Below are 56,808 nucleotides of genomic sequence, written 5' to 3'. Positions count from 1 at the left end.
GCCCGCCAGAAGCCGGGCCCTGACGCCGAAGCGTGTGCCGACCATTCCCCCGACCCCCGACAGCCGCGCCCGCCGCGCAGTTTATCAACCGGCGCACGAACGCGCGACCCCTGCCGGTCGCGGCGCGCGACGGGGTGGCTCCGGCGCGGCGCCCGGCGTGCCGGTCGGGTCAGCGGGTCAGCGGGTCAGCGGGGCCGCCGGTGCCGTGCCGCGAGCGCCCGGCGCACGGGCCCGGCCACGCGCACGCGCAGGGCGGTGACCAGCGGGGTGACCAGGGGGCTGACCAGGGCGGCGAGCAGGGCGCGCTCGGGATGGGCCTCGCGGGCGCAGACGACGCGACCGGCGTGGGCCAGCGCGGTGCGGGCGAGGGCGGACGGGTCGGGGCAGGGCTCGCGGTCGATGGCGAAGCCGGCCAGGGTGTCGGCAAGCACCTCCACCGCCTGCAGGGGGGGCAGGTGCATCAGCAGCCGCGCCGCCGGTTCCGGCACCCGGCCGGCGTGGGCGAAGGCGGCGGCGACGGTCACCGCCGCGCCGTCGGCGGCGGTGCCGATCGGGTAGGCGAGCAGGCGGCGGGCCCGGTCCTCGACCACCGGCGACCAGCCGGCGGTTGCGGTGATGACGGGATTGAACATCGTGCCTCCCCGGCCCCGGGCGCGGGGCGCCCCCTCACCGGGGCGTCCCATGGCCGGCACCGTCAGGGAGACGTTGTTCGCCCGCCGAACCCTGTCAAGGCCGGCGGTCGGGGCGCGCCACCGGCGCGACGGCGCGGCACACCCACGTCGCGGTGGGCGGGGCGGGGCGGCGGCGCCGGTTGAGGGCGTCGGCGACGGGCGCGAGGTGGCGCAGCACGTCGTCGCGCGACAGGCCGTCGCGGCGCAGCAGCGCCTGGGCGACGGGATCGTCGAGAAGTTCGGCAACGCGGCTGCGCCACGTCTGCCGGTGCGGCAGTCCGTCCATGGCTGGTCTCGTCGAGGGTTGCGGGCCTCGGACACGGGCTCGTGCCGGTGGCGTCAACCTAGGCGCGGTCTGTGACGGTTTCAATCCCGCCGGCCGGGGATGACCGCAGGGTCACTGTCCGAGCGGGCGCTTGACCGGTGCACGCCCGCCCGCCGGGGATGACCGCAGGGTCACTGTCCGAGCGGGCGCTTGACCGGTGCACGATTGCACCGCGGGCCGGGCGGTGCCCGTGCTAGGATCGCCGCGCGTTCAGCGGACCACATGGAAAGACGTGCCGATGCCCGATGCCCTGACCCGCCCCGAGTTCGAGACGCTGTGGAAGGCGTTCCTGAAGCAGGCCGTGACCGAATTCGCGACGCGCCGGGAATCCGAGGTGCTGCGCGACGTGGTCGGCAGCCAGACCGACGCGCTGCAGTCGATGGTCGCGGCGGTCGGGCACATGCGCGAGGAGATCGAAGCGCTGCACGCCGAGCAGGCCGCCCTGCACGCCCGGGTGGCGGCGCTGAGCATGGTCGGCGGCACGCTGGCGCAGGGGCTGGTGAGCGCGGGGGTGCCGCGGGACGAGGTGCGCCGCGCCGTCGAGGGCGCGCGCGCGGCGCTGCCCGACGACCTGCGCCGGGACGGCGGCGTGGCGGTCGACGCCGTCCTGGCGGTGGTGCCCGCGGGCTGATCCGGCCGGTCCGCCCGGGCCCCCGTCTCAAGCGCCCGGTCTCACGGGCCCGGTGTCAGTGGATGGTCGGCGAGACCTCGTCGTCGTCCGCGTCGTCCGCGTCGGGGACGAGGCGGGCGCGCACGGCCGACAGGCAGAAGGCGTGCCAGCACAGGTCGACGATCACCGGCGGCACGTCGCTGGCGTCCTGCCCCGGCAGCACGTGGGTTTGCGAGGCGTGGGCCATGGCGGCCCCGATGGCGTTGACGCTGCTCCGCCCGGTCGGGCCGATGAGGTCGAGGGTCTGGGCCAGCGCGCGGGCGTCGAGCCGCACGACGATCGGGGCGACGGTGATCTCCGCGGCGTTGGCGCGCATCCGGCCGACCGCGACGTACGCCTCCAGCAGATCGTCGCGGTCCTCCGGCCGCAGCACCGCGACGATGGCCCGGCTGCCGGCGAGCTGGCCGACGGGGTCGAACTCGAACACCACGGCGCGCTCGGGCTGGCGTGCCCCGGCCAGGGTCGCCACCTTGTCGCCCGGCCGGCCGTTGGTGATCCCGGCCGCCTCCTCGAAGATGTCGGAATGGCCGCCGCCTTCCATGTGGATCACCAGCGGGCCGTCGGTGATGGCGACGGTGGCCAGCAGGCGGGCCATGAAGTCGACCGGCGTCTGCGCCGCACCGTCCCAGTCGCCGTCCCAGTCGCCATCCTCGGCCCCGTCCTCGGCGCCATCCTCGGCCCCGCCGCCGCTTCCGCCGGCGCTCCCGTCGTCGTCGTCCTCCAGTCCGATGCCGGGGGGGACGTCGCTCTCGTCGTCCAGCTCGACCTCCGCTTCCAGGAGCTCCGCGCCGCGGCGGACGATGAGTTCGGCGAAGCTGATCTCGTGATCCAGGTCCAAGGCGCCCTCCCCGGGGGCTGGCGCCCCCTTCAACGCGACGGATCGCACGGGCCGCGGCTGCGGCCCCATCGTGGGGGCGCGGTCGCGTCCCCATCATGGACTATGGTGAGCGCGGCGCCGTTGGGCGAGCCCCTTCGGCGGCGCCGCGGTCACAAGGCGCGGGTCGCCCCCATCTCCCAGAACGCCGTCTCCAGGCGGCAGGCCTGGGCGAACACCCGGACGAGCTGGGGGAACCGGGCCTCGGGCATGCTGCGCAGGGCCAGCCGGTCCAGCGTCGCGCGGGCCGCCGCGGCCACCCCCTGGTAGGCGTCGCCGGCGTACTCGGCGATCCAGCCGCGGTAGGGGTTGGTGGCGTCCAGCGCGCCGGGGACGGCGGCGAGCGTGCGGGCGATCTCGGCGTAGCCGACGACGCAGGGGGCCAGCGCCACGTGCAGGTCGAGCAGGTCGCCGCGCATGCCGGTTTCCAGCACGTACCGGGTGTAGGCCATGGTGGCCGCGGCCTCCGGCGCGGCCTCCAGCTCGGCCGCCGACAGGCCCCAGCCGCCGCACAGCCGGACGTGCAGGTCCATCTCCACGTCGAGGATGGCCTTCAGGCCCTCGTGGGCGGCGCGCATGTCCTCCAGGGACTGGCCCTTGTAGACGGCCAGCGCGTACGCCCGCGCGAAGTGGATGAGGAACAGGTAGTCCTGCACCAGGTAATGGCGGAACGCGGCCGGCGCCAGCGTGCCGTCGCCCATGCCCCGGACGAAGGGATGGCCGACATAGGCCGACCACGCGTCCCCGGCGGTGGCGGCCAGCCGGTCGAACAGGGGGGGCGGCGGCTCGGTTGCAGGACGTCCGCTCATGGCGGGCATTCTCCCTCGGCTGATGCGTGGCACGGCGGCTGCCGCGGCGGCTGCGGCGGCGGCGGCGGCGGCGGCGGCGGCGGATGGTGCCGGACCGGGCGCCGCGGCGCAAGGCGGGGGCGTCCCGTCCGGCGCACGGCGCCCCGGCCACCGGCCGCGGCGGGGCAGGGTCACGACGTCGCCATGCGCATCTGCCAGTGGCAGAAGGCGAGCGCCCCCCCGGTCCGGTCCTCGTCCGCGATGACGGCCGGGGGGGCGTAGGGCTTCGGCAGGACCGCCTCGGGGACGGGCTGCCCGGCCAGCACGTCCAGCACGGTGTTGCCGATCACGTCCTGCTCCCACGCCAGGGTGCGCGACCGCATGCCCGTCACCGCGGCGCTGGAGCGCTCCTGCCACCTCGGCCCGTCCTCCAGGAGATCGATCATCGCCTGGGCCAGGGAGGCCTCGCCCTGGTAGGCCAGGACCGCCGAGTCGCCGTCGTGGTCGAGCAGATTGCCGTCGCGGTAGACGTCGACCGGCACGGTGCCCGCCGCCATCATCTCGAAGGGCATCCGCGACGGGTTGGACAGGCTGATGCACAGACCGACCTTGCAGCGGTTGTACAGCGCGTTGATCTCGCCGAGGTCCCGGATCAGCCCCAGGGGCTCGACCTCGAAGCCGAGGTGGTCGGGCGGCAGGTCGGACCCGTAGAGGTAGATCGTCACATCGGGCCGGGCCCGCTTCAGCCGCCGCAGGGCGCCGATGCCGAGACCGGCCGACCGCCGCGGCTTGTCGGGTTGGTAGACGAAGCAGACGGCGTCCTCCCGCTCCACCCCGCCGAGCGGGCGGTAGATCCCGGTGTCCACGCCCAGCCCGGCCGGCGTCGCGCGCGCGCCGTAGCGGGTGCGCAGCACGTGGGTCAGCCAGTTGCCGATGGTGAGGTGCTGGAGGCCGTGGCAATAGCTGTTCTCGGCGATCACATAGCCGTCGCCCAGCGGGTTGAAGCCGGCCTCGAAGTCCTGCACCAGATAGGCCTTGAACGGGCACGGGAGGTCCGCCACGAGCGCGGCGGAATGGGCGACGGTGGCCAGCGCGAGGTCGACCGGCGGCGCGGTGTCCCATCCGACGGCGATATGGGCCGGGATGCCCCGCAGATGCTCCTCCACGCAGGCGATCCCGGCGCCTTCGGCGTCCAGGTGGATGAACAGCTCCATGCCGAGCGTCTGCAGCCGCCGCGCGATGGCGAAGATGGTGCGGTGCCCGCCGGAGCCGACGATCGGCGCCGGGGCATAGACCGCCACCCGGGGCGAGGACCCGTGGCGGCCGATGCGGCGGCCCTCGGCGGGCTTGTGGTACAGCCCGAATTCGATGGGCAGGGCGTTCCGCTCGAAGCCCGACAGCGAGTCGTAGAAGCCGTCCGACGTCAGGGCCAGAAGGCCGGCCTTCCACACCGTGGCCGCCAGCACCTCCGACGCCGCCGCGTGCAGCCGGTGCCCGGTGGCACCGGCGCAGGCCCGGGCCAGGTCGGCGACGGCGCGCATGTCGGTGGCGCGGCCGGTGCCGAACGTCTCGTTGTGCTCCAGGTCGAAGAAGGCCCGGGCGATCGCCCGGGCCGGCCGCGTCAGCAGCGCGTGCGAGCGGGCCCGCGCCAGGCCGCGCAGATCGTCGGCGACGAGGCCGTGGTTGCGGACGTAGGCGCACACCGTTGCCGCGCCGTCCAGCATGCCCGCCTGGATGCGGCGGATGTGCCTCTCCACCACGGCCTCCTCGCCGGCCAGGACGAACCGCGTCGCCCGCACCCCTCCCTCTCCCCGCTCGTAGCCGACGACGGTGCCGCCGAGGCCGTTGAACAGCATCTCCAGGGGGGCGACGATCTCGTCCTCCCAGAAATACTCATGCCTGTTGTGATCGACGAGCCAGCCGTCCTTGCTGCTTTTTGCCGGCTGCTGGTTCAGAAAGCGGAACAGGCCGAGGTAGCAGCCATGGATCGGCGTCCCGGTGAGATGGGACAGGTTGTCCTGGATGGTGCCGCGCCAGCCGATGTCGACGACGAGGGGCGGCTGGCCGCCGCCGGGGAACCCCGCCTGGTCGAGATAGGCGCTCAGCGATCGGCGCTGCTCCGCGATATGGTCGGTCAGCGCCCGCTGGAACGCGCCGTCGCGCAGCACGGCGATGACGCGGGGGTCGTCCCACGGCATGTCGACGGCCTCGTCGAGGTCCAGCCCCTGCCGTCGGGCGCACCCCGCCGCGACCTCGGGGTCGATGTTGAGCGACCGGCAGAACGCGCGCACCGATTGCCGGGAATACTGGCTCCACAGCCGCATCAACTCCCGTGGCTCGGTCGAGCGCAGCGAGGCCGCAAAGGTCGAGACCCGGCTGACCTCCAGCAACTGCGCCTGCGGATACGTCTCCAGGTCGTAGGGGTCCAGGGCAACGACGTGCTCGAACAGCTCCTTGAAGAACTGGCCCTCCCGCGCGAAGAAAAAGATCCGGTCGACGTTCCGGTGAAGCGCGGTTTCCAGGACGTGCAGCACGAAGCTGACGGCGATCGGCGCGAGAAGGACCCCGTGTTCCTCCAGGTCGCCGCCACCGTCGGCACGCAGGGCGTGCGCCCGCTGGTGGAGCGCGGCCTCGAGGGCGGCCTCGATGGCGGCGTGGTGCCGCTCGGGGCGCCCCGTCAGGAGATCGTCGAGGGCGCGGCGCTGGACCTCCCGCCGCTCCTCCTCGGCGGGCTGCGTGTAGTGCGCACACCGCAGGCCGAGCGAGCGCGGCACGCCGACGTCGGCCGCGGGATCGTCGCCGACATGAAGGATCGCGTCGGGGCCGAGGGAGAAATCCGCCATGATCCGGCGGAACAGCGCGCCGGACCGCTTGCTCCTGAACTCGTCGCAGGAGCTGTACCCCCGAACGAACCGCCCGCCGAGGCCGTGCCGGTCCAGGAGGCGCATCACCACCGGGCTCTCGACATGGCCATCCGTGGCGAACACGGTCGGCGGCAGGGCGGGATCCATCAGGAACGCCCGGCACGGCTGATCCAGCCGTGTGCTGCGGCACTCCGCGCGGAACTCGTGGGCGAGGACCTCGTCCCTCAACCGGTCGACGGCGTCGGGCGGGACGCCGGGTTCAAGGATGTCCTCCAGCCAGCGGGATGCCGCGGCCGAGAGGCGGTACTCGGAATCGCGCAGGGGGGCCGCGCTCGCCTCGATCTGCTGCCGCCGGCGCAGGAGAACCGGGATGGACCGGTAGGCCGGGCGAATGCTCCGGAGGTGTCTGAGGTAGAGGTAGCGTGCCGAGCGCAGCTTGATTTCTTCCGGATCGCAGTCGCGCCGCAGCAGCGTGTCCCAGATGTCCAGCGACAGAAGGTGAACGCCCGCCACCATGTCCGGCGTGACCGGAAAGGGTGCGGGCGGCTGTTCGGTGGCCGGGGCCTCGGCGCGCCCCGGCGGCCGGGCCTCGCGCTGCGCCTTGGCGAGGCGGAGCCTGCCCGCGACGCGTTTCCAGTCCTCGTCCTGGTTTCGCGCCAGCCCGTCCGCCGCCCCGCGGGTGACGAAGTGCACCAGGGGATCCTCGCCGTCGGCGATCTCCGCGCCGTAGGTGCGGGCGTACCAGGTGGGATCGAAGTCCGGGTTGGGCCGGATGCCGGCCTTGCCGCCGTGTGCGAGGTAGTGGAGGAGCGGGTTGACCGGGCCGCGCGCCTCCGGGCATTGCTCGCGGTACCAGGTGACCGAGAACATGGGGTGGGGGTCGCGGCCCTCGGCATGCCCGTGGATGACGAAGTGCAGCAGCGGAGGGATGCCGGCGCTTTCGACGTCGGGGTTGCGCTCCAGATAGAAGGTTGTCGAGAACAGGGGGTGCGGGTCGGCGCCCTTGCGCCAGCCGGCGGTCAGGTAATCGGCCAACGCGGCGCCGTCGTCGGGGAACGAGCCCCCGGTGTTGCGCGTGTACCAGTCCACGCTGAACAGCGCCAGGAGGTCGGCGGTCGCGGTGTCCAATGGCTGATCCGACGGCGCGTCAAGCATGCAGGCCTTCCCCATGTCGATGGACAGTCCCGGCGGGCGACCGCCGGTACGGCAGCGGCATGGTAGCGGGTTGACCCGATCGTGTCCCGAGGCGTGGTTTCAGTGCCGTGGCGGGGCGGCGATGCGAGCCTGCAACCCGTGTCCTGGCTTTTCCGGTTCCGCGCCCAATCTGATGGTTCAGAACGCGCCGGCCCGGGCCGGAGAATCGAGGCGGGCGAGAACGTGCGGCAGGCCCAATTCAATTTGTTGGTCGGCGATGTTCCGCTTCGACCGGCCCGGTCCGGGCGGATCATGATCTAGTATCGCAATAGCACATGTGCCATACTCGTGAGCCGAATACAGGAGGATGACTATGGAGCCGGGGCCGCAGATCGACTACAGCTATTTTGACGAAGATTACTATCAAAATGGTCGTGAAAGTGGCAAGACCGCCTACAGCAAGTACCTCCAGAACGCCGGCCAGACCCCCTTCTTTCGGGAGGTCGCGGAGGTCGTGCAATCCGTGTTCCGGCCGAAACGAACCTTGGAACTCGGTTGCGCGACCGGAGCGGTGGTCAAGCATCTCAACGACATGGGTGTCGAGGCGTACGGCATCGATGTCTCTGAATTTGCCGTGGCCAACAAAGCGCATCCGAATGTCATCCTTTCCGGCGCCGAGAATATTCCGTTTCCAGACAACCACTTTGACGTCGTCCATTCCTGCGGTGCGATGGAGCACATCCCCCTGGCCTTGCGTGACAAGGCGATGCGAGAGATTGATCGCGTCTGCGGCGGCTATCAGTTCCACATGATCCCCATCGTCGGCGAGGGGCCCTACCGCGGCGACCGGGAACAGGTCTTGGAGGGGCTGCGAACCGACAAGACCCATTTCAGCCTGCTCGACCGGGGCGAATGGCTGACCCTCTTTTCGGACACCGGCTGGCAAGACACCCGGCTGCGCGTGACCTTCGCTCACGACAGTTGGAGTTTCGAGAACTCCTGGTGCAACTTGTTGCTTTCGCGCGGTGCTGTTGAACCGGATGTGGCAATCCGCGTTGCCGATCACAATTCTACAGCCGCCGAGACACTGTTTTGGCGTGGAACTGAACTCACCCGGCACGTTCATCGCTTTACCGAAGATGAGCGTGCTGTGTTGAACGGCTTCGGGCGGCCTGTCGTATTTGACAACGCGTGGAACGACGCCATTGTGGACTTTTTGCCGCCTATCGATCTCGATGGTTGTGCGTTCCGGGCGATGGTTCATGTCGAGTCCACCGAGAAGATCCTGCTGCGATGGGCATTCCTGACCGGCGGCCATGAGCATATTATGGAACGATATCAAGAATTCGATCCTGGATTTACAATGGCTCTCTTCCGGCGTTCGGATTGTGGAGTGCAGGCGGGAACGCCGGATCTGAAGCACACGACCAGGGTCGTTTTCGGAGGCAATGTTCGAAGTGCTCGGGTGCGGTCAACGTTGGTGGCGATTCGTGGTGACACCGAGTTCCAGGTGATGCCTTCGCCGTAGATCTCCCGGGTCAGGGTTCCATTCGACGCTGAACGTGGACGCAACGCATTCGGAACGCGTTTGGTCTTCTCCCAGGAGTCGGTGCCGCCCACAGCAATGCCGGGTCTGACCTGCCGGCCACGGGGCGGCAAACGCCGCGGAGCCCGACAGTCGCCGTGGAACAGGAAGACTGCATCCGCCCGCCGACCGGCCCTTGCGGCCGGGGGCGGCGTGACCGTGCCCCTCGACGTGCGCGGCGATGGGTGGACGCGCGCCGCAGCGCACACATCGTTCCGACCGCGGCACCAACGCTGACTTCCCTCCGCGCGTGCAAGGGTCCTGACGTTGGCCACGCTGTGGACGAAAGATGGCCTCCGGGACAGCGGCCGCCAAGGAATCGGTCATCGTCATCAGGGAAGAACGTGGGCATTCCTGTGCTGACGCCGGCATTCGTCGCCCGTCGGGGGAGGTGCTCGAGGTCCGATGGTGTCATTGATGAGGCAGGAAAAAGGATGTTGTCCGCTGTCTGCGTTGCGATATATGTTCTTCTGCAAAAGAAAACTGCCTGCACGGCTATTCTATATCGAGAGATTTTTGTTTAATTTTACATATTGAGGGATGAACCATCGTGGATGATCGTCTGGCCGCGTTAGAGCGTATTACTCCATCTCGTGCGATTTGGCATAAGCTGAACGGGTTTTTGCCGCCAATACTGGCGATGCTTGACGATTCTGAATTCGCTGTGTTGATGGATTGGTACGCCGCATCCGACAAGGCGAATCTGGTTGGCGAGTGCGGCATTCCGGTGATGTCGATGCTTCAAGGCCTCGTCATGGGAAATGGCATCACCCGTGTTGTGCAGGCGGGGACGTACAGCGGGTACTCGTCCCTGCTTCTCGGCATGATGCTTCGCAAGATGAAAGGGAAGTGCGGCCTCATATCGTTCGATATCGACCAGCAATCGACGGCCTTCGCTCGCGAGTGGATTGAGCGCGCGGGTCTTACGGATTACGTGAAATTGGTGATCATGGATAGCGCCGACCCGGTCGCCGCGGACCTTGCGTTCTCTTATCATCAGGACGACCCCCAACTCGTCTTCATCGACAGCTCGCATCAGTATCGGCACACGCTGGAGGAATTGGATCTTTGGAGTTCACGCGTTGAACCGAAAGGATTCGTGTGCCTTCATGATGTATCGCATGCGGCCATGCTCTTCGATGCCACGGGGAAAGGCGGAACCCGTCGTGCGATCCTGGAATGGCGAGGTCGACGCGAGGCGGAGGTTGCGTTGATCTCAGGTCCAGAGGCCGATTCGCCCGCCGCATTCCTGGACCCATACGGATTCGGGATGGTGCAGATCTCCGCCAGACCGGCATCGCCCGAACGGCGTCCGGTCGAGGTGTCTGAACGTGACCGGCGTGTCGTGCGTGATCCGGGCTTCGCGCTGGCCGATGCGTGGATGACGCCATCGGACGAGTGGCAGGTCGAGGGTTTCGCCACCAAATCCAAGCCAGGCGTTGATGCGCTTTACACGTATTCGCCCCTCGTCGGGGGCGAGGAACATGAGGTCACCGTCGTCGTCGACGAACTGGAAAGTGGGTCTTTTCATATCGATCTCGGTGGCGGCGGCAAGAGCATCGAAATCCGGGAGCGGGGTACGCACACTGTCTCCGTCGCATGCCAGCACCACAACGCTCTGTTCGCGATCGTGCCGACGCCGGACTATCGGGGGCGCATTGCCCGCGTCGATGCCCGGATACTCCCGGCGTAGCGCGGAGATCAGGAGCCGTCGCCACCGGCTGGCGGGACGTTGCGGGGCTCTCCGGGCGATTGTGAATCGCTGGCGGCGCCCGGCGAGACGGTCGGCGTCCGCAATCCGCGGGCGAGTGGGGAAGGTGAAGGTTAAATTTCCTATTCAATGGGCCGCGCCGCCGGATCCGAAGCCCATAATAGGAAAAAATACTTGATTTCGAGCGGCAATGTGCGCATCCTGCACGAGCGCTTCGGCCATCGGTCGACGCGCTCGCATCGAAGGAGGCGTGTGGGACAGCCATGAAGACCATGATTCTGACGACGGACGCGATGGGGCGGCCGCTTGCGGCGCCGCCGGTTTCGGAGCACCGAATGGCGGTGGTGTTGGCGGCGGGCGACTCCCGCATGGTCGCGGTGCCGCCCGGGGCGCGCGTGGCCCTGGTGAACGCCACCGGCCCCGTCTGGGTTCAGTATGGCGGGGAAGCCGTGCCGCCCGCGGCGGACATCGTCGATGGAACCGCCGCCGAACTCAACCCCGCGGCGCGGGACGTCACCGGCGTGGCGGTGCTCGGTGTGGCGGCGACGGACGCCTGCGCCGTCTCCCTGGCGTTCTACGGGTGAACCCGATGGATGGCCCCTTCCACTTCCGGCCCGCGGGTCCGCGCCCGGCGGCGGCCGACCGCCCGGTCCTGACCGGCACCGTCGACGTCGTCGACGGCCCCGTGCGCATCGGCGGCGTCCCGGTCATCGGGCCGGACCGCAGCGCGTCCTTCACCGGCCTCGCGCTGGACGACCGTCCCGTCGCCCCGGGCCCCCTGGTTCCCGGCCCCTTCGCCGACGACGAGGCCGCCGCCGCCGCCGGCGTCGTGGTGGGCCAGTGCTACGCGCAGTCGGTGACGGGAGTCCTGCGGACACGGTTGGTGTGAAGGGAGGCGCGCGATCATGGGACATCAACTCCAGGTGGGTCCGACACCCATCGGCCTGTGGGACTTCCGCCTCGCCATGCCGGGTGGCGTGGCCTTCTCCCGCCCCGGCCTAGGCGCGCCCGCGACGTGGTTCGACCGCACCGGGGTGATGCGCACGGCCGGGGCCGACGAGCCACGCCTCGATCACGACCCGGCGAGCCGGGCTCCGCTGGGCCTGCTGATCGAACCCGCGCGGACCAACCTGCTGGCGCACGCGCAGGATTTCACCCACCCCGCCTGGGCCGTGGTCGGCGCCGCCGGCGTGGCCGCGGACCAGGCGCCCGGCCCGGACGGAACCGTGACGGCCGAGCGCCTGACCGGCGTGGCCGGCTACGAGAACCGCGTCGGTAGCGCGGGAACCGTCTCCCTGGTCAGCGGCCAGACCTACGTGTTCTCGCTGTTCGCACGGGCCGAGTCCGGGGGCGAGATCGTGATGCTGATCAACACGGCGTCGGGACCGACGCAGATCCCCTCCGCCACGCACGCCCTCGGGACGGACTGGCGGCGGTTCGCCGTCTCGCTGACCGCCCACGTCGGCAACGCCGACGCCTACCTGATCTTCCATGGCGGCGGCGGCACCGCGGCCTTCGACGTCTGGGGGCTGATGCTGGAGTCGGGCGAGGGCGCGACCTCCTACGTTCCCACCGCCGCCACCGCGGCCACCCGCGGTGCCGACAGCGCCACGGTCACGCTCGCCCAGGCGTCGGACCTGCTGGTGCAGGACGCCGCCGGGGCCGAATGGCGCAACGGCGTGGCCGCGGGGCCGGTCGCGGTCGTGCCGCGGGCCGGCCAGCGGCACGTCGGCCGGGTCATGGCGTTCCCCGCCGGAACGCTGGCGCCGGTCCGGAAGGACGCCCTGCGGGTTCCCCTCGGCTGATCCTCGCGGCGCGGCGCCGGCCGGAGCGGGGGGCAACGCCCCCCGGCGGCGGGGCCCCTCGCCCTCTCCCCGGTCCGTCCCTCCCCAGTCCGTCCCTCCCCAGTCCGACTCTGCCCGGCCGCCGCGGCCGGGGAGGGGCGGCGCCCGTGATCACCTTGCGCGACAAGGGGATTGGCCTTGACAGCCGTCTGATTACCATGCCATCCAAGATGATATATTCCACATTTTATGATACATTGTGTCCGAGGATTGGCGGAAGCTCCCAGTCGCGCGGCATGCTGGAATTCGGTGATTTCTGAAAGTCGATCTCGCCAACGATCAAAGACTGGTCACACTGAAGCGCTCTGCTGGTTCAGATAAGGCCCATCTCGACTTTGTCCGGAAGAGGAAGCACTGGTGAACGCAGCGCACCATAATGACCGCTCCCTTCGCCGAACGGCCGGTGGACCGCGCTTTCGGGGCGGACGGTGTTCCATCATCCGCGGCAGCGCCGGCCCCAGGGGGCGTTGGCGCGTGCGGGCCTGGGTGTCCACCATCCTGGCGTGTCGTCATGCCGGCTGACGGCGCGTTCGGGCAGAGCCCCGTCTTCGGCTACGCGCGCAGCCAGGTCGACGGCATCGTCGGCTGGGTGTTCGACGGCCGCCGCCCTGGGGCGCCGGTTCCGCTCGAGGTCTGGGACGGTGCCCAGGTGGTTGCGACCTTCGCCGCGGACAGGGACTGCCTGCAGCGCACGCCCGGCACCAAGCGGTTTGCGCTGCCCTGGCGCGACCTTCCCCCCGGTCTGGAGGGCGCGCCGCTGTCCATCCGCGTCCAAGGCGCCGGCGTGGTTCTGGGTGGCGCGGTCGAGGGCGCCTTCGTCATGCGGGCGCCGGCCGCCGTCATCGGCTGCTGGGCCCAGGCGGTCAACGGCTACGCGTGGGACCCCGGCCGTCCGGAGCGCGTGCTTACGGTGGAGCTGCGTTGCGGGGACCGGGTGATCGCCGAAGCCCGCGCCGACCGCTTTCTCGACCCCCTGCGGCAGATCGGCATCGGCGATGGCCGCCATGCCTTCGTCCTCAAACCACCCCAGTGGCTGCGGGTCGCCGCCAACCTTCCCGTGCGCATCACGGTGGCCGATGGACCGGACGTCGCCGGCGGCCCGAGGTCGGTGGCCGATCTCCTCGCCGCCGTCGGCGAAAAGCCCATGGGCGACATCAATCTGAGGCAGAGTCTCACCGTGTATCATGGCGGGATCGTTCTGATTTGAGGGTATCATGCTCGCTTGCCGGCGCCCGCTGACGTCGACGTCCGCCTGCGCGGACACCCTGTCCGCCGTGATCTCCTCGCTCGACATCGCGGTGGTGTCCGTTGACGTGTTCGACACCCTGGTCTGGCGGCCGTTCTACGCTCCCACCGACGTCTTTCGCGTGCTGCAGGGCCGGCTCGCCGAGGCCGGGCTGGTCACCGCACGCCAGGCCGCCGATTTCCCGGCGGTGCGGGTCGAAGCCGAGGCCGTGGCGCGCCGCCGCAAGGCCCGGGATGGCTTCTTCCCCGAGGTGACGATCGACGAGATCTACGCCGAGATCCCGCCCACGCTCATCGTCCCCGACCACCGCGACCGTGCCATCGGGCTGGAGGTCGAGGTCGAAGGGGAGCATCTGATCGCCGACGTCACCCTGTGCACCGCCCTGGCCACCGCCAGGGCCGCGGGATGCACCATCGTCCTGACGTCGGACTTCTACATGCCGGCGGCACGGCTCGCGGCGATGCTGCACGCCGCCGGCGTTCCCGATGGCCTGGTCGACCGCATCTACGTGTCCGGCGAGCGCGGGTGCGACAAGCCGAACGGCCTGTTCGCGGTGATGCTCGACGACCTGGGCGCCGAGCCGCACCGGGTGCTGCATCTCGGCGACACCTCCCACACCGACATCGAGCCGGCGAAGGACGTCGGCATCCACACCCTGCACCTGCTGCGGCTGTCGGAGTCGCACAGGGCGGTGTTCGCCACCGAGACGCGGCTGCGCGGGCTGGCCGAACAACGGCGCTTCCTCGACGACGACGGCGGCCTTCACGGCCTGCGGCAGAGGATCCTGTGGGCGGCGCGGACCACCAGCGGCGTCGCCGGCTCCCATCCCTTCTTCGACCTGGGGATCCTGGTGTACGGCCCCGTTCTGGCGGGATTCGCCGAGTGGGTGCCGGCGGCGATGGCCGAGCGCGGCATCGGCGTCGCCCTGTGCGTCACCCGCGAAGGCCTCTACCTCTCGGGGCTGCTGGGCCGCGCCGCGGCGAGCCGCGGCCAGGACGGCGTCTTCGTTCCGCTGCTGACCTCCCGCAAGACGCTGTACGCGGCGTCCTTCCGCGACGGTTCGCTGGAGGAGCTCGAGAGGTTCGTGTTCTCGTCCCGCACCCCGATGACGCTTCGCCAGGTGGTGCAGATCCTGGAGATCCCGCGCACCCATCTGGACATCGCCCACCCCGGCCTGATGAACCTTCCCCTGCGCAAGGACAGCGACGACGCGCGCGCCGTGGTCGGCCTCCTGGCCGCCGACCCGCGCATCGCCGAACACCTTCGCACCGTCAGCCGCGGCTGGCGGGAGCGCCTCATCGCCCATTTCCGCCGCCAGATGGCGGCCGCCGGCGTCGCGACGCTGCCGAGCCTGGACGCGCCCCCCCTGCGGGTCGCCTTCGTGGACGTCGGGTGGAGCGGCACGTCGCAGCACCAGTTCCAGACGCTGTTGACGTCGGCCGGGATCAACGTCCGGCTCGAGGGCCTCTACTGCGCCACCGACGCCGCCGCCACCGGCGCCATCCAGCGCGGCGCGGTGATGACGGGTTGGCTTGTGTCGAGCGGCCGGGAGGGCCTGCTGGGACACCTCATCGTCAACTGCAAGGAGATCGTCGAGGAGCCGTGCACCCTAGAGGTCGGCGCCATCATCGACTACGACGAGAGCGGCGCGCCCCGCCATGAGCCCACCAAGCCGATGGCCATCGTTCAGCGCGTCCAGCTCGCGGCCTTGCAGAGCGCCGTGGACGTCTTCTTTGACGAGTATTTCGGGCGCTGGCGCCACACCCCCTACTTCCGGCGCCATCCCCTGTCGCAGGCGACCCACGCGATCCGCACGGTGTTGGCGCGCCTGGTCGCCTATCCCACCGCCGCGGAGTCCCACGGTCTGGCCCACTGGCTGCACGAGGAGGGCGGGCATTTCAGCAGGACCGACGAACTCGTCAACCGCCGGTGGGACAGCGTCCTGCGCTACTGCACCTTGCGCCAGGCAACCGAGAACATGCCGTACTACTGGCTGTTCTCCGCCCTGCGCGACGTCCGTCCCGCCCTGCTCGACAAGCTGATCCACCGGCAGACCGGCTACCTGGAGGAGGAGGACGGGCACGTCGGCGCCATCGACGGCGCGATGACGATCGTCGACAAGAGCGTCATGTACCATGACCGCAGCCAGACGGTCGGCGTGAAGGCGTTCATCGAATGCGACGGCCGGGGGCTGTTCTACCGCACGCTGTTCGCCACCGGACCGATCGAATGGCGCTGCGAGGCGGCCCCCTCCGCTCCCCTCTTCATCGATCATGTGGAGCTGCATTGCCGCTTTGTCGACCAGGCCGACTGCGAGGTCGTCGTCGCGCGCATGGACCCGGCCACCGCCTTCGGCTCCGCCATCGCCATGACGCCGGCCGGGGCCCTCTATGGCGGCGGCCCTCTGACGCTGGCCGCACCGTTCCTCCACGACAGCCGACCGCGGGAGATCGCCGCCTATGTCTGCATCCGGACCTGACGCGGGCGCCGGGGCGCCGCCCGCGGACCCGAACGCCCCGCCGCGCGTGGCGGCACCCGGGGGGGCGGCTGCGCCGGGGGGGCAGGCATCGCCACCGCCATCTGCAGGAGGACGGGACAGTGACAGGGACGGGGGTTGGGAGATGACGGCGAACGTCGCCTTCTATGTCGCGGCGGCACCGGATTCCCGGCGCATCGCCGTCGAGGGGGTGCGCAAGGCGGCGCATCTCGCCCGGCAGGGTGCCCGTGTGGTCGTTCACATCGTGGACAGGGACACGGCGACACCCGAGCACCTGGCGGCGATCATCGGCCCGAACGCCACCGGAGACGTCCGCGTCGTCGGCGGATGCGTGCCGCGGCAGGCGTACGACATCGGGCTGTTCTTCGGCGCCCGTGCGGCGGCGTTCGCCGACGCGGTTTCCCTTCCGCGCAAGGCGCTCGTCGTCGACGACATCGAGGCGTGGACCCATCCCATGGGCGACGCCTACATCGCCGGCGAGAACGCGCTGTTGAGCGGCCTGGACGCCATCGCGCTCGGGCGCTGGGTCGGGCGCACCCTGCGCAGCGAATTCGGCGTCCGCGCGTTCATCTGCGACGTCGGTGTCGACCCTCCGCCCGCCGGCGCGGCCCCGCAGCGCCGGGCCGCGGTGTGCGCCGCGTGGGACAAGACCGATTCCACCATGTGCCGGCGGTATGTGGTCGAGGTGCTCGGGATGCTCAACGCGGCGCGTCCCGACGTCGAACTCTTCCTCGTCGGAACCGGGCCGGCGCCGGATCCGCTCTGGTTTCCGGTCCAGGTGCTGCTCGACCTGCCGGCCGCGGCGCAGGCCCAGCTCTACCGGTCGTGCTCGGCCGGGCTCTGCCTGACCGCCAGCCCGCGGGTCCGCGAGGTGCTGGCCATGACCGCCTGCGGCCTCCCGGTGGTGAACGTCTACCGCCAGGTCAATCTCTACGACTTTCCCGCCGGCGCCTGCGTTCTCGCCCAGCAGACACCGGAATCGGCGGTCCGCGCCGTGCAGACCGTGCTCGACACCGCCTCCTGGTTCGATCACGAGCACCTCGCCGCGGCGGTGGCCGACCGGACCCATGACGCCGAGAACGCCGCCTTCGCCGGCTGCGTGCAGCGCCTGCTCCGCGGCGCGGTCCCTCCGGACGAGAGCGCCGAGCCGACACTCCCCACCTACCAGGCCGATCCGGTGGTGTCGCCGTTCCACCTTCATCCGAACGTCGCCTACCAGCTCTGGCGCATCGGCGGTGCTCCGCCGCGCCTGTCGGTGAACGAGACCATCACGACGCTGTAACGGCCGCGCACGGTCGTCACACGACGCGCCGGTCGCTTCGACACGCAAGACAAGGGGAGCGATCCATGGACTCAGCAATTCGCCCTAAGGTCGCTTGGTACATTCCTCCGCTGCTCCATGGATCGGGCGGCATCTCGAACATGTTCCAGAAGGCGGATGCTCTGGCGCGCGCGGGATTCGAATGCCACATGTACATCGAGCCGTTCGACGGCGCCGACCAGACAAACATCGCGCAGTGGGTCGAACGATATTACGGCACGTTCAATCTCACGTACTTTTACGGATTTACGTTCACCGAAAAGTACGACATGATCATCGGCACGATGTTTTATTCCACATATATTGCTAGAGATAGTGGGCAGTCTTGTAGGAAGTTGCTGTTCAACCAGGATTACGAGGCGTTCTTCAACCCGATGGGTGATCCCTTTTTCGACGGTGAGAACGCTTACCTGCAAGGGCATATTCCCATCACGGTCGGCCGCTGGCTCTCCCACGTCCTCGGCGCCGATTTCGGCATTCCCGCCTACCACGTGGATTTCCAGGCCGACACGGCCACCTACCGGCTGCTGCCGGATGTCGCGCGGGAGAAGGCGATCTGCTTCATCTACCAGCCGAAGAAGCATCGGCGCTGCCCGGCCCTGGGAATCGGCGCCCTGGAGATCGTGAAGCGGGCACGCCCCGACACGACGATTTATTTCTTCGGGTCGGCCGAGGATCTCCGCGTCGACTTCGAGCACGTCAACCTCGGCATGCTGCCGGGACCCAAGGACATCAACGAGGTCTACAACCGCTGCCGCGTCGGGCTGTGCATCAGCTCGACGAACCCGTCGCGCGTCCCCTTCGAGATGATGGCGGCCGGGCTGCCGCTGGTCGACGTGTACCGCTACAACAACCTGATGGACATACCGGACGGGCCGATCACGCTCGCCCATCAGACCAGCGAGAGCATCGCCCAGGCGATCATCGACCTGCTCGACGACGACGGGCTGTGGCGCCACCGGTCCGAGGCCAGCGTCCGCTTCATGCGGCAGCGCAGCCTGGAAAAGGAGCACGCCTGCTTCGCCAGCCTGGTGTCGCGGGCCTATCTCGGCAAGCCGCCGCCCTTCTCGGCGGTGACGATGACCTACCGCAGCGATCCGGTGATGGCGTCGCAGGACGCCGCCCGCCCGTCGGTCCGCCACTTCTGCCAGCGCCAGAAGGACCTCGCGCTGCGCGGCATGCCCGAATCCCCCGCGGCCGCGGCGGGCCGTGCGCCGCAGTCCAGCGAGGAGCGACTGCTCGATGCCCTGGCGCGGAGCGCCGGGGTGCGCGCCGATTCTCCGACGGCCGCCCTGGGTCCGGGGATCACGGGGTGGGACGACGTGATCGCCCTGGGATACCACCGGCTCGCCGAGCTCGACCTCGGCGGCTACGTCGAGGCGCCCTACCGCAGGCGGTTCACCGTGCGCAGCGGCGCCGTCGAGGAGGTCGCGCACGGCGCGGTGGTCCCCGCCGACAGTCTGGACGACCCCGACGCGACGGACCTGCCGTTCGCCCTGATGGCGGGCGCCCGGCTGCACGCCATTCCCACCAAGTGGTCGGGGGTCGACGCCGAGCACCGGCGGCTCGTGCTCCACCCCAACGGCACCGCGCCGTCGGTGGCCCTGCTGGAGCTGGCCGTTCCGGCGCAGACGACGGCGGTGCTGGCCACCATCCGCCTGGCCCATCCCGATTCGCCGCCCGTGGAGTTCGCCATGGGCGTGGTCGCCTCCGCGCCGGGCGAGGCCGTACGCGACCTGGCCGATCGCACGCCCCAGCCCCCCTTCGTCCTTCTGTCCGGCCAAGACGTGGCGGAGCTGCGGGTGCACCTGCCCGAGCCGACGGATGGGCCGCGGTCCCTGCTTCTGATGACGCGCCATCCCATCGCCGGCACCCGGGTCGAACACAGTTGGGCCCAGTGGTCCGACATCCGGTTCGTCGGCGGCGGTGGCGGCGAGGGCGGCGGACGGCCGAGCCGGGCGGCGGCGCTCGGCCGCCGCGAACCGGCCGCGGCCGCGTGATGCGAGGCCACGGGGCGCCCGCCGCGGTGGCGGTCGCGAGCATTCGCACGCCCGCGCCGCCGGTCTTCGTCGGCCGCAGAAATGCATTTACAAAGAATTGCTGCTTCCGGCATCATGCCGCCAATCCTAAGGGGTATTCATAATGGGCTAGATGAATATGGCTTCTGCATGAGCGCAAGAAGCACGGAATCCCCTGATTTAGCACTCGCGCAGGAGTAGGCCCGGATGGACTGTTTCGATCCCACCGCGATGACCATCAAGTTGTTTGCCGATGGCGCCGACCTTGCCGGGGTGAGGGCGCTGGCGGCCAATCCCCTGATCAAGGGATTCACGACCAACCCGACGTTGATGCGGCAGGCGGGGATCGATGACTATGTCACCTTCGCCAGGGCGATGATGACCGAGGTGGGCGACCGCCCCGTCTCCTTCGAGGTCTTCGCCGACGATCTGCCGACCATGGCGCGTCAGGCGGAGGTCATCGCGTCGTGGGGACCCAACGTCTACGTCAAGATCCCGGTGACCAACACCGCGGGCGAATTCTGCGGCCCGATCATTTCGGCGCTGTCCGCCAAGGGCGTGCAGCTCAACGTCACCGCCGTGATGACGCTGGGCCAGACGGAGCGCATCGCGTCCGCCCTCGACCCGGCGACCCCGGCGGTGATCTCCATCTTCGCCGGCCGGATCGCCGACACCGGCCGCGACCCGGTGACCGTCATGTCGGCCGCGGCCGACACGCTGCGCGACCGCTTGCCGAAGGTCGAGCTGCTGTGGGCCAGCCCGCGCGAACTGCTCAACATCCTCCATGCCGAGCAGTCGGGCTGCCACATCATCACCGTGTCCCACGACCTCCTCCGGAAGCTGTCGCTGGTTGGAAAGGACCTGGATGCCTACTCCCTGGAAACCGTCGCCATGTTCCGCCGCGACGCCGTCGCCGCGGGCTACGACATTCCCGTCGGCCTCCCCGCCGCCGTGGGCTGAGGGGATCGGGGGGTGACGATGCGCTACTTCGTGACCGGCGGCGCCGGCTTCCTGGGCTCCAACCTGGTCGCGGCCATACTGGATCGCGGTCTCGGCTCGGTGACCGTGTACGACAACTTCTCCACCGGCCGGCGCGAGCACTTCGCCGGCCGGATGGAGGATGCGCGGCTCGCCATCGTCGAAGGCGACGCCGCGGACCCGGACGCCACGGCGGCCGCCATCGCGGGCCATGACGTGGTGTTCCACCTGGCCTCCAACTCCGACATCGCCCGCGCCGCCGTCGACCCCGCGGTCGACTTCGACAACGGCACCCGGCTGACCCATGTGGTGCTCGAGGCGATGCGCGCCACGGGTGTCCGGCGCATCCTGTTCACCTCCGGCAGCGGCGTCTACGGCGAGGTTCCCCCCGAACCGATCCCGGAAGCCTACCCGCACATGGTGCCGATCTCGACCTACGGCGCGCAGAAGCTGGCGTCGGAGGCGTTGATCAGCGCGTACAGCCACATGTTCGACATGGTCGGCACGGTGTTCCGGTTCGCCAACGTCGTGGGGCCGAACATGACGCACGGCGTCAGCCACGACTTCGTCCGCCGCCTGACCGACGACCCCACGCGGCTGCGCATCCTGGGCGACGGCAATCAGAGCAAGCCGTACATCCACGCCGACGACGTGGCGGCGGCGATGCTGCTGATCCAGGCCCGCCAGACGTCCTGGTTCGACTGCTTCAATGTCGGCTCCGAGGACCATCTGCTGGTGCGCGAGATCGCCGAGATCGTCGCCGCCGAGATGAACCTGCCGTCGGTCGCCTTCGAGTACACCGGCGGGGCCCGCGGCTGGCGTGCCGACGTTCCGGTGTACCGCCTGGACACCGCGAAGATCCGGGGCACCGGCTGGGCCAACCGCCGCAACTCCCGCGAAGCGGTGACCGCCGCCGTCCGCTCGCTCCTCTCTGAAATCGCCACCGGCCGCTGACAACAGGAGTGCCGCAGCGTGGACCTTCCTCCCCATCTCAAGCGCATCCTCCTGACCGGCGGAGCGGGGTTCATCGGCAGCCATGTCGTCGACCTCTTCGCCGGGTCGGGGGTCGAGATCGTCGTCTTCGACAACCTGTCGAACGGGCGGATGGAGTACCTCGCCGATCATCTGGACCGGCCGAACGTCACCTTCGTCAAGGCCGACACCCGCGATCTGGAGCGGCTGGTGGAGGCCGCCGCCGGCTGCGACCTCGTCTGGCATCTGGCGGCCAACACCGACATCATCGGCAGCCACGCCGATCCGGCCCGCGACCTCAACGACGGCACGGTCGGCACCTTCAACGTCCTCGAGGCGATGCGGCGGACCGGGGTGCGCGACATCCTGTTCGCCTCCAGCGGGGCGGTCTACGGGAACGTCTGCTCGGAGCGGTCGGTGTCGGAGGACGTCGGGCCGCTGATGCCGGTGTCGACCTACGGCGCCGCCAAGCTCGCCGCCGAGGCGTTCATCTCCTCGTTCTGCAGCGTCTACGGGCTGCGGGGATGGATGTACCGCTTCGGCAACGTGCTCGGCGCACGCATGACCCACGGCGTCATCTTCGACTTCATCAACCGGCTGCGGGACGACCCCTCCCACCTCCTCGTGCGCGGCGACGGCCGGCAGGAGAAGAACTACTTCCTGGTCGAGGAGTGCATCCACGGGATGCTCCATGGCTACGCCAACGTCGCGCTCGACGACGACACGCCCTGCGCGATTCTCAACCTGGGGACCCCGACGGTCACCCGGGTGACGGACATCGCGTCCATCGTGGTGGCCGAGATGGGGCTGGAGCATGCGCGGATCGACATCGAGGGGACCCGCAAGGCGTGGCCCGGCGACCAGCCGCGCGTCCACTTCGAGGTGGACGTGATGGCGGGCCATGGCTGGACCTCCACGCTGAACTCCGACCAGTCCGTGGCGATCGCGGTGCGGCGGATGCTCGGCAAACCGGGAAGCATGGAGTTCGTGCGGTGAGGATTGCGGTCTGCGGCCTGTGGCACCAAGGCGTCGTCGGCGCGGCCTGCCTCGCCGGGATGGGGCATGACGTCGTCGCTGCGGACGTCGATCCGGCGGTCACGGCCGCTCTCTCCGGCGGCCGGGCCCCGCTGTTCGAGCCGGGACTGGACGACCTTCTCGCCCAGGGCCTGGAGGCCGGCCACCTGCGCGTCACGACGTCCTACGCCGACGCGGTGCGCGACGCCGAGGTCGTGCTGATCATGTTCGACACCCCCGTCAACGAGCGGGACGAGAGCGACCTGAGCGGGGTGTTCGCGTGCGTCGACGCGATCGGCCCGGGCCTGGCGGCCGGCGCGGTGGTGCTGGTCACGGCCCAGGTGCCGGTCGGAACCTGCGACGCCATCATCGCCGCCTTGACGGCGGCGGCGCCGGATTGGGGTGGGGCGCTCGCCTACATGCCGGAGAATCTCCGCCTCGGCCAGGCGATCGAGCGCTTCATGCGACCGCCGCTTCCGGTGCTGGGAACCGACCACCCGACCGCCCACCAGCGCCTGATGGCCCTCCTGGGACCATTGGCGGACGACTGGAAGTCGGTCACCCTCCGCACCGGCGAGATGGTCAAGCACGCCCTGAACGGCTTTCTGGGGATCAGCGTCTGCTTCGCCAACGAACTCGGCAACCTCTGCGACGAGGTCGGGGCCGACGGCAAGCGCGTCGCCGAGGTCCTCCGCCTGGACCCGCGGGTCGGGGCCAAGGCGATGTTGCTGCCCGGCCTCGGCTTCGCCGGCGGGACGCTGGCGCGCGACATGCAGACCCTGCGCCGCCTCGGCCGCGAGCACGGGATCCCCACCCTGCTGCTCGACGGGGCGTGGGACTCCAACACCCAGCAGAACCGGCTGGTGCTCCGCAAGCTGCAGCGGCTGTTCGGCTCCCTCGCGGGCCGCCGGATCGCCATCCTCGGCCTGACCTACAAGCCCGACACCAGCACCTTGCGCCGCTCGGCGGCGATCGAGGTCATCGGCGATCTGGTGGCCGCCGGTGCGGCGGTCGCCGCGCACGACCCGCGCGCCGACCGGAACGACGTGACGGCGGCGACCGGCTTCACCTTCCATGACGCCGCGCTCGACGCGGTGGACGGGGCGGAGGCGCTCGTGCTGATGACCCCATGGTCGGACTACCGGGCCCTCGACTTCGCCGAGGTGCGCCGCCGCATGGCCGGGACCTACGTGCTCGACACCGCCGGTCTGTGGGACGCCGCCGCCCTGACCATGGCGGGGCTGCGGTACGACGACATCGGGCGTGGTCGCCGCGCCGGGGGCTGATCGCCGGCGTGCTTGGACTGTCCAGTCAGGAGAAACCAGGGTCATGAGAGTGGCATTCGTCGGCGCCGGGCTGCAGACCCGTCGGAGAGCCCCGGTGGTGGCCCGGTCCCGAACCGACGTCCTGGTCGAGATCGTCGGCACGGAGCCGACGCCCGCGCCACTGTGCGCCGACCTGGGATGCGCGTGGGGAACCGATTGGCGGCGGACGGTCGAGCGCGACGACGTCGACATCGTCGTGATCACCACGCCGCCGCACCTGCATGCGGACATCGCCCTCGCCGCGTTCGCCGCGGGCAAGCACGTGCTGTGCGAAAAGCCGCTGTCGCGCACCCTCGAGGAGGCCGAGGCGATGGTGCGCGCCGCGGCTGAGGCGCGCCGCGTCCTCAAATGCGGGTTCAACCACCGTCATCACCCCGCCATCCTGGAGGCGCGCCGCCGTTTCGACGCCGGGGCGTTCGGGCGGCCCATCGCCGCGCGGTGCCGCTACGGCATCTGCGGCCGGCCCGGCTACGAGAACGAATGGCGGGCGGATCCGGAGAAGGCGGCGGGCGGGCAATACGCCGAGCAGGGCGTCCACGCCATCGACCTGTTCCGCTGGTTCCTGGGGGACCTGGCCGAGGTGTCCTGCATGACCACGATCGGCTATTTCCATCAGCAGACCATGGACGACAACGGCATGGCGCTGTTCCGCGCGGCCAGCGGCGCGACGGCGATGCTTCACTCCAGCCTGACCCATTGGAAGAACCTGTTCTCGTTCGAGGTGATCGGCGAGGACGGCTACTTCGTGGTGGACGGGCTGGGGGCGAGCTACGGCACGGAGAAGCTGTTCGTCGGGCGGCGCGATTTCTCCGCACCGTTCCAGGATCTGGTGATCGAGTACCGGGGAGGGGACAGCTCGTGGGAGGCGGAGTGGGCCGAGTTCAAGGCCGCCATCGCCGAGGAGCGGGAGCCGCTGGGAAGCGGGCGTGACGGGCTCGAGGCGGTCCGCGCGACCCTCGCCTCCTACGCGGCGGAGGCGAGCCGCTCCGTCATCGACCTCCGGGGCTTTGGCGGCAAGGACCGCCGCTGACCATGCGCATCGTCGTCACCGGTGCCGGGGGGTTCATCGGCCGCCACCTGACCGGCGTCCTCGCCGGCCAGGGGCACGTCGTGCACGCCTGGACCCGTGGCCCCGGCTGCGCCCCGGCGGAGCGGGTGACGGTCGCCCCGGTCGATGTGGTCGACCGCCCGGCGGTCGAGGCCGCCATCGCCGGGTTCCGTCCCGACGCGATCGTCCACCTGGCGGCGCAGAGCCTGCCGAACCGGTCCTGGGAGCAGCCCGCGGAAACCTACGCGGTCAACGTGGTCGGCACCGTCCACCTGCTCGACGCGGCGTGCCGCCAGCCGCGCCCTCCCCGTGTTCTCCTGGCCGGCTCCAGCGCCGAGTACGCCGAGCCGGAGGACGGACGGCTCATCGACGAGGATGCGCCGCGCCGGCCCAACAGTCCGTACGCCGGCACCAAGGCCGCCGTCAGCGACCTCGGCCGGATGTACGCCGACCGGCACGGGCTGGCGGTCGTCGGGTTCCGCCCCTTCGCCGTCTACGGCCCCGGCAAGGTGGGCGACGTTTGCGCGGATTTCGCCCGACGGATCGTTGCCATCGAGCGCGGCGCGGCGCGGCCGTTGCGGGTGGGCGACCTCTCGATCGTGCGCGACATGATGGACATCCGCGACGGCGTGGCCGGGATCGCCTGCCTGCTGGCGCACGGGCGCCCCGGCGAGATCTACAATCTTTGCAGCGGGCGCGGGACGACGATCGGCGAGATCCTCGACATCTACCGGCAGCTGGGCACCGTTCCCATCGCCGTCGAGCGGGATCCCGCGCTGATCCGCCCGCTGGAGCATCGGGTCAAGATCGGCAACCCGGCCAAGCTCCAGGCGCTCGGCTGGGGCGTCACCCACGATCTCCGGTCCACCTTGGCGTCCATTCTCGACCATTGGCGCCGTCAACCCGCAGCCGAGGGGGATGAACCATGCTGATCACCCGAACGCCCTTCCGCGTCTCCATCGGCGGCGGCGGGACGGACCTGCCGTCGTATTATCAGCGCTTCGGCGGCTTTCTGATCACCGCGGCCATCGACCGCCACGTCTACATCAGCATCAACCGCACCTTCCACAAACACTATTTTCTGAAGTACTCGCAGCTGGAGGTGCGGCAGCGGATCGAGGACATTGCCCATCCGATCATCCGCGAAGTGCTGCGGGCGCACCCCATTCCCCCGGGGATCGAGATCACCAGCACCGCCGACGTTCCGGCCGGCACCGGGCTCGGCTCGTCCGGCAGCTTCACCGTCGGCCTGATCAACGCGGTGTTCAACCACCTGCGGGAGCACCAATCCGGCAAGGACCTCGCCGAAGAGGCCTGCCGGATCGAGATCGACGTCCTGAAGCAACCCGTCGGCAAGCAGGACCAATACGCCGCCACCTTTGGCGGCGTCATCTGCTGCGACATCGACACCTCCGGCCAGGTCGCCGTCTCCAGACTGCAATTGGCCGACGACGTGCTGTTCGACCTTCAGGACAACACGCTGCTGTTCTTCACCGGATTCTCCCGCAGCGCGTCGGAGGAGCTGAAGAAGCAGGAGGAGGGGACGAAGAAGGAGGATCCGGCGATGGTCGAGAATCTCCACTTCGTCAAGGAGCTGGGCTATCGCATCCGGACCGCGCTGCTCGACGGCAACTGCAACGCGTTCGGCCACCTGATGCACGAGCACTGGCTGCACAAGCAGCGCCGGACCAGCACCATCTCCAACCCGCAGATCAATCGGTGGTACGACATCGGCCGGGACAACGGCGCCGTCGGCGGCAAGCTGGTGGGGGCCGGCGGCGGCGGCTATCTGATGTTCTACACCGAGGACAAGGCCCGGCTCCGCCGCGCGATGCGGGAGGAGGGCCTGGTGGAAGAACGTTTTGCCTTCGACATGGCCGGAAGCACGACCATCGTCCGGGAGTGACCCGACATGCAGTGCCTCATTCTCGCCGGCGGGCTCGGGACACGGCTGCGGCCCATCACCGACACCCTGCCCAAGCATCTGGCCCCGGTCGCCGGGCGGCCGTTCGCGGACCACCTGCTGGCCCTGCTCGCCGCCAGGGGGGTGCGCCGCGTCGTCTACTCCATCGGCCATCGGGGGGCGCAGATCGCCGAGCATGTCGGCGACGGCAGCCGCTGGGGCCTAGCGGTGTCCTACGCCGACGAGGGAACCCGCCCGCTCGGCACCGGCGGGGGGGTCGCCGCCGCGGTCCGTGCGGGGCTGATGGACGAGCGGTTCCTGGTCACCTACGGCGACAGCTATCTGCCGATAGACTACGCGGCGGTGTGGCGCGCGTTCGAGAGCTGCGGGTGCGACGCGCTGATGACTGTCCTGCGCAACGAAGGCCGGTGGGATGGCAGCAACGCCGCGTTCGCCGACGGCCGGGTGACGGTGTACGCGAAGAAGGGCCAACCCGGCCACGGCGCGGCGCTGCGCTACATCGATTTCGGTCTGTTGGCGCTGCGCCGGTCGTTCGTCGAGCGGGAGTTTCCCCCGGACGGGGTCTGCGACCTCGCCGATCCCTTGAACCGGCTCAGCCGGGCGAACGGGCTGGCGGGCTACGAGGTTCAGCAGAGGTTCTACGAGATCGGCTCGTTCGACGGCATCGCGGCGCTGGAAGCCCACCTGGCGGAGGGCGCCGCGGCGGAGGGATGAACGGTGCGCCCCGGCGGGACCGGGGCGGTGGTTCTTGAAGGGGGGCAGCATGACGCACAGCGCGGATTTTCTTCAGAAGGTGGTGGCGATCGCGCAGACCATCGATACCGGAATCCTGGAGCGGATGGTCGGCGAGCTCGCCGCCCTGCGCGCGAGGAACGGCCGGTTGTTCATCCTCGGTGTCGGCGGCAGCGCCGGCAACGCCAGCCACGCCGTCAACGATTTCCGCAAGCTGTGCGGGATCGAGACCTACGCGCCGACCGACAACGTGTCGGAGCTCACGGCCCGCACCAACGACGAGGGCTGGGACACCGTGTTCGCGGAATGGCTGGTGGTCAGCCGGCTGTGTGACAAGGACGCCATCCTGGTGTTCTCGGTCGGCGGCGGCAACGCCGAACGGAACGTCAGCCCCAACCTCGTCAAAGCGCTGGATCTTGCGACGTCCCGCAAGGCCCGCGTCCTCGGGATCGTCGGCCGGGACGGCGGGCACACGGCGAAGGTCGGCGACGTCGTCCTGATCGTGCCGACGGTCGATGCGGCCCTCATCACGCCCTTGTCCGAAGGCTTCCAGGGCGTGCTGTGGCATGCGCTCGTCAGCCATCCCGATCTGGTGGCCCGCGCCACCAAGTGGGAAAGCCTGACGCCCGTCCCCTGACCGGAGCGCGACCACGATGAGCCGCGCGGCGATCTTCCTTGACCGGGACGGTGTCCTCAACCGCGCCGTCGTGGTCGACGGCCGGCCCCATCCGCCGCAGACCGTCGCGGCGTTCGAGCTGATCGACGGCGTGCGCGAGGGGCTGGAGCGCCTGCGCGCCGCCGGCTACCTGCTGATCGTCGTCACCAACCAGCCGGACATCGCGCGCGGCACCCAGGGCGCCGACGTCGTCGCGGCGATGCATGACAAGCTCAGGTCGCTGGTCGATCTCGACGACATCCGCGTCTGCCCGCACGACAGCGGGGACGGCTGCCATTGCCGCAAGCCGAAGCCCGGGATGATCCTGAGCGCGGCGTCGGAGCACGGCGTGGACCTCGGCGCGAGCGTGCTGATCGGCGACCGGTGGCGGGATGTGGATTGCGCCGCCGCGGCCGGCATTCCCGCCGTCTTCATCGATTACGGGTATGACGAGCGCCTGAGGGCCGCGCCCTGGCGGAGCGTCGCGACCTTCACGCAAGCCGTCGCCGCCATCCTGGCACGGTGAGCGCCGGGCACCCGCGGGCTCATTCCGGCGCGAAGGCCGCGAAACCCGATCGGACCAGCGCGACGACGTCCGGGGGGGCGGCCACCGGCCCCTCCCCCACGGACCGCCGCAGCGCCTCGGCCAGCCGCTGGAAGGTGGCGACCTTGGGCCATGGTGCGTTCTCGTGGCGCCCGTGCCGCTCGTAGTGGACCAGCCCCATGGTGAAGTCGCCCCGCCCGACGGCGGCGTCGATGTCCGGCCGCGCGGCGCGGTACCCGAGATCGGCACGCTTCAGGGCGTCGGCGAAGCTGGCAAGGGCGTCGTCGACCCGGCCGCTCGACACGAGCGCCTCGGTCAGCAGCAGGCGCGGCTCCAGGGCCTCCGGGTCGAGGCGCACCCACTGCTGCAGGGCGTCGACCGCCAACGGCTGCCGGCGCGTCCAGGAGAAGCGCGCGGCGAAGGACACGAGGTCGCGATGGGGCCCCTCGCCGAACGAACGCGCCCGGTCGAGGATGTCGTCCAGCAGCATCATGTCGCCGGCCGTGGCGGCATCGATGACGGCGATGCGCAGACGCCGGAGGTCCGCGCCCGGCGCGTCCTCGGGCAGTTGGCTCAGGAGTTGCCGCGCCAGATCGACCGCGCCGCCGACCGCGATGAGGGCGGCGGCGGCATCGACCGATTGCCAGGAATCGGGGTCGCGCCGGGCAAGCTCCGGAGCGTCGCCGGTCTGTCCGGTCTCGTCCTGAAGCTCCGTCGGTCCGGGAGCATCGACCAGCCCGTGCGCCACCGTGAGCAGTTCCGCCATGTCGGGCCCGGCGTGGTTCAGGAACGGCCGCAGCGAGCGCGCCCGGTTGGCGGAATGGAGGGTGGCCGAGCCGACGGAGACGCTCTGCCGCCGGTACCAGTAGAGCACCTCCGGGACGACCAGGATCTCCTTGCCGCGGAGCACCGCGGTCAGGAAGAATTCGAAGTCCTCGTGGCCCACGCCATAATCCTCGGTGAAGCCGCCGAGTTCGACGAACAGGGCGCGTTTCAGCAGGGCGCTGGTGTCGCTGATGGCGTTGCCGGCCAGGGCATAGCCGATGGCGCCGCCGACCGGCATGTAGGTGTCGACGACCGGGGTGTCGGGGCCTGGTTCATCCGTGCCCTCGAAGGTCGCCGCCAGCCCGGTGACGGCGTCGGCTCCGGAGCGCTCGGCCGCCGACACCAGGGTCTCGACCATCGCCGGTCGGGCGACATTGTCGTCGTCGAGGAACAGAAGATACTCGCCCCTGGCCTCGGCCGCGGCAATGTTGCGGGCACGCCCGGGGAACCCGTTGGTCACGCGCATGATGCGCCAGTCCCGGGTCGCGGGATGGCGTTCCAGCTCCGCCAGAACCGCGTCCGTGGCCGCGTCGTCGGAGCCGTCGTCGACGAGGATCACCTCGATGTTGCGGTAGGTCTGGGCGAGAACGCCCCGCACCGCCTGCTTCAGGAGCTGCGGCCGACGGTAATGGGTCAGGCAGACGCTGACCAGCGGCTGTGTCTGCGGCGCCCCGTCGGCGCGGGCGGGTGCCGCCCCGTCGACCGGAGCGGACACGCCGTCCACCCACGATTGGCACACCGCGTCGGGGTCGAAGGACAGCCGTGCCTTCGGCAGACGCCCGCCCAGGGCGGCCGAAATGCGATCGGCGAGGTCGTCGGGATTGTCGCCGAACAGGTGCGTCCCGCGGTGCTCGGGCGCGTAGAGTTCGGCGATGCCCCCGACGTCGCGCGCGATCACCGGGATGCCGGCCATCAGGCACTCGTACACGGTGTAGGGGGCGTTCTCGACCGTCGAGGGCACGACCGCCAGGCAGCGGCGTGCGGCAAGGGCCTGCAGCGCCTCCGGCTGGCTCAGCCGGCAGAGGACCTCGACCGGCATCGGCCAGTCCCGCGTCCGCCGCGCCAGGTAGACCGCCGCATGCTCGGTCCCGACGAATCCGAGCTTGCCCAGGAAGACGATGCGGCGCGGCGGCTGGCCCCGGCGGATCAGGCGGTCGATCGCCGCGCAGAACTGGGCAATGCCCTTGCGATACTCCAGCCGGCCGAAGAAGACGACTTCTTCGGGCGTCGCTTCCGGACGCGGAAAAACCGGCGCCTCCAGCAGGTTCGGCCGGACCAGCGTGACCCGTGGCAGGCGGAAGCCCCGGTCACGCATCCAGTCCAGCAGATAGCGGCTCGGGCTGACGACCACATCGGCCAGTTCGATGCTGCGCCGCTCGATGAAGTAGGTGATGGCGTCGAGCGTGTCGCGCCGGCGTGCGCCACTGGCGATGTCGCTCCACAGGGTGGGGCCGTGGCAGACGACGCCGAAGGCGCCGTGCTGCCCGTGCGCCACTCCGCCGCGGCGCGCCATCAGGGGATAGAATGCCGTCCCCTGCCAATCCATGAACAGGACCATGTCGAAGCGCTGGCCCTTGAGCCATTCGTGGGCGATCCGGCTGGTGCGCAGCAGCGGGTGCGGGGGGAAGATGGCGGCGTGGGCCGCGTCCTCCGCCCAGACGTCCGCGACGACCAGCCGGATGCCGAGGCGCCGATAATCCGCTTCGGCGCGCGGATCCGCCGCGGCACCGGCCTGGGTGAACAGGATCGTCACGGCGTGGCCGCCGGCGGCCAGCGCCTTGGCCAGCTCGGCGCAGGCGGTGCCGACACCGCCGTTGCGCACCATGCCGACCAGATCGGGCGTAACGATGCAGATGGCGCTCATCGGATCAGCAGACCTTCACGGTGCACCGGCCACCCCGCGGCGCTGCGGTCCGATGCATCCCCGGGATGCGGCAAGACGGGATTCTGCCAAGGCGTTTCACCATGTCTGATGATCGGGACGCGCAGAATCCCGTCATAGTCGCAGCGCGCGGTGAGAGCAAGGAGCTCGGCCCGGTCCGACCCCGTCCGGCTGACCGCCGGTCGCGGGGTCACCTGGACCAGGCGAAACGGCAGTGGCTGTCGCCGTCGAGGGCGAGATTGGGGCTGTAGAAGGGGTCGGGTGTCCGGTCCGTCCGCCATTTGCGGGTGAGATGGCGCGCCTCCCGCTCCTCCCGCTCGCGCGCCTCGCGGGAGTGGTCGCTGCCCCGCGTCGCGGATTCGTGGTGGCGGAGCAGGGCGTGCGGGGTCCACAGCACCCGCAGGCCGCGGTCGCGGACGGTCAGGCAGAAGTCGACGTCGTTGAACGCCACGGCCAGATTCACGGCGTCGAGCCCGCCCGCGGCGCGGTAGACCGCGGTTCGGCACACCAGACAGGCGGCGGTCACCGCGGACGCGTTCTGCACGACCGTCGCCGACTGGAAATAGCCGGGGTCGCCCTGGACGAACGCCCGCTGGGCGTTGTCGGCGACGCCGAAGAAGCCGACCACCACGCCGCCGTGCTGAACGCGCCCGTCGGCATGGAGCAGTTTCGCGCCCACCGCCCCGACCTCCGGCCGCACCGCCAGGGACACCATCTCCTCCAGCCAGCCCGGCGTGACCACCTCGATGTCGTTGTTGACCAGCGCCACCAGTGGCGTCTCGACCAGGTCGACAGCCTCGTTGTTGATGGCGGAGAAGTTGAAGGGGCCGGGGCGGCGGTGGACGCGGATGCGGGGGTCGCCGGCCAGCCCGGCGAGCCAGGCCAGCGTCTCCGGCTCGCGGCTGTCGTTGTCGACGATCAGGATCGACCACGCGGGGTAGGTGGTCCGGTTGCGAACGCTGTCGACGCAGGCGCGCAGCAACGGCAGCCGGTCGCGGGTCGGGATGATCAGGGTCACCGGTGGCGCCGGCGTGGGGACCGGCCAGCGGACGCGCACGGTGCCGTCGTCCTCGGCGGCGGCCACCGCCGGCGCCCCGGCGGCGCGCAGATGCGCGGCCACCAGGCGGGCCCGCCCCGCGGCCGCGGGAACGGGGGCGGCGGTGTGATGGAACAGCACCCGCGGCACGTGGCCGACGCGGTCCGCCGGCAGGTCCAGGAGTGCGCGTTCGGTGAGGGCGCCCGCGCCGACCGGCAGGCCGTCGGCCTCCAGCCGCTCCAGCGCGGCCAGCGCGGCGTCCCGGCGGAGCAGCGCGACGCCGGCGTAGCCGGTCGCCATCGCCCGCTCCGGGTCCCAGTCGGGCTTGAACCGGGGGGTGTGGCGGGTGCCGTCCGCCGCCAGCCGGTCGGCGTCGGCATAGGCCGCGTCCACCCCACCGCCGGCCAGGGCCGCCGACAGCCACGCCAGGGCGGAGGGGTGGGGCAGCACGTCGTCCGGCAGCAGGATGGCCAGCGCGCCGCGGGCGGCCCGCAGGGCGGTGGCCTCATGGCTGCCAGGGCCCTCCGGCAGCGTCCGCACCGCCGGGGCGCCGGCCATGGCGCCGGCATCGGCGCCAGCGGGCAGCAGCAGTTCCCACACCCCGACGCCGCCGCCGAGCCGGCCGACCAGCGCGGCCAGGTCGGCGCGGGCGCCGGCGATCACCGACACCTGCGGCCGGCCGGCGCCGGCCGGGGGGGGCGGCGACGGCGGAGGAGGGGGAGGGGTGTCCTCGTGGTGCGCCAACCAGCGCTGGTAGGCCGCGACGTCGTCGATCTCGCGGATGGCGTGGCGCATGCGCTCCCATGCCACGCGGCGCCGTTCGCTCGCCAGGTGGCGGTCCTGCCGCTCCAACGCGGTCAGCCGCGGCGTCACCGCGCCGGGCGCGACGGTGACCGTGACCGGGCACTCCTTCAAGACCTGATCGCTGTTGCTGACCCGGAGGACGACGGCGTGGTCACGGCCGTCGCACAACGCGCCGGGCAGCAGAAAGCGGAACCGGTGTCGCCGGCCGGCGGCCGGCCGGCCGCCGGCGGGGGAGTCGCACTCGATCCGTTCGCAGAGCGTGCCGTCGACGAGAACGTCGAGCACCGGGGGAACGTCGTCGTCGTGGTCCGCGACCCAGCCTTCGATGACCTGTCCGTCGGCGAGGTCGACGGCGCCGTGGAAGCGCGGACGGGTGAACATGCGGGGGCTGGACACAAGCGGCAGGCGCGCGTCGGCGATCAGCATGTGCAGCAGGTGGGGGCGTCCGTCCAGGACCTCCTCGGGCAGCGCCACCTCGAAGGCGTGGCGGCCGTCGCCCAGGCCGGCCGCCTGCAGGTCGGGGCGCATGCGGTCGGCGTCGACGCAGGCCAGCCGGCCGTGTTCCCACCACAGTTCCAGGGCCACGGCCTCGGTGGGACGGTCGGGGCGGAACGCCCAGCCCTTGGCGAACCAGCCGACGCCTTCGTAGTGATCGATCGCTTCGAAGACGCCCTGGATCACCATTGGCCACACACCCCGCGCTTGCTCCAGCGCTCTCTTTGCCATGCCCGGCCGGTGCAGGGAAGGCGTGTGTGTGGCGCCGTCCCGCGCCGCGGCGACAGACCGGCGGAGGGACCAGCTCAGAGCACGAAGCCGGCATGGGCGCTGCGCGACACCCGCCAACCCACGATCCGGCGGGCGAAGGTGTCGATGACGAAGGCCACGTAGACGAAGCCCTGCCACGTGGCCACGCACGTGAAATCCGCCACCCATAAGGCATTCGGGCGCGACGCCCGGAACTGGCGGTTCACCCGATCGGCTGGGCACGGCGCCGCCCGATCGCTGATCGTCGTGCGCACCGCCCTGCCGCGCGTCGCCCCCCTCAGGCCCATTTGCCGCATCAGCCGGGCCACCGTGCCGCGTGCCACGTCGAGGCCCTCGCGCCGCAACGGCGCCGGCCTGCCCCTGGCCGTGCTCAATGCGCGTCAGATCCGCGATTTCGCCCGCGCCGCCGGACGGCTTGCCAGAACCGACGCGCTCAGAAAATGGGGCCTCGGGGAAAGCCGGCGCGGTTCACTTTCACACCAAGCCTCCATTGGCGGAGTGCTACGGATGGCCTAGGTCATCGTTGGCGCGCGCCCCCAAGTTGGTTATCCACACCAAAATCAAGGTGCCGCCTTACGGCAGGATACAACGTGGCAAGAAGCCGTTAGAATTGGCGCGCGCTCAGCGCGTCCTCCAATCCTTGGGATTGGCTCCTTCGTTCCTATATCGTTCTTACCATGACCGCCGCACGCCACATCATTGCCCTGCTCAAGAGCCACATCTCCGGGGATGAACAGCAGTTCCTCTCGGTGGCGATGCAGGTTGCCGCGCTTGAAGCGCGCCAGGGACACGGCAAGCTGGCCCAGGAACTGCGTGACCTGATCGACGCAGCCAAGGTCCGGCCGAGCGCGGTCGAGCGGCGGCCCGGCGGCCCCGTACCGCTGGTTCAGCCGAAGGGCGAGCTGGCGAACCTGTTGTCTGTCCGATACTCGGACGTGCGGCTCAACAGCATGGTTCTGACTGACGGCGTCGAGCGGCGCCTGCGGCGTACGCTTCTGGAACAGACGCAGCAGGAACGGCTTCGCGCACATGGCCTCGTGCCGCGCCGCAAGCTCCTGCTCGTCGGACCGCCCGGGGCGGGCAAGACGATGACGGCGGCGGCGCTGGCCGGTGAACTGCGGCTGCCACTGTTCACCGTCGTGCTCGACGGTCTCATCTCCAAGTTCATGGGTGACACGGCGGGCAAGCTGCGGCTCGTGTTCGAGGCGATGGCAACGACACGGGGCGTGTACTTCTTCGACGAGTTCGACGCGCTTGGCGCCCGCCGCACGGCCGAGAACGATGTCGGTGAAATCCGGCGCGTTCTCAACTCCTTCCTGCAATTCCTGGAGCAGGACGACAGTCAGAGCCTGATCGTCGCGGCGACGAATCATGCGGATTTGCTTGATCGGGCCTTGTTCCGCCGGTTCGACGACGTCCTGGAGTACACGCTGCCCGACGCCACCTTGATCGGGCGGTTGCTCAAGGCGCGTCTCGCAGCATTCACAGTGGACCGGATCAACTGGAAAGCCATCGCGGGGGCTGCTGTCGGCCTGAGCCATGCCGAATCGACCCGCGCCGCAGATGAAGCCGCCAAAGCCGCCGTGCTCGACGGCGGCATCACGATCACCACCGAGGCGTTGCTCGCGGCCATCGCGGAGCGGCGCGCCACCACGGACTAGCCGCAGACCGTGCCGATGCCCGGCACTCCGCGCGACCGACCGCACCTCCACGTCGAAGGCGGCGGCACCTCCGAGCCCTACAGCCGCCCACCGCAGAAGATCACGCCCCGTCCACTGCCGTTGCGCGACCGTGAGGGCCACGCACAGGCACTCGAACGGGCCATCGGCGAAGCGCTCGCGGGCGGACGCCGCGAGATGGCGGCGCGGGTGCCTGGCATCGCCGAAGGCAGGCCGGGCTTCTATCTGGAGGTCGAGATCGCCGCTGCCGAACGGGCCGCCATCGACCCGCTCGGCGACCGCCGCAAGGCGGTGGAGGTCGTCGCCGTCCGCGATCCCGGCGATCCGGCCGGGCCGGTTGCCGCCACGGTGTTCATCCCGGCCGGCGCCGAGTCGTTCTACCTGGACAAGGTGGAAGCCTACCGGACCGAACAGACGGCCAAGGGCCACCCGAAGAACCAAGCCCTGGTCACCCGCCTGGAAACGGTGCGCGTGGCCACCGTGCGCTCACTGTTCACTGATGCGGACGCGCTGTATCCGCCCCCCGGTCAGACAATCTGGTGGGAGGTGTGGCTGCGTCGCGACACACGCCCCCTGTTCGAGCGAGTCGCCGGGCGGTTGAACGTGCCTGTGAAACCGCACGCCGTCCGCTTTCCCGAACGGGACGTGGTGCTCGCCCTGGCCGATGAGGCCACGATGACCCGGCTGCTGCGCAACAGCGACGCGGTGGCTGAATTGCGGGCGGCCAAGGACACGCCGGCCATGTTCCTCGCCATGGATGGGGCCGCTCAGCGGGAGTGGACGGATGAGCTTCTCGGTCGCCTGACCCCGCCGGATGGCGCTGCCAGCGCTGTTTGCCTGCTCGACAGCGGCGCTACGGCGGGACACCCGCTGTTGCGTCTGGCTCTCGCCGATGCGGACCTGCACACGGTCAATCCGGATTGGGGCGTGGCCGACACCGCTGGCCGATGGTTGGGACACGGCACGGCCATGGCGGGGGCCGCGCTCTATGGCGACCTGCACGCGATCCTGGAGACGGCCGATCCGGTCACTCTGTCCCATCGGCTGGAAAGCGTGAAGATCCTGCCGCCCGACGGCGTCCCGGACAACGAACCGGAGCTGTACGGCGCACTCACCGGTGAAGCCATCGCCCGCGCCGAGGTGCAGGCGCCGTTCCGCAGCCGCGTCGTCTGTATGGCGGTGACCAGCCCGAGCCCGTCACGCGGGAGGCCGTCGTCGTGGTCGTCCGCCATCGATCAGCTTTGCTTCGATGAGACCGGGCGCCGCCTCGTGGTCGTTTCGGCCGGCAACATCCGGGATGACCTCGATCCGGCCGCCTACCTCGACCGGAACGATCTGGAGCTGGTCGAAGACCCCGCCCAGGCGTGGAACGCACTGACGGTCGGCGCCTGCACGGACAAGATCACCATCACCGATCCGACCTACGACGGCTGGGTGCCTGTGGCTCCCGCGGGAGACCTTTCACCGCGCAGCCGGACGTCGGTGTTGTGGGACCTCCAGTGGCCGATCAAGCCCGAGGTGACGTTCGAAGGCGGCAATCTCGCTGGGGGTGGCCGCTTTCCGCCGGAAGCCATCGACGACCTGCAACTGCTGACGACCCATTACCGGCCCGCGCGACGCCTGTTCGACACGCTGGGCGACACCAGCGGCGCCACGGCCCTGGCGGCCAACATGGCCACCCGGATCATGGCGGCCCGGCCCCGGCTGTGGCCGGAGACGGTGCGCGGGCTGATCGTCCACGCCGCGGAATGGACGCCGGCGATGCGGGCGCGGTTCGACGCGTGCGGCGGCAAGCGGGAGATGCAGGCGCTGCTGCGCCGCTACGGCTACGGCGTGCCGGATCTCGGGCGGGCTCTGCTGAGCGCCAGCAACGACCTCACCCTCATGGTCGAGGACGAGGTGCAGCCGTTTCAGCGCGACGGCAGCACGGCGACGATGAAGAACATGAACCTGCACCGGCTGCCGTGGCCGCGCGACGAGCTGGAGGCGCTTGGCGAACTGCCCGTGGAACTGCGCCTTACGCTGTCGTACTTCGTTGAGCCCAATCCCGGTGAGCGCGGCTGGACGCGGCGGCACCGCTACGCGTCGCACGCCCTGCGCTTCGCCGTCAAACGCGCGACCGAGCCGCTGGACGACTTCCGACGCCGTATCAACAAGGCGGCCCGCGAGGAGGAAGAAGGGGGCGCGCCCACGGCGGCTGGTGGCGACGACTGGCTGCTCGGCACCCTGCGCGACCGCGGCTCGATCCATTCGGACTGGTGGCGGGGAACCGCGGCCGAGTTGGCGTCGCGCGACGCCATCGGTGTCTTTCCGGTCGGCGGGTGGTGGAAGGAGAAGCCCTTCCTGGACCGCTGGAACACACCGGCCCGCTACGCCCTGGTTGTGTCGATTCGCGCGCCCGGCGCACCGGTGGACATCTACACGCCGGTCGCCACGCGCTTGGCGATCCCGACCGTGATCGGACTCCGCCGTTAGTTCGCCGGCCGCGTGCTTACTGGGTGCTTACTGGCACCCCCGAAGACCGCGTCGGCCAGAAAGCAAAAAGCCAGTCAACCCGTTGGATTGACTGGCTTTTTGATTTGGTAGCAGCGGAGGGATTTGAACCCCCGACCAAGGGATTATGATTCCCCTGCTCTACCACTGAGCTACGCTGCCATAGGGTCCGGCCGCTGCCGGCCGGGAGCGGTTTGATAAGCGAAGCGGGAGGGCCGTGTCAAGCGCTTGTGTGCCCGCCCGCACCGGCGCTGGCGCCGGTCGTCCGGGGCTACCCGGCGGCCGCGATCCAGCCCCCGCCGAGCACCCGGTCGCCGTCGTACATGACGCAGGCCTGGCCCGGCGCGATGCCGAACTGCGGCTCGGCCAGCTCCACCTCGGCCGTGCCATCCCCGCCCAGGCGCAGCGTCGCGGCGGCGGCGGGCTGGGCCGAGCGCAGCTTGACCATGGCGGGGAGCGGGACGCCGGGGGCCGCGGCGGGGCCGAGCCAGTTGAGCTCGCGCACCCGCACCCGCTCCCGCGCCAGGGTGCGCCTGGGCCCCACCACGACGCGCCGGGTCGGCGCCTCGACGCGGATCACGTAGAGCGGCTCCTCCGCGCCCTTCAGGCCGCCGATGCCCAGCCCTTTGCGCTGGCCGACGGTGTAGTGGACGATGCCGCGGTGGCGGCCCAGCACGCGGCCGTCGACGTGGACGATGTCGCCGGGCTCCACCGCGCCCGGCCGGCGCGCCGCCACAACGTCGGCGTAGGAGCCGTCGGGGACGAAGCAGATGTCCTGGCTGTCGGGCTTGCCCGCCACCGCCAGCCCGTGGCGGTCGGCCAGCGCCCGGGTCTCCGGCTTGGTGAGGCCGCCCAGCGGGAAGCGCAGGAAGTCGAGCTGCTCGCGGGTGGTGGCGAACAGGAAGTAGCTCTGGTCGCGGCCGGGGTCGACGGCGCGGTGCAGCTCGGCCCCCGACGGCCCGGCCATCCGGCGCACGTAGTGCCCGGTCGCCAGCGCCTCGGCGCCGAGGTCGCGGGCGGTGTTCAGAAGATCGCGGAACTTGACCCGCTGGTTGCAGCGCACGCAGGGGATCGGCGTCTCGCCGCGCAGGTAGCTGTCGGCGAAGTCGTCGATGACGTCCTCGCCGAAACGGCTCTCGTAGTCCAGCACGTAGTGCGGGATGCCGATGCGGTCGGCGACCTGGCGGGCGTCGTAGATGTCCTGGCCGGCGCAGCACGCCCCCGCCTTCTTCAGGGCCAGGCCGTGGTCGTAGAGCTGCAGCGTGATGCCGACGACGTCGTAGCCCTCCTCGCGCAGCAGCGCCGCGGTCACGGAGGAATCGACGCCGCCCGACATGGCCACCACCACGCGGGTGTCCTGCGGTCGCTTGGCAAGGCCGAGAGTGTTCATGGTGCCCCATATGGCCCGGCCGCCCGGCGGCGCAAGCGCGGCCGGGCGCCGGTCGTGCGCCGGACGTGCGCGCTGGCTCAGCCCATGGCGTTGCGCGAGCCCGTGGGCAGGCGCACGGTGAGGCCGTCCAGTTCCTCGGTCATGATGATCTGGCAGCCCAGCCGCGAGGTCTTGGTCAGGCCGAAGGCGAGGTCGAGCATGTCCTCCTCCTCCTCCGTCGCCTCGGACAGCACGTCGTACCACTGCGGCTCGACGATGATGTGGCAGGTCGAGCAGGCGAGGGACCCCTCGCAGGCCCCTTCGAGGTCGAGCCCGTGCTTGTGGGCAATCTCCAGCACGGACAGGCCCAACGGGGCGTCGACGTCGCGGTGGGTGCCGTCGGGCTCGATGAAGGTCATCTTCGGCATGGGTCTTCGGAACTCCCTGGTGAGCGGATGCGCGGTGCGCGGATGGATGGGGCGGGGCGGCGTTACGAGTGCGGCGTCACGAGTGCGGCGTCACGAGGGTGGGGCGCGCCGGGGGCGCCGGGCGCGGGCCTCGGCGGCAATCGCCTCCAGCGTCTCGAGCCGGGCCAGCACCCGGGCCGCCGTCCCGGTGAGGCCGGCGCGGAAGGCCTGCGACAGCTCGCGGATGCAGGCGGCGCTGCGCTCGCCGACCTCGTGCGCCACCCGGTCGATGGCGGCGGCCCTGGCGTCCGCGTCCGCCTCCGCGCCGGGGCCCGGGCCGGTCGCGGCCTCCAGCCGGGCCCGCCACGCGGCCTCGTCGGGCGCGATGCCGGGGTCGTTCTCGACGCGGTCGCCACCCAGCAGGGCCAGCAGGCAGCGGGCGCGGCGCACCGGATCGCGCACGGTGGCGTAGGCCTCGGCCAGGGCGTCGGCCTGGCCGGCGGCGTTGGACTGCTGGCGGACGCCGCGGGCGACGAAGCGCTCCGGCGTCAGGGCGCGGGACAGCCCGGCGTGCTGCCGGGCGAGATGCTCGGGGTCGAGGTCGAAGCGGCGCTCCACCCCGAGGCGGGCGAAGGGGTCGAGGGCACGGGGCGGCTGCACCGCACCGCAGCCATGGCAGAACAGGGCGCGGACGGCAACCGCCCGGCCGCACAGCCAGCAACTGTGCAGGTCGCCGTCGATGGATCCCGCGATGCGCGGGCCGCCCGGGCCCTTCCCCGATTCGCTCATGGTTCGATTCACCTGGACGCGTTCATGCCCGTTCGGCTGCGTCGCCCGCCCGGCGGCGCCACCCGGCGCCCGTTCCGGCGGGTCATACCGGCATCGGGCGCGCGACGCAACGACAACGATCCGGCCTGCGCCCTCACGCCGCCCCCGGCGGGCCGAGGCGGCGCGCCATGGCGACCCAGGCGTCGAGAAACCGTTCGACGTCGTCCGCCGTCGTGGTCCAGCCCAGGCTGACGCGCACCGCCGCCGCCGCCGCGTCGGCCCCGGCCCCCATGGCCGTCAACACGTGGGACGGCCTGACCGTGCCGCTGGAACAGGCCGAGCCGGAGCCCACGGAGACGCCCGCCAGGTCGAGCGCCATGAGCTGGGTCTGGGCCGGGACGCCGGGCAGGGCCAGGCAGCAGGTGGTGGCCACCCGCCGCGCCGCCGCGCCGAACACCCGGGCCCGCGGCACCGCCGCCAGGGCGCGGACCTCCAGCGCGTCGCGCAGCGCGCCGAGCAGGCTGGTGCGGGCGTGGTCGCCGGCGGCGTCGCGCGCGTCCGCCGCCGCCGCGCCGAAGCCGGCCAGGCCGACCAGGTTCTCGGTGCCGGCGCGCCGCCGCCGTTCCTGGCCGCCGCCGTGCACCAGCGGCCGCGGCTCCACCCCCGCGGCCAGCACCAGGGCGCCGGCCCCGGCGGGGCCGCCGATCTTGTGCGCCGACAGGGTCATGAGGTCGGCGCCGAGATCCGCCATCGACAGGGGGAGGCGCCCCGCCGCCTGCACCGCGTCGGTGTGCAGGAGTCCGCCACGGGCGTGGACCGCCGCGGCGACCTCCGCCACCGGCTGCACCACCCCCGTCTCGTTGTTCACCAGCATCAGCGAAACCAGGGCCGGCGCCGCCTCGGCGTCGAGGCGCCGGATCAGCGCCTCCAGGTCCACCACCCCGTTGCGGTCGACCGGCAGCGCCGCCCCGGCGGGGGCGGCCGCCAGGACGGACTCGTGCTCCACCGCCGACACCAGCAGGCGGTGCCCGGGGAAACCGCGCAGGGCCAGGTTGTTGGCCTCGCTGCCGCTGCCGGTGAACACCACCCGGTCCGGCGCGGCGCCGGCGAGGGCGGCCACCGCGGCGCGGGCGTCCTCGACGGCGCGCCGCGCCGCCCGGCCATGGGCGTGCACCGAGGACGGGTTGCCGACCAGATCCATGGCCGCGGCCATCGCCCGCCGGGCGGCGGGCCGCAGGGGCGCCGTGGCGTTGTGGTCGAGATAGACGGGGGGCGGCATCGCGCGCGGGCCGCCGTCCCTCACTCGGCCGCGACGGCGGCGCTGTCGCTGTCGGCCGGGTCCGACGCCTTGGCGGTGAAGGCGCTGGTGCCGATCACCCGGCGCGCCACCACGTCGGCCACGGTGACCGAGCTGAGATACATGTGGATCTGGTTGCCCAGCTCCTCCCACAGGTCGTGGGTCAGGCAGCGCGAGCGGTTGGTGCGGCAGCCCTGGGGGGTGATGTTGGCGCAGCGCGTGGTGCGGATCGGCTCGTCGACCGCCAGGATGATGTCCGACACCCGGGTGGTGTCGGCGGTGTGGGCCAGCAGATAGCCGCCGCCCGGACCGCGCACGCTCTTCACCAGACCGCCTTTGCGCAGCTTCGCGAACAGCTGCTCCAGATACGAGAGAGAGATCTCCTGGCGCTCGGCGATGTCGGCCAGGGCGACCGGGTGGCCGTTGCTGTTGGCCGCCAGATCCACCATCGCCATGACCGCGTAGCGTCCCTTGGTGCTCAGTCTCATGTCTGTCTCTCCCTCTTTGGGGCCGGCACCCGGAACCCTACGGTCCCGGATTGGGCGAGCCCGGGCCGCTTCGTGTCAACAGGGGCCCGCCGGGGCCGGCCGCCGCTCGCGCGCCGCGCCGTCCCCGTCGACCGCCTCGCCGTCGTGCGCGCCGCCGTCCGGCGCACGCTCCTGCTCCAGTTCCTCGACCCGCTGGCGCAGGCTCTGCACCTGGTCCAGCAGGCCGGACAGGGCGCGCGCCACCGGGTCGGGGATGTCGCCGCAGGGGGTGCCGTAGGGCAGGAACTTCGCCGCGTCGGACTTGTCGCGGGGGACGACGACACGGCCGGGGATGCCGACCACGGTGACGCCTGCGGGCACCGCGGCGACCACCACCGCGTTGGCGCCGACCCGGGCGCCGGCCCCCACCGTGATGCCGCCCAGGATCTTGGCCCCGGCGCCGACGATGACGCCGTCCTCCAGCGTCGGGTGGCGCTTGCCCTGGTGCAGCGACGTGCCGCCCAGGGTCACCCCGTGGTAGAGCATGACGTCGTCGCCGATCTCCGCCGTCTCGCCGATCACGACGCCCATGCCGTGGTCGATGAAGAAACGCCGGCCGATGGTCGCCCCGGGATGGATCTCGATCCCGGTCAGCGCCCGCGCCGTCTGCGAAACGACGCGCGCGGCCAGACTCCAGCCGCGCTGCCAGAAATAATGGGCGATGCGATGGGCCAGCAGCGCGTGCAGCCCGGGGTAGCAAAGCGCCACCTCCAGCCGCGATGTCGCGGCCGGGTCCCGGGCCATGATTCCGTCGATTTCTTCGCGAAGATGCTTGAACACCGACTCACTCGCCGTGGTATAGTCCGCGCTCTCTCTCAGGAACGGTTCGAACCCCAGCCCTTCCGGTTGCGCGGGTTGCCCCGGACGACATACCGACGCATATATGATGACCAACCAAAACGGTCAAGAATTGGATTCACAAAAAACGTGGCCCGAACCGCGCAACCACATTAGCGTGTCGCACCGTCCGGGTGCCTCGCGCCCGGTGGTTCGTGTTCGTTCCGGTTCGCGTCAGGATCGTCGCCCCCATGCCTGAAGTGATGATTAACGGCCCTGCCGGTCGCCTCGAGGGACGGTATGTCCACGGCAAGGCGCCCAACGCACCGGTCGCCCTGATGCTGCACCCCCATCCGCAGCACGGTGGGACGATGAGCAACAAGGTGGTCTACACCCTGTTCCAGTCGTTCCTGAAGCGCGGCCATTCGGTGCTGCGCTTCAATTTCCGCGGTGTCGGGCGCAGCCAGGGCACCTTCGACAAGGGCGAGGGGGAACTGGCCGACGCCGCCGCGGCGCTCGACTGGCTGCAGACCTACAACCCGAACGCGGCGCTGTGCTGGATCGCCGGGGTGTCCTTCGGGTCATGGGTCGGCATGCAGCTGCTGATGCGGCGGCCGGAGATCGACGGCTTCGTCTCCATCTCGCCGCCGGTCAACCGGTTCGATTTCTCGTTCCTCGCGCCGTGCCCGTCGTCGGGCCTGATCGTCAACGGTGACCGCGACGAGGTGGTGCCCCAGCCGGCGGTGCAGAAGCTGGTGACCAAACTGTCGGCGCAGAGGGACATCCGGATCGACCACCGAACGGTGGTCGGCGCCAACCATTACTTCGTCAACCGGACCGACGACTTGTCCCGCGAGGTCGACGACTACCTCGACCGGGCGCTCGGCAACCCCCTGGCCGCTGTCGCGGAATAGCGGCGGAAGCCGGGGCTCAGTCCGTCGTGAAGCACGCGGCGCGGTCCTCGCAGTGGTCGCAGTTGGGGGACTTGCACAGCAAGAACCCCTCCCGCGAGCAGAGCTGGCGGTAGAAGAACTTCTTCCACCTCATGTCGCCGGCGTTGAGCGCCGCCAGCGCCGGGAAGTGCCGGCGGAACATCGTGCTCAGCTCGCCGCGGCTGGCGAACCCCATGTCCTGCCACAGGTGTCGCGCCGCCAGCGTGCGACGGGCGACGATGGCGGCCAGCCACTCCTCCTCCTCCGCCGCCCCGGCGCGATGCTCCAGGATGAAGGCGCGCAGGTCGGCCTCCTCCAGCTCGTCGTCGCCGGGACCGGCGCCGTCCGGCAGGGCGGCGACATGGGGCGTCGCCGCCGGCGCGTGGCGCGCCGCCAGCGCGGCCAGGGCGTCGCGGGCGAGGCCAAGCGCCTCGGTGAGCGGCCGGTCGGACTCGGCGAGGGCGTGCGACAGGATGCGGCTGAACAGCACGGCGTCGGGCGGCCCGTCGGGGGCGCCGGCATCGGCGGGTGGGGGCATGGCGGCGTCCCTTCGCGGTGCAGCATGAGCCCTATTTCGCCCAGGTCCGGCGCCACTTTTCAAGCCTGGCGTGGCGCCGCGCGCCCAGTCCGACGCCGCCCCGTCAGCCGTCCCCGGCGGGGTCCTCGCCGGTGTCCGTGCCGGTGTCCGTGCCGGTGTCCGTGCCGGCCTCCGGGCCGGCCGCGGGCGGTGGGCGGGTGAGGGAATCGAGGCGGTCCATGTGCGGCTGCGCCGCATCCAGGGCGGCGCGCTCCATCGCGCGGTAGCGTGCGATCAACTCCTCTCCCAGGGGAGTCAGTTCGGCACCGCCGCCGCTGCGGCCGCCGGCGGTGGCCTTCACCACCGGCTCGCGGAAAAGGCGGTGCATGGTGTCGATGAGCTGCCAGGCCCGGCGGAACGGCATGTTCACGTCGCGCGCCGCGGCGGAGATCGACCCGTGGCGGCGCACCCCTTCGAGCAGGCGGACCTTGCCCGGCCCGACCGAGCCGCCCGCGTAGAGGATGCGCAGGCGCAACCGGCCGCGGCTGTGTTCGTCGTCGTCCGGTCCGCCCATGCGTCTGTGCCCATGCCTCCCCGCCGCCCTGGTCGCGGGCCGCCGTCAGGGGTCCATGGTTGGCCGAGACGGTGCCGCAGCACAAGCCCCGCCTGGGCCGCCGCCGCCCGGTTCGCCGATGCCGGCGGCCCGGCTGCCCGCCGACCCGCTGGGCGGTGACGGCGCGGCCGCCGGGCTGGCGCGTTCTCCCGCCCGCGGCGCGGCCTGTGGCGTGGCTGAGCGTGCCCGCGGCCGTGCCGTCAGCGCGGCGGTGGCGCGGCGGGCGGGGGGCCGTGCTCCATCGTCCATTCCCGTGCCGCCACGGCCTCGCTGAAGCGGGCGAAGAAGCGGTCGGCGTGGCCGGTGGCGCTGGAGCGCACCAGACGGCCGGCCAGGGCGGCGAGCCGGCCACCGACGTCGGCACGCGCCGTGAAGGTGAGGATCGTGTGCCCGCCGGCGGCCTCCTCCAGGGTGACGGTGGCGGTCGCCGCGATGATCCCGGCGAGGCCGCCGCGCCCTTCCCCGGCCAGCCTGTAGAACCGTGGCGGGTCGACGGGATCGACGGTGAGGCGGCTGTCGAAGCCGACCGTCAGCGGACCAACCCGGGCGCTCAGCCGGGCCGCGTACTCGGTCGTGGACAGGCGCGTCACGTGTTCGCAGGCGGGCACGCAGAAGGCCAGCACGTCGGGGTCGCACAGGGCGGCGAAGACCCGCGCGCGGGCGGCCGGAATGCGGTAGCGGCCGGTCAGCTCCATGCCGTCGTCCCCCTGGGAATCCGGCAATTCGACGCAAAATGATGCTTGAGCTCGCGTGCCTCTCGCGATAGGCCCCAAGGGGCGGATGGGATGGGTCCGGACAAGAGGTGGCGACCCCCATGGCGATGATCGTGATCGAGAATCTGGTGAAGCGCTTCGGCCGCGTCACCGCGGTCGACGGCATCAGCGTCGCGGTCGAGCGCGGCACGGTGCTGGGCGTGCTCGGACCGAACGGCGCGGGCAAGTCGACGACCATGAAGATGGTGACGGGATTCCTGGCGCCCAGTGCCGGACGGGTGCGGGTCTGCGGCTTCGACGTGGCGGAGCGGCCCCTGGAGGCGCGCCGGCGCATCGGCTACCTGCCGGAAGGGGCGCCGACCTATCCCGACATGACGCCCCACGGGTTCCTCGGCTTCGTCGCCGCCGCCCGCGGCCTGGCCGGTGCGGCGGCCCGGGCGCGGGTCGACTGGACGGTCGAGCTGCTCGACCTGGGCGCCGTCCTCCACCGGCCCATCGAGACGCTGTCCAAGGGGTTCCGCCGCCGGGTGGCGCTCGCCCAGGCCATCCTTCACGACCCCGACGTGCTGATCCTGGACGAGCCCACCGATGGCCTGGACCCCAACCAGAAGCACCAGGTGCGCGGCCTGATCCGCGCCATGGCCGCGGAAAAGGCGATCGTGGTGTCGACCCACATCCTGGAGGAGGTGGAGGCGGTGTGCAGCCGGGCCATTGTCATCGGCGGCGGCCGCGTGCTGGCCGAGGGCGAACCCACCGACCAGGGGTGGCGGATCGGCCCCTACGTGGCGGCGCCGGGCGGCCTCGACGCGGTGTTCCGCCGCATCACCCTGGGCACCGGCGCCGCGGGCGCCGCGGGCGTCCTGGGCACCGGAGCGGCGGTGGCACGATGCTGACCGGCGCCGGCGCGGTGTTCCGCCGCGAGTTCGCCGGCTATTTCGCAACGCCGGTGGCGAGCGTGGTCATCGTCGGCTTTCTGCTGCTGGCCGGCATCCTCACCTTCCAGGTGGGCGCGCTGTTCGAACGCGGACAGGCCGATCTGAAGCCGTTCTTCGCCTTCCATCCCTGGCTGTACGTGGTGCTGATGCCGGCCGTGACGATGCGGCTGTGGGCCGAGGAGCGGCGGTCGGGCACCATGGAGCTGCTGCTGACCCTGCCGGTCGAGGTGGCCGGCGTGGTGGTCGGCAAGTTCTTCGCCGCCTGGGCCTTCGCCGCCCTGGTCCTGGCCCTGACGGCGCCGCTGTGGATCACAGTGAACGTGCTGGGCGACCCCGACAACGGGGTCGTGCTGGCGGGCTATCTCGGCAGCCTGCTGATGGCCGGCGGCTACCTGGCGATCGGCGCCTGCCTGTCGGCGCTGACCCGCAGCCAGGTCGTCGCCTTCGTGGTCGGCGTCGTGGTCTGCCTGCTGTTCACGGTGGCGGGAAGCCCGATCGTGCTCGACGCGGTGGTCGGCTGGGCGCCGCCGCTGCTGGTCGACACGGTCGCCTCGTTCAGCCTGCTCACCCGCTTCGCCGCGATCGTCGACGGCGTGCTCGACCTGCGCGACCTGGTGTTCTTCGCGTCGCTGATCGCGGTCTGGCTGTTCGCCAACGCGGTCGCCGTCGATCTGCGCAAGGGCGGCTGAGGAGGGAGCGATGAGCCGCACGACCGCCTCCCTGCTGGCCCTGGCCCTGGCCGCCGTGCTGTTCGTGGCGGTGAACGTGCTGGCCGGCGCCACCCTGCGCCACGCCCGCCTCGACCTCACCGCGCAAGGGCTCTACACCCTGTCGCCGGCCACCGTGCGGGTGCTCGCGGCGGTGGAGGAGCCGGTGACGCTGCGCCTGTACTTCTCCGAGCGCCTGGCCGGCGAGGTGCCGGCGTTGCGAACGTACGGCCAGCGCGTGCGCGAGTTGCTGGAGGAGTACGCCGCACGCTCCGGCGGGCGGGTGCGCCTCGACGTGATCGACCCCGAGCCATGGTCGCAGGAGGAGGAGCGGGCGGTGCAGGCGGGCATCGCCGGGGTGCCGCTCGACCGCGACACCGGCCGCCAGCTGTACTTCGGCCTGGAGGGCACCAACGCCGTCGACGGTCACGAGGTCATCCCGTTCTTCCAGCGGGAGCGGGAGGCGTTCCTCGAGCACGACCTGACCCGCATGGTCCACACTCTCGCGGCGGCCCGGCGCCCCGTCGTCGCCATCCTCACGGCGATGCCGCTGGAGCTCGGCCCCGGCGGGATGGCGGCGGCGCTGCGCGACGGCGCCCGTCCGTACGGAGTCCTGACGGCGTTGCGCGCCCTGTTCGACGTGCGCCTGCTGCCGCCCGACGCGGTCGCCGCCAAGGCCGCCATCGACGCCGGCATCGACGCCGACGTGGACGTGCTGGTGGTGGCGCGGCCGCGCGGCCTGGCGCCGCGCGCCCTCTACGCCATCGACCGGTTCGTGGTCGAGGGCGGGCGCACCCTCCTGTTCGTCGACCCCTGGGCGGAGAGCGCCGCCGGGCCGCCGCCGGGGGACCCGGCCTTGGCGGCGGACGCCACGGCGGCGCTGCCGGATCTGTTCGAGGCCTGGGGCATCGTCATGGACCCCGCGACCTTCGTGGCGGATTCCCGGCTGGCCATCCCGGTCAGCACGGGGCGGCGCACCGTGCCCTACCCGGCATGGCTGTCCCTGGGCGCGGGGGAGCGCGACCGCGGCGACGTGGTGACCGCCGACCTCGGCGCCGTCAACCTCGCCTCGGCCGGAAGCCTCTCGGCCCGGGAGGGGGCGGCGGTGGCGGTGACCCCCCTGCTGACCTCCTCTGCGGCCGGCCAGCGCGTTCCGACGGCGCGTCTCGCCGGGCCGCCCGACCCGGAGGGGCTGGCGGCGGCGCTGGGACCGGGAGACGGCCCCCACACGCTCGCCGCGCGCGTCGCCGGGACGCTGTCCTCCGCCTTTCCCGACGGGCCGCCCGCGCCGCGGTCCGGGGCGGATCCCACCGCGGCGGCCGCCCCCGCCGACGGGCTGGGCGCCGAGCGGCCGGAGGCGGGCGCCCCGGCGGCGCCCGGCGAGCGCCCGGCCAACCTCATCGTCGTCGCCGACAGCGACCTGCTGGAGGACCGCTTCTGGGTCGACCAGCAAACCGTGCTGGGGCAGCGCATGGCGGTGCCGTTCGCCGGCAACGGTGACTTCGTGGTCAACGCCGTGGAGAACCTCGCCGGGGCCGCCGACCTGATCGGCCTGCGCGGGCGGGCCGGCTCCGACCGGCCCTTCGTTCTGGTGCAGGCGATGCGGCGTGCCGCCAACCAGGCGATGCTGGCCCGCGAGCGGGAGCTGGAGGCCGACCTGCGCGAGACCGAGGCGCGCATCGCCGATCTCCAGGGCACGGCCGCGGCGCCGGCCGGGGCCCTCCTGAGCGCGGAGGAGCAGGCCGCCATCGAGCGGTTCCGGGGCGAGGTGCTGCGCATCCGCAAGGAGCTGCGCGCCGTCCAGCACACCCTGAACCGGGACATCGACACCCTGGCGGCGACGGTCAAGGCGGTGAACATCGTCGGCGTCCCGGCGCTGGTGACGGTGCTGGCGGTCGGGCTGGCGCTGTGGCGCCTCCGCCGCCGCGGCGCCGTGGGGTAGCGAGGGTGGCGGGGGGTAGGGCCGCGGGGGTCCGGCAGGGCGGAGCATGGCAGAGGAGGGGGCGATGCGCAGGCGATCCCTGGTGATCCTGGCGGTCACGACCGCCGCCACCGTGGCCGCGGCGGCGCTGGCCGTCCACCGCCGGCCGGGGACGGACGCGGCCCGGCCGCCCGCTCCCCTGTTCCCCGGTCTGGCGGCGCGGATCAACCAGGTCGCCCGCATCGAGGTGGTCTCCTCCGCCGCGGCGGTGACGTTGGCGCGGGCCGGCGACGGGCCATGGATGGTGGCGCAGAAGGACGGCTACGCCGCCGACGCCGACCGGGTGAAGGGGCTGGTGATCGCCATGGCCGGGTTGCAGGCGGTCGGGCCGCGCACCGCCCGGCCGGCGTTGTATCCGCGCATCGGGGTGGAGGACGTGGCGCCCGGCGCCGGCTCGGTGCGGATCGTCCTGGCTGGTGGCGACGGCAAGGCGATGGCCGACCTGCTGGTCGGCAACCGCGCCGCCGGCGCCGGCGGGGGCGACGGGGGCGGCGACGGGAGCGCCGTCTATGTGCGCAAGCCGGGGGACGCGCGGGCGTGGCTGGCACGCGGTTCCCTGAGCCCGCCCGTGGCGGAGCCGCTGCGCTGGATCGACCGGCGGCTGCCCCGGGTCCCGCCCGGGCGGGTGGCGTCGGTGGAGATCCGTCAGCCCGACGGGGCGGCGGTGGTCCTGTCGCGGCCCGACCCGGGGGAGCCGGAGTTCGCGGCGGCCGGCCTGCCGGACGGGGCGCTGCCCCGCCGGGCGGCCGTGGAGGGCACGGTCGCGGCCCTGGCGGCGCTGTCGTTCGAAGACGTGCGGCGGGCCGATCCCGCGCTCTTCGCCGATGCCCCCGCCGCCATCGTCCGCACCGTCGACGGGGTGGTGCTGACGGTGCGCACGGCGGTCCACGAGGACGCCAGCTGGATCGTCCTGGCCGCCTCCTACGATCCCGCCGTCACGGTGGACGGCGACGCCGGAAGCGCCGCCGCGGGCCGGCTCGGGCCGGCGCAGGCCCGGGCGCAGGCCGAGGCGTGGCAGCAGCGCTTCTCGGGCTGGGCCTACAGGGTGTTCGACGCCGACGCCGACCGTTTCCGCCGGCGGCCCGCGGGATTCGTCGCGGGGTAGCCGCCGCGACGCTCACCAATAGGCCATCGCATCGGCGTAGAGGGCGCGGAGATCGGCCTCCTCCACCGGGCAGGGGGCGATCGCCAGCAGGCGCTGCTGGGCCATGGCTCCGCGGGCCAGGGCCGGGATGTCGCCGTCACTGTAGCCCAGCGCCGACAGGCCGTTGGGCAGCCCGGTCGCGCGCATCAGGGCGATGAGGCGGTCGGCGAGCGCCGCCCCGGCATCGTCCGGCCGGTCCGCGGGATCGCCGCCCAACGCCTCGGCGGCGCGGCGGTGGGCGTCGGGCGCCGCCGGCCCGGTGAAGCGGAAGGCGGCGGGGGCGTTCAGCACCACCGACAGGCCGTGGGGCACCATGGGCGCCGCCGCCTCGTAGCCGGCGGCGCGGTAGCTGTGGTTCATCCCGGCGACGGCGTAGGACATGGCGTGGGGGATGTGCACCCCGGCGTTGCCGAAGGCCAGGCCGGCCAGGGTCGCGGCGAACATCAGGGCGTCGCGCGCCGCGCGGTCGTCCGGGTCGCGCACCGCCCGCTCCAGGTGCGCGCCGCCCAGACGGATCGCGTGCAGGCTGCCGATGTCCGACCACGGGTTGGCCCCCTGGTAGGGCGGCCGGGCGGCCGGCGCCTCCGGCCGCGGCCGGCTGCGGAAGGGACGCGCCGTGTGGGATTCGATGGCATGGGTCAGCACGTCGAAGCCGGTGGAGGCGACGACCCCGGCCGGCAGGCTGTAGGTGGTGGTGGGGTCGACCACCGCCAGGGTGGGGCGCAGGTGGCGCGACGAGATGCCCGTCTTCACCTGCCGCTCCCCATGGTCGAAGATCGCCACACCGGTGGTTTCGCTGCCGGTGCCGCAGGTGGTGGGGCAGGCGATGTGCGGCTTCACCGGGCCCGGGACCGGCTGGCCCTCGCCCAGCGGCCGGTTCACGTAGGTCAGGAAATGGGCGGGGTGGGTGGCGTAGAGGTTCGCCGCCTTGGCGGTGTCGATGACCGAGCCGCCGCCGATCGAGACGAAGCCGTCGAAACAGCCGTCGCGCGCGAAGGCCGCGGCCTCCAGGAAGGAGTCGCTGGTCGGCTCGACCCGGCAGCGGTGGAAGATGCCCACCTCCAGCCCCTCCTGGGTCAACCCGTCCAGGGCGGCCTGGAAGGGCGCGGTGTCCATCACGTTGGGTTCGGTGAACAGGGCGACCCGCCGCATGCCCAGCGCACGGGCGTCGGCCCCGATCTCGGCCAGCATGCCCGGGCCGAACTTCATCGACGCGGTTTCCACGGTGAATCCCCGCTCGCCGGAGGGGGGCAGGGGATGGGCATGGGCGCGTGGCATGGGGGTCCTCCCTGGCGGGTGCCGCGTGACGGGCATTGTTCGTGTTGCCAGCCATGGGAGCCCGGGAACCGGCGCCTGTCAATCGGTCCCGCGGCCGGGCCGGACGTGGCCCAGGGCACCGCGTGCGGTTCTTCTTGACGGGGGAAATTATCCCACGCACCCTTGAGGTGAGATGTGGGAAAAATACCCACGTACACCAACGCCGCCGCGCCCCACACAGAGGAGACCGCCGTCATGACCGTCCGCAGCGCCATCAAACGCCACGCGCCCCCGTCGTCCGCCGCCCTGCCGCTGGGACGCCGCGCCCTGCTCGGGGCGGTTCTCGGAACCGGCGGACTCGGCGTTGCTATTCCCGCCGCCGCCGCCATGGGCGATGCCGTCCGGGCCGCCGGCGGTCAGACCGGCCACACCGGCCACACCGGCCATGTGCCCGGCCGACCGGCCGGGGCCGGCCTGCTGTGTGCGGAGGACTGGGACGGCCAGGCGATCGACGCCCACGCCATGCTGACGGACTGGGACACCGGCGTGGTGTCGCGCGACCGGGAGGGCCGGCGGGTCCGCGAGTTCACCGTCACCGCCCTGGAGAAGGTGATCGAGATCGCTCCCGGCGTCCTGTTCCCGGCCTGGACCTACAACGGCCGGGTTCCCGGCCCGTCCATCCGGGTGACGGAGGGCGACCGGGTCCGCATCCATTTCACCAACCGCACCTGCATGCCGCACACCATGCATTTCCATGGCATCCACGGCTGGCGCATGGACGGCACGCCGGGCGTCGGCGAGCCGGCGCCCGGCGAGAGCGTGGTCTACGAGTTCGACGCCCACCCCTTCGGCTGCCACCTCTACCACTGCCATTCCGTGCCGCTGGCGCCGCACATCTTCCGCGGCCTCTACGGCGCCTTCGTCATCGATCCCGATCCGGAGCGCCATCCCGAGCACGCGGCGGTGGCCCGGTCGCGCCTGCTGGGCACCGAAGAGAACGCGCGGTGGCAGGAGATGATGATGATCATGAACGGCTTCGACACCAACGACGACGGCGAGAACGAGGTCTATGCGGTCAACACCGTCGCCGACGTCTACCACCGCCGCCCCATTCCGGTGGACGGCAAGCGCCCCATCCGCATCTACCTGGGCAACATGACGGAGTTCGACCTCATCAACTCCTTTCACACGCACGCCAACTTCTTCGACTACCACGACACGGGCACGACGTTGACGCCGACGCTGCGGACCGTCGACACCATCACCCAATGCCAGGGACAGCGCGGCATCGTGGAGATGAGCTACGCCCTGCACGAGCCCGGACCGTACATGTTCCATGCCCACCAGGCGGAGTTCGCCGAGAAGGGCTGGATGAGCCTGTTCGACGTGCAGGGCTGAGCCGCGATCGGCCATCCCGGCGACGGGGGTCAGCGGCCCCCGCCGCCCCCGCCGCCGCCTCCACCGCCGGGGCCGCCTCCTCCCCCCCTGCCGCCCCCGCCCCTGCCACCGGGGCCACCGCCACCGGGGCCGCCACGCCCCGCGGCACCGCCGCGGGGCCCGGCGGCGCCGCGGGACCGGCCGGCCTCCGGCCCGGCCCGCCGGCCGGGAGCCCGGCCGAAGCGGTCGGCCGGGGTCGGCGCCCCCGGGTCGGGAAGGCTGCGCCCGCCGAGCCCGGCGGCCCCGGACGCCCGCTCCACGTGGAACCGGCCGGCGGCGCTCCAGGTGCCGTCGACCACCACCCGGCTGCCCGGCGCGACGGCGGGCGGGAGGGTGGCGCCGTCCAGCGCGGCGACCAGATCCGGCGGCAGGCGCCCGGCAGCGTCGACGGCCGCTTCCACCGACAGGCGCTCCACCGCCGCGCCGAACGGGTTGAGCGGCGCGGGGGCGATCAGGGTCGGCGCCGGCCGGCCGTGGAACCAGATGCCCTCGACACGCCCTGGCCCCTCCGGCGGCGGCGGCATCCCCGGGGGCAACGCCAGGGCCAGGCCGGCCACCGAGACGCCGCCGGGCGCGGCCGCGAGCGGGCCGCGGAGCAGCCAGCCGCGCTCCTGGGGCCACGGGTCGAGGCGGCTGGCCGCCACGCTGCCGTCGGCGCGCCGCAGGCCGGAGACGGCGATGCTCGCGCCGACCGCCGGCGGGGCGGCGTCGGGCAGCGCGGTGAGGTCGATGCGCTGGCCGAGCAGCGTCAGCTCCGTGCCGTCCGCGGCAACGCCGTCAACCGTGCCGGCCGCCGCGTAGCGCACCTCCACCCTGGCTGCGAGGAGGGTGTCGGTCTGCCACCAGGCGGCGACCGCCACCTGGTGTCCCAGGCGCAGCACGGCGGTATCCTGCGGCCGCCCTTCGACGCTGACCGGCAGCCCCTCCGGGGTGGCGATCTCGACGCCGTTGACCCAGATGCTGCCGAACTGGGTGATGGTGCCGACGATGCCCGCCCCGCCGATCCCCGTCCCCCCGATTCCGCCGCCGTCGCCCGACCCCGACACGCCCGTCCCCCCGATGCCGCCGGGTGCGCCGCGGCCGGGAGCGGCCGGCAGCGCCAGTGCGCCGCCGGCCAGGCCGCGCAGGACGAGGCGGCGGGTCAGCATGGCGGGGGCCCCTCCAGGTCCTCGGCGTAGACGTAGAGGCCGGCGACGAACCGGTGGGTGGCGTCGGGTGCGCCACGGTCCGCCTCGCCCAGGCGGGTGGCCAGCTCGTTGAGACCGACCAGCGTCTCCATCCCGCGCGCCTTGGCCTCGGCGTTGAGCCGGTCCACCGACTCGCGCCGCAGCCCCTGGTGGAAGGCCGCACGTTCGAGAAACGGCGGCTCCGCACCCGACAGGTTGTGGGCGGCGGCGGCGATGTGGTCGGCCACGTTGCGGCCGAACCAGAACGCCATCGTGTCGTGGTCGCCCCGCGGCAGGTGGGCCGCCTCCACCAGTTCCAGGCTGCCGTCCGGCCGCTCGCACACCAGTCCGGCGCGCAGCAGCTCGTCGAGCAGGGCGCGCGGGCGGATGTCCTTGCTGATGGCCTCGACCAGCCCTTCGAAGCTGGGGCCGCCGCCACCGCCCGCACCGCCATCGCCACGCCCGCGCCCCAGGGGCGCCGGCCGGCCGTCCGCGCCGCGGTAGTCGGGATGGCCGATCCAGCGCCCCAGCACCTGTGCGCCCAGCGACGGCGACAGCGCCTCCTGGGGATCGGCGCCACCGCCGCGCAGGCGCGACACGTCCTTGCGGTGCACGCCGGTGAGCAGGGTGACCCGGCTGTCGGTGGTGGGCTTCCCCGGCAAGGAGAACCAGCGCTCCGCCTCTTCCACGTAGGCGGCCTTGAGCAGGCCGGAAAGGCTCGGATAGGTCACCCCGTGGCGGATCAGGATGCGCACCAGCGGGCGCAGCACACGGCGCAACGCCGCCACCAGCGCCGGCGAGGGCGTCGCCACCGCCGCCCGCCGATCCTCTCCCTCGTCCCCTGCCGCCACCCTGGTCCCCCCGGCCCCGCTGACCCCGCGCCGCTCCGGCGTGGGAAAAGAACCCACAACCTACCACGGCGCCCGCCGCCTGACTAGGCGCCACGGGTTCGCATTTCCAATTGACGTGGGAGATTATCCCACGCACCATGGCGGCGTTGCGGGAAAACTTCCCACGACGATACGGCAACGGGAACGGAGGATTCGATCATGGCGAACGGAGCGCATGGGGTGGGCCGCCTGGGCGGCGGGTTCGGCGCCCGGGGCGAGGGCGCCGGCGGCGGGCACGGGCCGCAGCGGCTGGAGGCCGAGGATCTCGAGGCCTGGGTCGACCAGGTGGTGGCGGACGGCGGCGTCACCCTGCCCGACGGCGCCACCACCCGCGTCGAGGCGATCGCCGACCGGCTGGAGGAGCAGGTGGCCGAAGGGGTCGAGGGTCTCGGTCCCTACGAGCGCCTGCTGAACGGCCTCGCCCATACCCTGGAGCGGGTCGCCGAGCACGGCGACCGCGAGGTCGGCGACCGCGACGGCGACGGGGTCGACGACACCGTCGTCTCGTTGGCCATCGACAAGATCGACGGCCTGTTGGACGAGGATGCCGACGACCTGTCCGCCGAGGTCGTCGCCAGCCTCCAGGCCGTTCAGGCGCAGCTCGACGCGGTGTACGCCGACGCGACCGTGGACGACGACGAGCTCGACGTCGTCGCCGCCGCCGCCGCCGCCGTTCAGGCGGTGATCGACGGGGATTTCGCCAAGCTGTCGGACACCGGACTCGCCGCGCTGACCGAGGCCGCGACCGACGCCCGCACCCTGGCCGACACCGGCTTCCTCGCCCTGGACGATGACGAACTGGCCGCCTTCGTCGCGGCCCAGGACGCGTTCGCCGCCCTGGACGACGACGCCACGGCGGCGGAGGTGCACGAGATCGTCGAGGACCTGGGCTCGGAGGTCGCCGGCTTCATCATCGGCCTTGCGGGCGCGGCCTCCGGCGGGGTGGCGCACGCCGCCGCGCCGTCGGCCGCGGACTACCTCCTGGTCTGACCCCGGCGCCGGCGCCGCGGCGACCGCTTTGGCCACCGCGGCGCGGCGCCGGCGTTGCGGCGACCGCTTTGGCCATTGAGCCGCGACGCCGGCGTTGCGGCGACCGCTTTGGCCATTGAGCCGCGACGCCGGCGTTGCGGCGACCGCTTTGGCCATT

At 71.7% G+C, this 56,808-nt stretch carries 49 protein-coding genes, 1 tRNA gene and 1 pseudogene (1 of these 51 only partly in view); 29 read left to right on the top strand and 22 right to left on the bottom strand.

The window, feature by feature from the left end:
* The 3 genes from AC6H2I_RS24290 to AC6H2I_RS24280 all read right to left on the bottom strand — a co-directional run.
* Window positions 1-45, bottom strand: the beginning of a protein-coding gene (locus tag AC6H2I_RS24290; protein ID WP_497503339.1) for a PAS-domain containing protein. The gene continues 4,827 nt to the left of window position 1, outside the view; 45 of the gene's 4,872 nt are visible here — the first part of the coding sequence; it begins with the start codon at window positions 43-45; its stop codon lies off the left edge, out of view.
* A 140-nt stretch (window positions 46-185) separates the two neighbouring features.
* Entirely contained in the window at window positions 186-632 is a 447-nt protein-coding gene (locus AC6H2I_RS24285) for a hypothetical protein (protein ID WP_497503338.1), read from the bottom strand.
* A gap of 94 nt (window positions 633-726) precedes the next feature.
* Window positions 727-957 carry a hypothetical protein gene (locus tag AC6H2I_RS24280; protein WP_497503337.1) on the bottom strand — a complete coding sequence of 77 codons (231 nt, stop codon included), beginning with the start codon at window positions 955-957 and terminating at the stop codon, window positions 727-729.
* Between the two features lie 277 nt (window positions 958-1,234).
* On the opposite strand from AC6H2I_RS24280, the gene AC6H2I_RS24275 reads away from it, so the two are divergent.
* Complete coding sequence (locus AC6H2I_RS24275) at window positions 1,235-1,627, top strand: hypothetical protein (protein WP_497503336.1); 393 nt, start codon at window positions 1,235-1,237, stop codon at window positions 1,625-1,627.
* A gap of 55 nt (window positions 1,628-1,682) precedes the next feature.
* Here the strand turns inward: AC6H2I_RS24275 and AC6H2I_RS24270 are convergent, their stop codons facing one another.
* From AC6H2I_RS24270 to AC6H2I_RS24260, 3 genes are all read right to left on the bottom strand, one after another.
* Window positions 1,683-2,504 carry a hypothetical protein gene (locus AC6H2I_RS24270; RefSeq protein WP_497503335.1) on the bottom strand — a complete coding sequence of 274 codons (822 nt, stop codon included), beginning with the start codon at window positions 2,502-2,504 and terminating at the stop codon, window positions 1,683-1,685.
* 149 nt (window positions 2,505-2,653) lie between these two features.
* Window positions 2,654-3,349 (bottom strand): thiaminase II, encoded by a 696-nt coding sequence (tenA, locus tag AC6H2I_RS24265; protein ID WP_497503334.1) that lies wholly within the window; start codon window positions 3,347-3,349, stop codon window positions 2,654-2,656.
* A gap of 170 nt (window positions 3,350-3,519) precedes the next feature.
* Complete coding sequence (locus AC6H2I_RS24260; RefSeq protein WP_497503333.1) at window positions 3,520-7,320, bottom strand: rhamnosyltransferase WsaF family glycosyltransferase; 3,801 nt, start codon at window positions 7,318-7,320, stop codon at window positions 3,520-3,522.
* A gap of 379 nt (window positions 7,321-7,699) precedes the next feature.
* Between AC6H2I_RS24260 and AC6H2I_RS24255 the strand changes: the two genes are divergently transcribed.
* The 19 genes from AC6H2I_RS24255 (at window position 7,700) to AC6H2I_RS24165 (ending at window position 28,722) form a co-directional block, all read left to right on the top strand.
* Window positions 7,700-8,854, top strand: a complete 1,155-nt coding sequence (locus AC6H2I_RS24255; RefSeq protein WP_497503332.1) for a class I SAM-dependent methyltransferase — start codon at window positions 7,700-7,702, stop codon at window positions 8,852-8,854.
* 607 nt (window positions 8,855-9,461) lie between these two features.
* Entirely contained in the window at window positions 9,462-10,604 is a 1,143-nt protein-coding gene (locus tag AC6H2I_RS24250; RefSeq protein ID WP_497503331.1) for a class I SAM-dependent methyltransferase, read from the top strand.
* Between the two features lie 353 nt (window positions 10,605-10,957).
* Window positions 10,958-11,206 carry an NAD/NADP transhydrogenase alpha subunit-like protein gene (locus AC6H2I_RS24245; protein WP_497503330.1) on the top strand — a complete coding sequence of 83 codons (249 nt, stop codon included), beginning with the start codon at window positions 10,958-10,960 and terminating at the stop codon, window positions 11,204-11,206.
* 5 nt (window positions 11,207-11,211) lie between these two features.
* On the top strand, window positions 11,212-11,511 hold the full coding sequence (locus AC6H2I_RS24240; protein ID WP_497503329.1) for a hypothetical protein: 300 nt from the start codon (window positions 11,212-11,214) through the stop codon (window positions 11,509-11,511).
* A gap of 16 nt (window positions 11,512-11,527) precedes the next feature.
* Window positions 11,528-12,427: a phage head spike fiber domain-containing protein gene (locus tag AC6H2I_RS24235; RefSeq protein ID WP_497503328.1), complete on the top strand. Its 900-nt coding sequence runs from the start codon at window positions 11,528-11,530 to the stop codon at window positions 12,425-12,427.
* Between the two features lie 550 nt (window positions 12,428-12,977).
* A complete protein-coding gene (locus AC6H2I_RS24230; RefSeq protein ID WP_497503327.1) occupies window positions 12,978-13,673 on the top strand; it encodes a hypothetical protein in 696 nt (231 codons plus the stop codon).
* A 7-nt stretch (window positions 13,674-13,680) separates the two neighbouring features.
* Window positions 13,681-16,191 carry an HAD family hydrolase gene (locus tag AC6H2I_RS24225; protein WP_497503326.1) on the top strand — a complete coding sequence of 837 codons (2,511 nt, stop codon included), beginning with the start codon at window positions 13,681-13,683 and terminating at the stop codon, window positions 16,189-16,191.
* A gap of 142 nt (window positions 16,192-16,333) precedes the next feature.
* Window positions 16,334-17,491 carry a hypothetical protein gene (locus AC6H2I_RS24220; protein WP_497503325.1) on the top strand — a complete coding sequence of 386 codons (1,158 nt, stop codon included), beginning with the start codon at window positions 16,334-16,336 and terminating at the stop codon, window positions 17,489-17,491.
* Between the two features lie 140 nt (window positions 17,492-17,631).
* The gene (locus AC6H2I_RS24215) at window positions 17,632-19,530 is read left to right on the top strand and encodes a rhamnosyltransferase WsaF family glycosyltransferase (RefSeq protein WP_497503324.1); all 1,899 of its coding nucleotides are present in this window, start codon (window positions 17,632-17,634) and stop codon (window positions 19,528-19,530) included.
* A 225-nt stretch (window positions 19,531-19,755) separates the two neighbouring features.
* Window positions 19,756-20,508 (top strand): transaldolase, encoded by a 753-nt coding sequence (locus AC6H2I_RS24210; RefSeq protein ID WP_497503323.1) that lies wholly within the window; start codon window positions 19,756-19,758, stop codon window positions 20,506-20,508.
* An 18-nt stretch (window positions 20,509-20,526) separates the two neighbouring features.
* On the top strand, window positions 20,527-21,480 hold the full coding sequence (locus AC6H2I_RS24205; protein WP_497503348.1) for an NAD-dependent epimerase/dehydratase family protein: 954 nt from the start codon (window positions 20,527-20,529) through the stop codon (window positions 21,478-21,480).
* Window positions 21,481-21,498: 18 nt separating this feature from the next.
* Window positions 21,499-22,494 carry an NAD-dependent epimerase/dehydratase family protein gene (locus AC6H2I_RS24200; RefSeq protein ID WP_497503322.1) on the top strand — a complete coding sequence of 332 codons (996 nt, stop codon included), beginning with the start codon at window positions 21,499-21,501 and terminating at the stop codon, window positions 22,492-22,494.
* Window positions 22,491-23,798, top strand: a complete 1,308-nt coding sequence (locus AC6H2I_RS24195; RefSeq protein ID WP_497503321.1) for a nucleotide sugar dehydrogenase — start codon at window positions 22,491-22,493, stop codon at window positions 23,796-23,798. The genes AC6H2I_RS24200 and AC6H2I_RS24195 overlap by 4 nt, the downstream gene beginning before the upstream one ends.
* Window positions 23,799-23,841: 43 nt before the next feature.
* The gene (locus AC6H2I_RS24190; protein ID WP_497503320.1) at window positions 23,842-24,867 is read left to right on the top strand and encodes a Gfo/Idh/MocA family protein; all 1,026 of its coding nucleotides are present in this window, start codon (window positions 23,842-23,844) and stop codon (window positions 24,865-24,867) included.
* 2 nt (window positions 24,868-24,869) lie between these two features.
* On the top strand, window positions 24,870-25,817 hold the full coding sequence (locus tag AC6H2I_RS24185) for an NAD-dependent epimerase/dehydratase family protein (protein ID WP_497503319.1): 948 nt from the start codon (window positions 24,870-24,872) through the stop codon (window positions 25,815-25,817).
* Window positions 25,811-26,791 (top strand): GHMP family kinase ATP-binding protein, encoded by a 981-nt coding sequence (locus AC6H2I_RS24180; RefSeq protein ID WP_497503318.1) that lies wholly within the window; start codon window positions 25,811-25,813, stop codon window positions 26,789-26,791. The genes AC6H2I_RS24185 and AC6H2I_RS24180 overlap by 7 nt, the downstream gene beginning before the upstream one ends.
* 6 nt (window positions 26,792-26,797) lie before the next feature.
* Window positions 26,798-27,523 carry a sugar phosphate nucleotidyltransferase gene (locus AC6H2I_RS24175; protein WP_497503317.1) on the top strand — a complete coding sequence of 242 codons (726 nt, stop codon included), beginning with the start codon at window positions 26,798-26,800 and terminating at the stop codon, window positions 27,521-27,523.
* A gap of 49 nt (window positions 27,524-27,572) precedes the next feature.
* Window positions 27,573-28,178, top strand: coding sequence for an SIS domain-containing protein (locus AC6H2I_RS24170; protein ID WP_497503316.1), 606 nt, complete (start codon window positions 27,573-27,575; stop codon window positions 28,176-28,178).
* A 16-nt stretch (window positions 28,179-28,194) separates the two neighbouring features.
* Window positions 28,195-28,722 (top strand): D-glycero-alpha-D-manno-heptose-1,7-bisphosphate 7-phosphatase, encoded by a 528-nt coding sequence (locus tag AC6H2I_RS24165; RefSeq protein ID WP_497503315.1) that lies wholly within the window; start codon window positions 28,195-28,197, stop codon window positions 28,720-28,722.
* Between the two features lie 19 nt (window positions 28,723-28,741).
* Here AC6H2I_RS24165 and AC6H2I_RS24160 read toward each other — a convergent pair whose 3' ends face one another.
* The 3 genes and pseudogenes from AC6H2I_RS24160 to AC6H2I_RS24150 all read right to left on the bottom strand — a co-directional run.
* Entirely contained in the window at window positions 28,742-31,429 is a 2,688-nt protein-coding gene (locus AC6H2I_RS24160; RefSeq protein WP_497503314.1) for a glycosyltransferase, read from the bottom strand.
* A 208-nt stretch (window positions 31,430-31,637) separates the two neighbouring features.
* Entirely contained in the window at window positions 31,638-33,971 is a 2,334-nt protein-coding gene (locus AC6H2I_RS24155) for a glycosyltransferase (protein ID WP_497503313.1), read from the bottom strand.
* Window positions 33,972-34,090: 119 nt separating this feature from the next.
* Window positions 34,091-34,396: pseudogene (locus AC6H2I_RS24150) on the bottom strand (DDE-type integrase/transposase/recombinase); the annotation flags it as partial.
* A 333-nt stretch (window positions 34,397-34,729) separates the two neighbouring features.
* Here AC6H2I_RS24150 and AC6H2I_RS24145 point away from each other — a divergent pair.
* Both AC6H2I_RS24145 and AC6H2I_RS24140 read left to right on the top strand, forming a co-directional pair.
* Window positions 34,730-35,713, top strand: coding sequence for an AAA family ATPase (locus tag AC6H2I_RS24145; RefSeq protein ID WP_497503312.1), 984 nt, complete (start codon window positions 34,730-34,732; stop codon window positions 35,711-35,713).
* Window positions 35,714-35,728: 15 nt separating this feature from the next.
* Window positions 35,729-38,206 (top strand): S8 family peptidase, encoded by a 2,478-nt coding sequence (locus AC6H2I_RS24140; RefSeq protein ID WP_497503311.1) that lies wholly within the window; start codon window positions 35,729-35,731, stop codon window positions 38,204-38,206.
* Between the two features lie 105 nt (window positions 38,207-38,311).
* Here the strand turns inward: AC6H2I_RS24140 and AC6H2I_RS24135 are convergent.
* The 7 genes from AC6H2I_RS24135 to cysE all read right to left on the bottom strand — a co-directional run bounded on the left by AC6H2I_RS24135 (window position 38,312) and on the right by cysE (window position 43,336).
* Window positions 38,312-38,386 (bottom strand) — tRNA-Met (locus AC6H2I_RS24135).
* Window positions 38,387-38,495: 109 nt separating this feature from the next.
* The gene (gene mnmA, locus AC6H2I_RS24130; protein ID WP_497503310.1) at window positions 38,496-39,614 is read right to left on the bottom strand and encodes a tRNA 2-thiouridine(34) synthase MnmA; all 1,119 of its coding nucleotides are present in this window, start codon (window positions 39,612-39,614) and stop codon (window positions 38,496-38,498) included.
* Window positions 39,615-39,691: 77 nt separating this feature from the next.
* A complete protein-coding gene (locus AC6H2I_RS24125; RefSeq protein WP_497503309.1) occupies window positions 39,692-40,021 on the bottom strand; it encodes a ferredoxin family 2Fe-2S iron-sulfur cluster binding protein in 330 nt (109 codons plus the stop codon).
* Between the two features lie 90 nt (window positions 40,022-40,111).
* Window positions 40,112-40,789 carry a molecular chaperone DnaJ gene (locus tag AC6H2I_RS24120; protein WP_497503308.1) on the bottom strand — a complete coding sequence of 226 codons (678 nt, stop codon included), beginning with the start codon at window positions 40,787-40,789 and terminating at the stop codon, window positions 40,112-40,114.
* Window positions 40,790-40,922: 133 nt separating this feature from the next.
* Window positions 40,923-42,047, bottom strand: a complete 1,125-nt coding sequence (locus tag AC6H2I_RS24115) for a cysteine desulfurase family protein (RefSeq protein ID WP_497503307.1) — start codon at window positions 42,045-42,047, stop codon at window positions 40,923-40,925.
* Between the two features lie 20 nt (window positions 42,048-42,067).
* Complete coding sequence (locus tag AC6H2I_RS24110) at window positions 42,068-42,553, bottom strand: Rrf2 family transcriptional regulator (RefSeq protein ID WP_497503306.1); 486 nt, start codon at window positions 42,551-42,553, stop codon at window positions 42,068-42,070.
* 75 nt (window positions 42,554-42,628) lie between these two features.
* Complete coding sequence (gene cysE, locus AC6H2I_RS24105) at window positions 42,629-43,336, bottom strand: serine O-acetyltransferase (protein ID WP_497503305.1); 708 nt, start codon at window positions 43,334-43,336, stop codon at window positions 42,629-42,631.
* Between the two features lie 284 nt (window positions 43,337-43,620).
* Here cysE and AC6H2I_RS24100 point away from each other — a divergent pair, with 284 nt between their 5' ends.
* Window positions 43,621-44,283, top strand: a complete 663-nt coding sequence (locus AC6H2I_RS24100) for an alpha/beta hydrolase (RefSeq protein WP_497503304.1) — start codon at window positions 43,621-43,623, stop codon at window positions 44,281-44,283.
* A 16-nt stretch (window positions 44,284-44,299) separates the two neighbouring features.
* Here AC6H2I_RS24100 and AC6H2I_RS24095 read toward each other — a convergent pair whose 3' ends face one another.
* The 3 genes from AC6H2I_RS24095 to AC6H2I_RS24085 form a co-directional block, all read right to left on the bottom strand.
* Window positions 44,300-44,839, bottom strand: coding sequence for a nitrogen fixation protein NifQ (locus AC6H2I_RS24095; RefSeq protein ID WP_497503303.1), 540 nt, complete (start codon window positions 44,837-44,839; stop codon window positions 44,300-44,302).
* A 103-nt stretch (window positions 44,840-44,942) separates the two neighbouring features.
* On the bottom strand, window positions 44,943-45,392 hold the full coding sequence (locus tag AC6H2I_RS24090) for a winged helix-turn-helix domain-containing protein (RefSeq protein ID WP_497503302.1): 450 nt from the start codon (window positions 45,390-45,392) through the stop codon (window positions 44,943-44,945).
* Window positions 45,393-45,631: 239 nt separating this feature from the next.
* On the bottom strand, window positions 45,632-46,126 hold the full coding sequence (locus AC6H2I_RS24085) for an SRPBCC family protein (protein WP_497503301.1): 495 nt from the start codon (window positions 46,124-46,126) through the stop codon (window positions 45,632-45,634).
* Window positions 46,127-46,245: 119 nt separating this feature from the next.
* On the opposite strand from AC6H2I_RS24085, the gene AC6H2I_RS24080 reads away from it, so the two are divergent.
* From AC6H2I_RS24080 to AC6H2I_RS24065, 4 genes are all read left to right on the top strand, one after another.
* Entirely contained in the window at window positions 46,246-47,037 is a 792-nt protein-coding gene (locus AC6H2I_RS24080; RefSeq protein WP_497503300.1) for an ABC transporter ATP-binding protein, read from the top strand.
* Window positions 47,031-47,768: an ABC transporter permease subunit gene (locus AC6H2I_RS24075; protein WP_497503299.1), complete on the top strand. Its 738-nt coding sequence runs from the start codon at window positions 47,031-47,033 to the stop codon at window positions 47,766-47,768. The genes AC6H2I_RS24080 and AC6H2I_RS24075 overlap by 7 nt, the downstream gene beginning before the upstream one ends.
* 10 nt (window positions 47,769-47,778) lie before the next feature.
* On the top strand, window positions 47,779-49,728 hold the full coding sequence (locus AC6H2I_RS24070) for a GldG family protein (RefSeq protein WP_497503298.1): 1,950 nt from the start codon (window positions 47,779-47,781) through the stop codon (window positions 49,726-49,728).
* 64 nt (window positions 49,729-49,792) lie between these two features.
* On the top strand, window positions 49,793-50,872 hold the full coding sequence (locus tag AC6H2I_RS24065; RefSeq protein ID WP_497503297.1) for a DUF4340 domain-containing protein: 1,080 nt from the start codon (window positions 49,793-49,795) through the stop codon (window positions 50,870-50,872).
* A gap of 12 nt (window positions 50,873-50,884) precedes the next feature.
* Here AC6H2I_RS24065 and AC6H2I_RS24060 read toward each other — a convergent pair whose 3' ends face one another.
* A complete protein-coding gene (locus tag AC6H2I_RS24060) occupies window positions 50,885-52,189 on the bottom strand; it encodes a hydroxyacid-oxoacid transhydrogenase (protein ID WP_497503296.1) in 1,305 nt (434 codons plus the stop codon).
* A 234-nt stretch (window positions 52,190-52,423) separates the two neighbouring features.
* Here AC6H2I_RS24060 and AC6H2I_RS24055 point away from each other — a divergent pair, with 234 nt between their 5' ends.
* Window positions 52,424-53,566 (top strand): multicopper oxidase domain-containing protein, encoded by a 1,143-nt coding sequence (locus AC6H2I_RS24055; RefSeq protein ID WP_497503295.1) that lies wholly within the window; start codon window positions 52,424-52,426, stop codon window positions 53,564-53,566.
* 29 nt (window positions 53,567-53,595) lie between these two features.
* On the opposite strand, the gene AC6H2I_RS24050 is transcribed toward AC6H2I_RS24055, so the two are convergent.
* Together AC6H2I_RS24050 and AC6H2I_RS24045 are read right to left on the bottom strand one after the other, a co-directional pair.
* Window positions 53,596-54,753 carry a DUF5666 domain-containing protein gene (locus AC6H2I_RS24050; protein WP_497503294.1) on the bottom strand — a complete coding sequence of 386 codons (1,158 nt, stop codon included), beginning with the start codon at window positions 54,751-54,753 and terminating at the stop codon, window positions 53,596-53,598.
* The gene (locus AC6H2I_RS24045) at window positions 54,747-55,583 is read right to left on the bottom strand and encodes a DUF6502 family protein (protein WP_497503293.1); all 837 of its coding nucleotides are present in this window, start codon (window positions 55,581-55,583) and stop codon (window positions 54,747-54,749) included. The genes AC6H2I_RS24050 and AC6H2I_RS24045 overlap by 7 nt, the downstream gene beginning before the upstream one ends.
* Window positions 55,584-55,820: 237 nt before the next feature.
* Between AC6H2I_RS24045 and AC6H2I_RS24040 the strand changes: the two genes are divergently transcribed.
* On the top strand, window positions 55,821-56,651 hold the full coding sequence (locus AC6H2I_RS24040) for a hypothetical protein (protein ID WP_497503292.1): 831 nt from the start codon (window positions 55,821-55,823) through the stop codon (window positions 56,649-56,651).
* Window positions 56,652-56,808: the final 157 nt, after the last annotated feature.

This window comes from Azospirillum sp. NS33, assembly GCF_059703765.1.
This window is presented reverse-complemented; position numbering and strand designations above follow the sequence as displayed.

Coding starts and splice junctions, on each gene's coding strand:
- AC6H2I_RS24155 (WP_497503313.1), bottom strand. CDS start 33,971: ATGGTGATCCAGGGCGTCTTCGAAGCGATCGATCACTACGAAGGCGTC.
- mnmA (WP_497503310.1), bottom strand. CDS start 39,614: ATGAACACTCTCGGCCTTGCCAAGCGACCGCAGGACACCCGCGTGGTG.
- AC6H2I_RS24055 (WP_497503295.1), top strand. CDS start 52,424: ATGACCGTCCGCAGCGCCATCAAACGCCACGCGCCCCCGTCGTCCGCC.
- AC6H2I_RS24190 (WP_497503320.1), top strand. CDS start 23,842: ATGAGAGTGGCATTCGTCGGCGCCGGGCTGCAGACCCGTCGGAGAGCC.
- AC6H2I_RS24175 (WP_497503317.1), top strand. CDS start 26,798: ATGCAGTGCCTCATTCTCGCCGGCGGGCTCGGGACACGGCTGCGGCCC.
- AC6H2I_RS24075 (WP_497503299.1), top strand. CDS start 47,031: ATGCTGACCGGCGCCGGCGCGGTGTTCCGCCGCGAGTTCGCCGGCTAT.
- AC6H2I_RS24230 (WP_497503327.1), top strand. CDS start 12,978: ATGCCGGCTGACGGCGCGTTCGGGCAGAGCCCCGTCTTCGGCTACGCG.
- AC6H2I_RS24235 (WP_497503328.1), top strand. CDS start 11,528: ATGGGACATCAACTCCAGGTGGGTCCGACACCCATCGGCCTGTGGGAC.
- AC6H2I_RS24115 (WP_497503307.1), bottom strand. CDS start 42,047: ATGCCGCCCCCCGTCTATCTCGACCACAACGCCACGGCGCCCCTGCGG.
- AC6H2I_RS24160 (WP_497503314.1), bottom strand. CDS start 31,429: ATGAGCGCCATCTGCATCGTTACGCCCGATCTGGTCGGCATGGTGCGC.
- AC6H2I_RS24280 (WP_497503337.1), bottom strand. CDS start 957: ATGGACGGACTGCCGCACCGGCAGACGTGGCGCAGCCGCGTTGCCGAA.
- AC6H2I_RS24215 (WP_497503324.1), top strand. CDS start 17,632: ATGTTCCAGAAGGCGGATGCTCTGGCGCGCGCGGGATTCGAATGCCAC.
- AC6H2I_RS24070 (WP_497503298.1), top strand. CDS start 47,779: ATGAGCCGCACGACCGCCTCCCTGCTGGCCCTGGCCCTGGCCGCCGTG.
- AC6H2I_RS24285 (WP_497503338.1), bottom strand. CDS start 632: ATGTTCAATCCCGTCATCACCGCAACCGCCGGCTGGTCGCCGGTGGTC.
- AC6H2I_RS24100 (WP_497503304.1), top strand. CDS start 43,621: ATGCCTGAAGTGATGATTAACGGCCCTGCCGGTCGCCTCGAGGGACGG.
- AC6H2I_RS24210 (WP_497503323.1), top strand. CDS start 19,756: ATGGACTGTTTCGATCCCACCGCGATGACCATCAAGTTGTTTGCCGAT.
- AC6H2I_RS24060 (WP_497503296.1), bottom strand. CDS start 52,189: ATGCCACGCGCCCATGCCCATCCCCTGCCCCCCTCCGGCGAGCGGGGA.
- cysE (WP_497503305.1), bottom strand. CDS start 43,336: ATGGCCCGGGACCCGGCCGCGACATCGCGGCTGGAGGTGGCGCTTTGC.
- AC6H2I_RS24065 (WP_497503297.1), top strand. CDS start 49,793: ATGCGCAGGCGATCCCTGGTGATCCTGGCGGTCACGACCGCCGCCACC.
- AC6H2I_RS24145 (WP_497503312.1), top strand. CDS start 34,730: ATGACCGCCGCACGCCACATCATTGCCCTGCTCAAGAGCCACATCTCC.
- AC6H2I_RS24140 (WP_497503311.1), top strand. CDS start 35,729: ATGCCCGGCACTCCGCGCGACCGACCGCACCTCCACGTCGAAGGCGGC.
- AC6H2I_RS24050 (WP_497503294.1), bottom strand. CDS start 54,753: ATGCTGACCCGCCGCCTCGTCCTGCGCGGCCTGGCCGGCGGCGCACTG.
- AC6H2I_RS24225 (WP_497503326.1), top strand. CDS start 13,681: ATGCTCGCTTGCCGGCGCCCGCTGACGTCGACGTCCGCCTGCGCGGAC.
- AC6H2I_RS24110 (WP_497503306.1), bottom strand. CDS start 42,553: ATGAGACTGAGCACCAAGGGACGCTACGCGGTCATGGCGATGGTGGAT.
- AC6H2I_RS24095 (WP_497503303.1), bottom strand. CDS start 44,839: ATGCCCCCACCCGCCGATGCCGGCGCCCCCGACGGGCCGCCCGACGCC.
- tenA (WP_497503334.1), bottom strand. CDS start 3,349: ATGAGCGGACGTCCTGCAACCGAGCCGCCGCCCCCCCTGTTCGACCGG.
- AC6H2I_RS24125 (WP_497503309.1), bottom strand. CDS start 40,021: ATGCCGAAGATGACCTTCATCGAGCCCGACGGCACCCACCGCGACGTC.
- AC6H2I_RS24085 (WP_497503301.1), bottom strand. CDS start 46,126: ATGGAGCTGACCGGCCGCTACCGCATTCCGGCCGCCCGCGCGCGGGTC.
- AC6H2I_RS24080 (WP_497503300.1), top strand. CDS start 46,246: ATGGCGATGATCGTGATCGAGAATCTGGTGAAGCGCTTCGGCCGCGTC.
- AC6H2I_RS24205 (WP_497503348.1), top strand. CDS start 20,527: ATGCGCTACTTCGTGACCGGCGGCGCCGGCTTCCTGGGCTCCAACCTG.
- AC6H2I_RS24040 (WP_497503292.1), top strand. CDS start 55,821: ATGGCGAACGGAGCGCATGGGGTGGGCCGCCTGGGCGGCGGGTTCGGC.
- AC6H2I_RS24090 (WP_497503302.1), bottom strand. CDS start 45,392: ATGGGCGGACCGGACGACGACGAACACAGCCGCGGCCGGTTGCGCCTG.
- AC6H2I_RS24180 (WP_497503318.1), top strand. CDS start 25,811: ATGCTGATCACCCGAACGCCCTTCCGCGTCTCCATCGGCGGCGGCGGG.
- AC6H2I_RS24275 (WP_497503336.1), top strand. CDS start 1,235: ATGCCCGATGCCCTGACCCGCCCCGAGTTCGAGACGCTGTGGAAGGCG.
- AC6H2I_RS24170 (WP_497503316.1), top strand. CDS start 27,573: ATGACGCACAGCGCGGATTTTCTTCAGAAGGTGGTGGCGATCGCGCAG.
- AC6H2I_RS24120 (WP_497503308.1), bottom strand. CDS start 40,789: ATGAGCGAATCGGGGAAGGGCCCGGGCGGCCCGCGCATCGCGGGATCC.
- AC6H2I_RS24165 (WP_497503315.1), top strand. CDS start 28,195: ATGAGCCGCGCGGCGATCTTCCTTGACCGGGACGGTGTCCTCAACCGC.
- AC6H2I_RS24240 (WP_497503329.1), top strand. CDS start 11,212: ATGGATGGCCCCTTCCACTTCCGGCCCGCGGGTCCGCGCCCGGCGGCG.
- AC6H2I_RS24220 (WP_497503325.1), top strand. CDS start 16,334: ATGACGGCGAACGTCGCCTTCTATGTCGCGGCGGCACCGGATTCCCGG.
- AC6H2I_RS24245 (WP_497503330.1), top strand. CDS start 10,958: ATGGCGGTGGTGTTGGCGGCGGGCGACTCCCGCATGGTCGCGGTGCCG.
- AC6H2I_RS24255 (WP_497503332.1), top strand. CDS start 7,700: ATGGAGCCGGGGCCGCAGATCGACTACAGCTATTTTGACGAAGATTAC.
- AC6H2I_RS24185 (WP_497503319.1), top strand. CDS start 24,870: ATGCGCATCGTCGTCACCGGTGCCGGGGGGTTCATCGGCCGCCACCTG.